This window comes from Streptomyces sp. NPDC051051 (genome assembly GCF_040682975.1).
Classification (GTDB): Bacteria; Actinomycetota; Actinomycetes; order Streptomycetales; family Streptomycetaceae; genus Streptomyces.
The window spans coordinates 1-57,322 of the sequence record NZ_JBFBCB010000017.1; the positions used below are offsets into that span (position 1 = coordinate 1).

General features: G+C 72.5%; 51 protein-coding genes and 1 riboswitch (1 of these 52 cut by a window edge). Of the genes, 33 read left to right on the forward strand and 18 right to left on the reverse strand.

The window, feature by feature from the left end:
* Positions 1-91: 91 nt before the first annotated feature.
* The gene (locus AB0N31_RS15110; protein WP_366058811.1) at positions 92-1,981 is read right to left on the reverse strand and encodes an anthranilate synthase family protein; all 1,890 of its coding nucleotides are present in this window, start codon (positions 1,979-1,981) and stop codon (positions 92-94) included.
* 105 nt (positions 1,982-2,086) lie between these two features.
* Entirely contained in the window at positions 2,087-2,143 is a 57-nt protein-coding gene (locus AB0N31_RS15115; RefSeq protein WP_078912442.1) for a trp operon leader peptide, read from the reverse strand.
* A 96-nt stretch (positions 2,144-2,239) separates the two neighbouring features.
* Here AB0N31_RS15115 and AB0N31_RS15120 point away from each other — a divergent pair, with 96 nt between their 5' ends.
* Positions 2,240-3,592, forward strand: a complete 1,353-nt coding sequence (locus tag AB0N31_RS15120; RefSeq protein ID WP_366058812.1) for a class II 3-deoxy-7-phosphoheptulonate synthase — start codon at positions 2,240-2,242, stop codon at positions 3,590-3,592.
* Between the two features lie 157 nt (positions 3,593-3,749).
* Positions 3,750-3,974 (forward strand): (2Fe-2S)-binding protein, encoded by a 225-nt coding sequence (locus AB0N31_RS15125; protein ID WP_363087195.1) that lies wholly within the window; start codon positions 3,750-3,752, stop codon positions 3,972-3,974.
* Positions 3,975-4,059: 85 nt separating this feature from the next.
* Here the strand turns inward: AB0N31_RS15125 and bfr are convergent, their stop codons facing one another.
* The gene (gene bfr / locus AB0N31_RS15130; RefSeq protein WP_366058813.1) at positions 4,060-4,539 is read right to left on the reverse strand and encodes a bacterioferritin; all 480 of its coding nucleotides are present in this window, start codon (positions 4,537-4,539) and stop codon (positions 4,060-4,062) included.
* Positions 4,540-4,713: 174 nt separating this feature from the next.
* Between bfr and AB0N31_RS15135 the strand changes: the two genes are divergently transcribed.
* A complete protein-coding gene (locus tag AB0N31_RS15135) occupies positions 4,714-5,346 on the forward strand; it encodes a sulfite oxidase-like oxidoreductase (RefSeq protein WP_366058814.1) in 633 nt (210 codons plus the stop codon).
* Positions 5,347-5,392: 46 nt separating this feature from the next.
* Here the strand turns inward: AB0N31_RS15135 and AB0N31_RS15140 are convergent, their stop codons facing one another.
* From AB0N31_RS15140 to thiO, 5 genes are all read right to left on the reverse strand, one after another.
* Complete coding sequence (locus AB0N31_RS15140) at positions 5,393-6,271, reverse strand: deoxyribonuclease IV (RefSeq protein WP_366058815.1); 879 nt, start codon at positions 6,269-6,271, stop codon at positions 5,393-5,395.
* A gap of 61 nt (positions 6,272-6,332) precedes the next feature.
* Positions 6,333-8,282, reverse strand: coding sequence for a Stk1 family PASTA domain-containing Ser/Thr kinase (gene pknB / locus AB0N31_RS15145; protein ID WP_366058816.1), 1,950 nt, complete (start codon positions 8,280-8,282; stop codon positions 6,333-6,335).
* 164 nt (positions 8,283-8,446) lie between these two features.
* Positions 8,447-9,241 carry a thiazole synthase gene (locus AB0N31_RS15150; protein WP_366058817.1) on the reverse strand — a complete coding sequence of 265 codons (795 nt, stop codon included), beginning with the start codon at positions 9,239-9,241 and terminating at the stop codon, positions 8,447-8,449.
* 3 nt (positions 9,242-9,244) lie between these two features.
* Complete coding sequence (gene thiS / locus AB0N31_RS15155) at positions 9,245-9,445, reverse strand: sulfur carrier protein ThiS (RefSeq protein WP_356558969.1); 201 nt, start codon at positions 9,443-9,445, stop codon at positions 9,245-9,247.
* Entirely contained in the window at positions 9,442-10,605 is a 1,164-nt protein-coding gene (thiO, locus tag AB0N31_RS15160; protein WP_366058818.1) for a glycine oxidase ThiO, read from the reverse strand. The genes thiS and thiO overlap by 4 nt, the downstream gene beginning before the upstream one ends.
* Positions 10,603-10,714: riboswitch (TPP riboswitch) on the reverse strand. Its footprint overlaps the gene before it by 3 nt.
* Before the next feature lie 51 nt (positions 10,715-10,765).
* Between thiO and AB0N31_RS15165 the strand changes: the two genes are divergently transcribed.
* From AB0N31_RS15165 to AB0N31_RS15190, 6 genes are all read left to right on the forward strand, one after another.
* On the forward strand, positions 10,766-11,116 hold the full coding sequence (locus AB0N31_RS15165; RefSeq protein ID WP_366058819.1) for a hypothetical protein: 351 nt from the start codon (positions 10,766-10,768) through the stop codon (positions 11,114-11,116).
* 32 nt (positions 11,117-11,148) lie between these two features.
* Positions 11,149-12,390 (forward strand): FAD-dependent oxidoreductase, encoded by a 1,242-nt coding sequence (locus AB0N31_RS15170; RefSeq protein WP_366058820.1) that lies wholly within the window; start codon positions 11,149-11,151, stop codon positions 12,388-12,390.
* Between the two features lie 125 nt (positions 12,391-12,515).
* Complete coding sequence (locus AB0N31_RS15175) at positions 12,516-12,881, forward strand: Rv2175c family DNA-binding protein (protein WP_366058821.1); 366 nt, start codon at positions 12,516-12,518, stop codon at positions 12,879-12,881.
* Positions 12,882-13,096: 215 nt separating this feature from the next.
* Entirely contained in the window at positions 13,097-13,744 is a 648-nt protein-coding gene (gene thiE, locus AB0N31_RS15180; protein ID WP_366058822.1) for a thiamine phosphate synthase, read from the forward strand.
* 204 nt (positions 13,745-13,948) lie between these two features.
* Positions 13,949-14,872, forward strand: coding sequence for a methylenetetrahydrofolate reductase [NAD(P)H] (gene metF / locus AB0N31_RS15185; protein ID WP_366058823.1), 924 nt, complete (start codon positions 13,949-13,951; stop codon positions 14,870-14,872).
* 56 nt (positions 14,873-14,928) lie between these two features.
* Entirely contained in the window at positions 14,929-15,894 is a 966-nt protein-coding gene (locus AB0N31_RS15190) for a hypothetical protein (protein WP_366058824.1), read from the forward strand.
* Between the two features lie 51 nt (positions 15,895-15,945).
* On the opposite strand, the gene AB0N31_RS15195 is transcribed toward AB0N31_RS15190, so the two are convergent.
* The 4 genes from AB0N31_RS15195 to AB0N31_RS15210 form a co-directional block, all read right to left on the reverse strand.
* Positions 15,946-17,439, reverse strand: coding sequence for an NAD(P)/FAD-dependent oxidoreductase (locus AB0N31_RS15195; RefSeq protein WP_366058825.1), 1,494 nt, complete (start codon positions 17,437-17,439; stop codon positions 15,946-15,948).
* Positions 17,440-17,926: 487 nt separating this feature from the next.
* The gene (locus AB0N31_RS15200; RefSeq protein WP_366058826.1) at positions 17,927-18,550 is read right to left on the reverse strand and encodes a helix-turn-helix domain-containing protein; all 624 of its coding nucleotides are present in this window, start codon (positions 18,548-18,550) and stop codon (positions 17,927-17,929) included.
* 65 nt (positions 18,551-18,615) lie between these two features.
* The gene (locus AB0N31_RS15205; protein WP_366058827.1) at positions 18,616-20,700 is read right to left on the reverse strand and encodes a YhgE/Pip domain-containing protein; all 2,085 of its coding nucleotides are present in this window, start codon (positions 20,698-20,700) and stop codon (positions 18,616-18,618) included.
* On the reverse strand, positions 20,672-21,406 hold the full coding sequence (locus tag AB0N31_RS15210) for an ATP-binding cassette domain-containing protein (protein ID WP_366058828.1): 735 nt from the start codon (positions 21,404-21,406) through the stop codon (positions 20,672-20,674). Before AB0N31_RS15210 ends, AB0N31_RS15205 begins: the two co-directional genes overlap by 29 nt.
* Positions 21,407-21,580: 174 nt before the next feature.
* On the opposite strand from AB0N31_RS15210, the gene AB0N31_RS15215 reads away from it, so the two are divergent.
* The 3 genes from AB0N31_RS15215 to AB0N31_RS15225 all read left to right on the forward strand — a co-directional run bounded on the left by AB0N31_RS15215 (position 21,581) and on the right by AB0N31_RS15225 (position 23,887).
* Positions 21,581-22,144, forward strand: coding sequence for an SAV_6107 family HEPN domain-containing protein (locus AB0N31_RS15215; RefSeq protein WP_366058829.1), 564 nt, complete (start codon positions 21,581-21,583; stop codon positions 22,142-22,144).
* 249 nt (positions 22,145-22,393) lie between these two features.
* Entirely contained in the window at positions 22,394-23,233 is an 840-nt protein-coding gene (locus AB0N31_RS15220; protein ID WP_366058918.1) for a methyltransferase, read from the forward strand.
* A gap of 252 nt (positions 23,234-23,485) precedes the next feature.
* Positions 23,486-23,887 (forward strand): DUF3040 domain-containing protein, encoded by a 402-nt coding sequence (locus AB0N31_RS15225; RefSeq protein WP_363087215.1) that lies wholly within the window; start codon positions 23,486-23,488, stop codon positions 23,885-23,887.
* A 333-nt stretch (positions 23,888-24,220) separates the two neighbouring features.
* Here the strand turns inward: AB0N31_RS15225 and AB0N31_RS15230 are convergent, their stop codons facing one another.
* From AB0N31_RS15230 to AB0N31_RS15245, 4 genes are all read right to left on the reverse strand, one after another.
* Positions 24,221-26,743, reverse strand: coding sequence for a DUF3488 and transglutaminase-like domain-containing protein (locus AB0N31_RS15230; protein WP_366058830.1), 2,523 nt, complete (start codon positions 26,741-26,743; stop codon positions 24,221-24,223).
* Positions 26,740-28,113: a DUF58 domain-containing protein gene (locus AB0N31_RS15235; RefSeq protein ID WP_366058831.1), complete on the reverse strand. Its 1,374-nt coding sequence runs from the start codon at positions 28,111-28,113 to the stop codon at positions 26,740-26,742. Before AB0N31_RS15235 ends, AB0N31_RS15230 begins: the two co-directional genes overlap by 4 nt.
* A complete protein-coding gene (locus AB0N31_RS15240) occupies positions 28,110-29,150 on the reverse strand; it encodes a MoxR family ATPase (RefSeq protein ID WP_366058832.1) in 1,041 nt (346 codons plus the stop codon). Before AB0N31_RS15240 ends, AB0N31_RS15235 begins: the two co-directional genes overlap by 4 nt.
* A 174-nt stretch (positions 29,151-29,324) precedes the next feature.
* Positions 29,325-29,882 (reverse strand): carbonic anhydrase, encoded by a 558-nt coding sequence (locus AB0N31_RS15245; RefSeq protein ID WP_366058833.1) that lies wholly within the window; start codon positions 29,880-29,882, stop codon positions 29,325-29,327.
* Between the two features lie 429 nt (positions 29,883-30,311).
* On the opposite strand from AB0N31_RS15245, the gene rsmH reads away from it, so the two are divergent.
* The 16 genes from rsmH (at position 30,312) to AB0N31_RS15325 (ending at position 48,405) form a co-directional block, all read left to right on the forward strand.
* On the forward strand, positions 30,312-31,313 hold the full coding sequence (gene rsmH, locus AB0N31_RS15250) for a 16S rRNA (cytosine(1402)-N(4))-methyltransferase RsmH (protein WP_366058834.1): 1,002 nt from the start codon (positions 30,312-30,314) through the stop codon (positions 31,311-31,313).
* Between the two features lie 73 nt (positions 31,314-31,386).
* Positions 31,387-31,932 (forward strand): septum formation initiator family protein, encoded by a 546-nt coding sequence (locus AB0N31_RS15255; RefSeq protein ID WP_366058835.1) that lies wholly within the window; start codon positions 31,387-31,389, stop codon positions 31,930-31,932.
* 5 nt (positions 31,933-31,937) lie between these two features.
* Positions 31,938-33,905, forward strand: coding sequence for a penicillin-binding protein 2 (locus AB0N31_RS15260; protein WP_366058836.1), 1,968 nt, complete (start codon positions 31,938-31,940; stop codon positions 33,903-33,905).
* 204 nt (positions 33,906-34,109) lie between these two features.
* Entirely contained in the window at positions 34,110-35,630 is a 1,521-nt protein-coding gene (locus AB0N31_RS15265) for a UDP-N-acetylmuramoyl-L-alanyl-D-glutamate--2,6-diaminopimelate ligase (protein WP_366058837.1), read from the forward strand.
* A gap of 4 nt (positions 35,631-35,634) precedes the next feature.
* Positions 35,635-37,065, forward strand: coding sequence for a UDP-N-acetylmuramoyl-tripeptide--D-alanyl-D-alanine ligase (murF, locus tag AB0N31_RS15270; protein WP_366058838.1), 1,431 nt, complete (start codon positions 35,635-35,637; stop codon positions 37,063-37,065).
* The gene (gene mraY, locus AB0N31_RS15275) at positions 37,062-38,135 is read left to right on the forward strand and encodes a phospho-N-acetylmuramoyl-pentapeptide-transferase (RefSeq protein WP_363087225.1); all 1,074 of its coding nucleotides are present in this window, start codon (positions 37,062-37,064) and stop codon (positions 38,133-38,135) included. The genes murF and mraY overlap by 4 nt, the downstream gene beginning before the upstream one ends.
* The gene (gene murD, locus AB0N31_RS15280) at positions 38,117-39,535 is read left to right on the forward strand and encodes a UDP-N-acetylmuramoyl-L-alanine--D-glutamate ligase (RefSeq protein WP_366058839.1); all 1,419 of its coding nucleotides are present in this window, start codon (positions 38,117-38,119) and stop codon (positions 39,533-39,535) included. The genes mraY and murD overlap by 19 nt, the downstream gene beginning before the upstream one ends.
* A 73-nt stretch (positions 39,536-39,608) precedes the next feature.
* Positions 39,609-40,961 carry a putative lipid II flippase FtsW gene (gene ftsW, locus AB0N31_RS15285; protein ID WP_366058840.1) on the forward strand — a complete coding sequence of 451 codons (1,353 nt, stop codon included), beginning with the start codon at positions 39,609-39,611 and terminating at the stop codon, positions 40,959-40,961.
* Positions 40,962-40,967: 6 nt separating this feature from the next.
* The gene (murG, locus tag AB0N31_RS15290) at positions 40,968-42,065 is read left to right on the forward strand and encodes an undecaprenyldiphospho-muramoylpentapeptide beta-N-acetylglucosaminyltransferase (RefSeq protein ID WP_366058841.1); all 1,098 of its coding nucleotides are present in this window, start codon (positions 40,968-40,970) and stop codon (positions 42,063-42,065) included.
* Positions 42,066-42,184: 119 nt separating this feature from the next.
* Positions 42,185-42,979: an FtsQ-type POTRA domain-containing protein gene (locus AB0N31_RS15295; protein ID WP_366058842.1), complete on the forward strand. Its 795-nt coding sequence runs from the start codon at positions 42,185-42,187 to the stop codon at positions 42,977-42,979.
* A gap of 287 nt (positions 42,980-43,266) precedes the next feature.
* Positions 43,267-44,487: a cell division protein FtsZ gene (ftsZ, locus tag AB0N31_RS15300; protein ID WP_366058843.1), complete on the forward strand. Its 1,221-nt coding sequence runs from the start codon at positions 43,267-43,269 to the stop codon at positions 44,485-44,487.
* Complete coding sequence (pgeF, locus tag AB0N31_RS15305) at positions 44,484-45,248, forward strand: peptidoglycan editing factor PgeF (RefSeq protein WP_366058844.1); 765 nt, start codon at positions 44,484-44,486, stop codon at positions 45,246-45,248. The genes ftsZ and pgeF overlap by 4 nt, the downstream gene beginning before the upstream one ends.
* 5 nt (positions 45,249-45,253) lie before the next feature.
* Entirely contained in the window at positions 45,254-45,973 is a 720-nt protein-coding gene (locus AB0N31_RS15310; RefSeq protein ID WP_366058845.1) for a YggS family pyridoxal phosphate-dependent enzyme, read from the forward strand.
* A 126-nt stretch (positions 45,974-46,099) separates the two neighbouring features.
* The gene (gene sepF, locus AB0N31_RS15315) at positions 46,100-46,741 is read left to right on the forward strand and encodes a cell division protein SepF (RefSeq protein ID WP_073493561.1); all 642 of its coding nucleotides are present in this window, start codon (positions 46,100-46,102) and stop codon (positions 46,739-46,741) included.
* Positions 46,742-46,804: 63 nt separating this feature from the next.
* Entirely contained in the window at positions 46,805-47,089 is a 285-nt protein-coding gene (locus AB0N31_RS15320; RefSeq protein WP_130437221.1) for a YggT family protein, read from the forward strand.
* A gap of 53 nt (positions 47,090-47,142) precedes the next feature.
* Positions 47,143-48,405, forward strand: coding sequence for a DivIVA domain-containing protein (locus AB0N31_RS15325; RefSeq protein WP_366058846.1), 1,263 nt, complete (start codon positions 47,143-47,145; stop codon positions 48,403-48,405).
* A 204-nt stretch (positions 48,406-48,609) separates the two neighbouring features.
* Here AB0N31_RS15325 and ileS read toward each other — a convergent pair whose 3' ends face one another.
* Positions 48,610-51,756, reverse strand: coding sequence for an isoleucine--tRNA ligase (gene ileS, locus AB0N31_RS15330; protein WP_366058847.1), 3,147 nt, complete (start codon positions 51,754-51,756; stop codon positions 48,610-48,612).
* A gap of 594 nt (positions 51,757-52,350) precedes the next feature.
* Between ileS and AB0N31_RS15335 the strand changes: the two genes are divergently transcribed.
* The 5 genes from AB0N31_RS15335 to AB0N31_RS15355 all read left to right on the forward strand — a co-directional run bounded on the left by AB0N31_RS15335 (position 52,351) and on the right by AB0N31_RS15355 (position 57,177).
* The gene (locus AB0N31_RS15335) at positions 52,351-53,322 is read left to right on the forward strand and encodes a TraR/DksA family transcriptional regulator (RefSeq protein ID WP_366058848.1); all 972 of its coding nucleotides are present in this window, start codon (positions 52,351-52,353) and stop codon (positions 53,320-53,322) included.
* Between the two features lie 67 nt (positions 53,323-53,389).
* The gene (gene lspA, locus AB0N31_RS15340) at positions 53,390-54,031 is read left to right on the forward strand and encodes a signal peptidase II (RefSeq protein ID WP_366058849.1); all 642 of its coding nucleotides are present in this window, start codon (positions 53,390-53,392) and stop codon (positions 54,029-54,031) included.
* 43 nt (positions 54,032-54,074) lie between these two features.
* Positions 54,075-55,019, forward strand: coding sequence for an RluA family pseudouridine synthase (locus tag AB0N31_RS15345; RefSeq protein WP_366058850.1), 945 nt, complete (start codon positions 54,075-54,077; stop codon positions 55,017-55,019).
* Positions 55,016-55,495: a GNAT family N-acetyltransferase gene (locus AB0N31_RS15350; protein WP_366058851.1), complete on the forward strand. Its 480-nt coding sequence runs from the start codon at positions 55,016-55,018 to the stop codon at positions 55,493-55,495. The genes AB0N31_RS15345 and AB0N31_RS15350 overlap by 4 nt, the downstream gene beginning before the upstream one ends.
* 95 nt (positions 55,496-55,590) lie before the next feature.
* On the forward strand, positions 55,591-57,177 hold the full coding sequence (locus AB0N31_RS15355) for a Na+/H+ antiporter (RefSeq protein WP_366058852.1): 1,587 nt from the start codon (positions 55,591-55,593) through the stop codon (positions 57,175-57,177).
* 93 nt (positions 57,178-57,270) lie between these two features.
* Here AB0N31_RS15355 and AB0N31_RS15360 read toward each other — a convergent pair whose 3' ends face one another.
* Positions 57,271-57,322, reverse strand: the 3' portion of a protein-coding gene (locus AB0N31_RS15360) for a mechanosensitive ion channel domain-containing protein (protein ID WP_366058853.1). 1,061 nt of this gene lie beyond the right edge of the window; only the last 52 of its 1,113 coding nucleotides appear in the window; the start codon falls outside the window, past its right edge — the gene reads right to left on this strand; it ends in the stop codon at positions 57,271-57,273.

A 57,322-nucleotide genomic window follows, 5' to 3' on the forward strand; every position in this document is an offset into this window, starting at 1 on the left:
CCCCGATACTGGTTGTATCGGGGCGATCCCGACAACGCGGCGAGCGTGCGTGCCAGGCGTCGCCGGGCAGACGGGACTTTCGAAACACGCCCTAGAGCGCCGGCCGCCGCTCGGACCGGCTGCCGGTGTCCCGCAGCCGGGCCATCAGCTCCCGCACGATCGCCGCCCCGTCCAGCGTGAGCACCGACTCCGGGTGGAACTGCACGCCGGCGAACCCGGGCCCGCGCAGCGCGTGCACCTCCCCGTCCGCCGACCGGCTCACCTCCACCCCGTGCGCGGTCAGCTCCTGCCGGGCGTCGTCGTCGCACCTCGCCACGAAGCTGTTGTAGAACCCGACGGTCTCCTCCCGCCCGAAAAGCTCCACCCGCGTCTGCGCCCCCTGGTACGGCACCTCCTTCCGTACGATGTCCAGCCCCAGCTCCGCCGCGATCAGTTCGTGCCCGAGGCACACGCCCAGCACCCCGTGCCGGTGCTCCCCGACGACCCGCGCGGTCAGCTCCCGCAGGAACCGCATCCGGGGGTCGGCCAGGTCGGACGGATCACCCGGACCCGGGCCCAGCACCACGGGACCCTCGTGCGCGAGCACCGCCGCCCGCAGTCCCGGTTCGTCGTAACGCCGGACGGTGACCTCCAGCCCGGACGAGCGCAGGACGTGCGCGAGCATCGCCGTGAAGGTGTCCTCGCAGTCGACCACCAGGGCGTGCCCGGTCAGTTCCCGGGACCGCTCCTGCATCCGCAGCCAGAACGGCGCCAGCGAGGCCCGGCGACCGTCCAGCGCCGCCCGCACCCGCGGATCGTCGGCCAGCCGGGCCCGCGCCCGCTCGGCCCGTGGCCTTCCCGGCCGGACGCCGAGGGCCGTCAGCACGCCCGCCGCCTTGGCGTGCGTCTCCGCGACCTCGCCCGCCGGGTCCGAACCGCGCACCAGCGTCGCCCCGACCGGTACCCGCAGCCGGCCGGCCGCGTCGATGTCGGCGGTGCGGATGAGGATGGGGGAGTCGAGGGTCTGGGCCCCGCCGGAGTCCCGCCCGATCAGCGCCAGCGCGGCCCCGTAGTAGCCGCGCCCGCCGACCTCGTGCCGCTCGATGACCCGGCAGGCGTTCTGCACCGGCGAACCCGTGACGGTCGCCGCGAACATGGTCTCCCGCAGCACCTCGCGCACGTCCATCGAGGACTTCCCGCGCAGCTCGTACTCGGTGTGCGCGAGGTGGGCCATCTCCTTCAGCCGCGGTCCGACCACCACCCCGCCCATGTCGCCGACGGTGCACATCATCTTCAGTTCCTCGTCGACGACCATCGACAGCTCCTCGATCTCCTTGCCGTCGGCGAGGAAGTCCAGCAGGTGCTCGGGCGTCGGCCCCCCGTCGGGATAGCGGTACGTCCCGCTGATCGGGTTCATCACGACCGTGCCGCCCGACATCCGCACGTGCACCTCGGGGCTGGCACCCACCAGCGTCCGGTCCCCGGTGTGCACGACGAACGTCCAGTAAGCGCCCCGCTCGCCCTCCAGCAGCCGCCGGAACAGCGCGAGCGCGTCGGCCCTCCCGAATCCCGGGATCGCGCCCTCGTACGTCCGCCGGATGACGAAGTTCGCCCCCTCGCCCCGCCCGATCTCCTCCCGCAGCACCCGCCCGACGATCTCCGCGTACTCCTCGTCGCCGACGTCGAAGCCACCGCCCTCGACGCGCACCTCGTGTGCGGGGAGCTGCTCCAGCGCCTCGGCGAGCGGGATCTCGTACCGCTCCTCGGGGATCAGGACGGACAGCGGCGTGCCGTCGTCGCGGACGTCGAAGCCGCGCTCGCGGATCTGACGGAACGGCACCAGCGCGAGGCCCTCGTCGGGCAGGTCGGCGAGCCGCTCGCGGACGGCGACCGGGCCGAGGAGCAGCTCCACGGTGGCGCCGTCCTCGGTGGCCCGGCCCGGCGCCCGGCGGCGCAGCAGGGCGAACGGGCGGGGGTCGGCCAGGAGGTCGAGCAGATGCATGGGTCCGTGTCCTTCTCGGTGGGAGAGTCGACAGGGACGGCCTGGCCCGGAAACACCGAAGGCCGCCCCTTCGGGCGGCCTTCGCGAAGTCTTGCGTACGCGCAGTCAGTGGGCCGCCGGATGAGCGGTCCACCACCAGTTCTGGGTCGAAAGCGCGAACATGCGACGCACCCTACCCCACGCGCACCTGAGCGCCGGGGCGTCTCACCTGTCGAGCCGCACGAAAATCACTCGACACGACCCCGTAATGTGGCATGCGTGACCGTGAACGCTAAGACCAGCGCGAGCGCTGGCAACACCTGGCGAGACCTGCCCGCGGCGCAGCAGCCCGAGTACCCCGACACCGAGGCTCTGCGCGCAGTGATCGCGGACCTCGAGTCGTATCCGCCGCTCGTCTTCGCGGGCGAGTGCGACCAGCTGCGCGCCCGGATGGCGGCTGTCGCCAAGGGAGAGGCGTTCCTCCTCCAGGGCGGCGACTGCGCCGAGGCCTTCGACGCGGTGTCGGCCGACCACATCCGCAACAAGCTCAAGACGCTCCTCCAGATGGGAGCCGTCCTCACGTACGCGGCCTCCGTGCCGGTCGTGAAGGTGGGCCGGATCGCGGGCCAGTACTCCAAGCCGCGTTCCAAGAACACCGAGACCCGCGACGGCGTGACCCTGCCGACGTACCGCGGTGACTCGGTCAACGGCTTCGACTTCAACGAGGCGGCCCGCGTCCCGGACCCCGAGCGCCTGAAGCGGATGTACCACGCGTCCGCCTCCACGCTGAACCTGGTGCGCGCCTTCACCACCGGCGGCTACGCCGACCTGCGCCAGGTCCACGCCTGGAACCAGGACTTCGTGAAGTCGTCCCCCTCCGGCCAGCGTTACGAGCAGCTCGCCCGTGAGATCGACCAGGCGCTCAACTTCATGCACGCCTGCGGGACGGACCCGGAGGAGTTCAAGACGGTCGAGTTCTACGCCTCCCACGAGGCGCTGCTCCTCGACTACGAGTCGGCCCTCACCCGCGTCGACTCCCGCACCGGCCGCCTGTACGACGTCTCCGCGCACATGGTGTGGATCGGCGAGCGCACCCGCCAGCTGGACCACGCGCACATCGAGTTCGCCTCGAAGATCCGCAACCCCATCGGCATCAAGCTCGGTCCGACGACCACGGCCGAGGAGGCGCTCCAGTACATCGAGCGCCTCGACCCCGACCGGGAGCCTGGTCGGCTGACCTTCATCGTCCGCATGGGCGCCGACAAGGTCCGCGACAAGCTGCCGGAGCTGGTCGAGAAGGTCACCGCCTCGGGCGCGACCGTCGCCTGGGTGACCGACCCGATGCACGGCAACACCTTCGAGGCGGCCTCCGGCCACAAGACCCGCCGCTTCGACGACGTGCTCGACGAGGTCAAGGGCTTCTTCGAGGTCCACAAGGGCCTCGGCACCCACCCCGGCGGCATCCACGTCGAGCTGACCGGCGACGACGTCACCGAGTGCGTGGGCGGCGGCGACGAGATCTTCGTCGACGACCTCCACCAGCGCTACGAGACCGCCTGCGACCCGCGGCTCAACCGCAGCCAGTCGCTCGACCTGGCGTTCCTCGTCGCGGAGATGTACCGGGACCAGTAGCGCTCGGCGGTGCAGCAGACCGATGGCGGGGTCGCCCGTTACCGGAACCGAAGTGGGGCGCGGATCACATACGATCCGCGCCCCATCTCCCTTTTACGGCCTCTGGGCGCCAGGTAAGGTTAGGTAAACCTAATCGATCTCGGCGGGAGGTGTCCGCGTGTACGTCTGCAGCTGCTTCGGAGTGACGGAAGCGCAGGTCCAGCAGCATGCGGACGACGGCGCCTGTACGCCTCGCCAGATCGCCTCCGCCTGCAAGGCGGGCACGGACTGCGGCTCGTGCGTCCGCCGCATCCAGGCGATCCTCGGCCGGGGCGCCTGTCCGCGCCGCGACCTGGCCGACCAGGGCCGGCCGGCCCTCACCGCACTCGACGAAGCCGCCTGAGCGCCCGGCGGTCCTCCCCGGCCCTTCCCGGCTCTCGCCGGTTCCCTCCGGGGCTGCCGTCGGATCCAGGCCCTCCCGCCGCGTCTCAGCTCTCCGGCTGCTCGATCAGCTGCGCGATGTACAGCGCCTCGCCGAGCTTCTCCACCAGGTCCAGCTGGGTGTCGAGGTAGTCGATGTGGTGCTCCTCGTCCTCGAGGATCGCCTCGAAGATGTTCGCGGACGTGATGTCGCCCTTCTCGCGCATCACCTTGATCCCGCGCTTGAGGCGGTCGATCGCCTCCACCTCGACCTGCCGGTCGGCCTCGAACATCTCCTTGACCGTCTGGCCCACGCGCACGTGGAACAGCCGCTGGTAGTTCGGCAGGCCGTCCAGGAGCAGGATCCGGTCGGTCAGGAGCTCCGCGTGCTTCATCTCGTCGAACGATTCGTGCCGCGTGTATTTCGCGAGCTTCGTCCAGCCGAGGTTCTCCTGCATCTTCGCGTGCAGGAAGTACTGGTTGATCGCGGTCAGCTCGCCGGTGAGCTGCTCGTTGAGGAACTCGAGGACCTCGGGGTCGCCCTGCATCGCAGAGGCTCCTTCCGCACGGGGATTCGGGAGGTTGCCGCCGCATGATGTCACCGGCGCGGAAGATCGTCCAGTAAGTGCGCACTTAGTAAGTTGGCCCATAGTTGATGCTACTTGCCCGATTTTGGTCATGCCTGGTCATTCGCACCGGCCGTGGTCTGTCAGGATGGAGTCATGGGTCATCCGGTGGAGCGAGAATCAGGAGAAGCAGCAGCGTCCGAGCTTCCGCCGGGGCAGCGACTTCAGCGGGGCTGGCCTGTCACCCACTACGGTCCGGTGCCCAAGTTCCGGCCCGAGCGCTGGGAGTTCAGGGTCTTCGGCGGCACCGCCGACGGTGACAAGCGCTGCTGGACCCACGAGGAGTTCACGGCCCTTCCGTACGCCACCGTGGTGGCCGATCTGCACTGCGTGACGAAGTTCAGCATGCTCGGCGCCGAATGGGGCGGCATCCCGGCCCGGACCATCCTGGAGGCCGTCCCGCCCGCCGCCGACGTCACCCACGTCATGGTGTGGGCGGAGTACGGCTTCAGTTCCAACCTGCGGCTGTCGGACTTCGCCGCCGAGCACACCCTCTTCGCCACCCACAAGGACGGCGAACTGCTCACCGCCGAGCACGGCTTCCCGGTGCGCCTGGTCGTGCCCCACCTCTACGCCTGGAAGGGCCCCAAGTGGGTCCGCGGTGTCGAGTACATGACCGCCGACCGCCGCGGCTTCTGGGAGGAACGCGGCTATCACAACATCGGCGACCCCTGGAAGGAGCAGCGCTACTCCTACCAGGAGGAGCCCGGGGACGGCCCCGAACTCTGAGCCCCGGCGTCCCCGGGGCGTCCGGGCGCCGCTTCGGGAGGGCGGATCAGCCGTCCCGCAGTTTCTTCAGCCGCTCCACGTCCGCCGCGTGCCCCTCCCTGCCGCCGGGCGTCTCGATCACGAGCGGTACGTCCGCGGTCGCCGGGTGCGTCATCAGCGCGCGGAACGGATCCTCCCCGATGTGACCCGCGCCGATGTTCTCGTGCCGGTCCTTGTGGGCGCCCACCACGTCCTTGGAGTCATTGGCGTGGATCAGCTTCAGCCGGCCCTCGCCGACCGTGTCCACCAGCAGATCGAGGGTCTGGTGCATGCCCGCCGGACCGGTCAGGTCGTGCCCGGCCGCGAAGACGTGGCAGGTGTCCAGGCAGACGCCGAGCCTCGGATGGGCGTCCAGCGCCTCGAAGTACGGCCCGAAGTCCCAGGTCCGCGAGCAGAGCGAGGCGCCCTGCCCGGCCGTCGACTCCAGCAGCAGGAACGGGTCGTCGTCGTGGGTCAGCTCGTCCAGCAGGGGCAGCAGGTACTCCCGGACCTGCTTCAGGGCCACGCCCCGATCCCGCCCGCCCGTCGCGCTCCCGGTGTGCACGACCACGCCCAGCGCGCCGATCTCCCGCCCCCGGCGCAGCGAGTGCCGCAGGGACTCCACCGACCGCTCCGCCGTCGCCTCGGTGTGCGAGCCGAAGTTGATCAGATACGGCGCGTGCACGTACGCCGGGATCGACGCCGCCGCGCAGGCCTCCCGGAACGCCTCGTCCTGTGCCGGGTTGCCCGCCGGGGTGGCCCAGCCGCGCGGGTTGGCGACGAAGACCTGGACCGTCTCGGCCTCGAGGTCACGGGCGTAGGACATGCCCACGGAGTGCAGACCGCCGGCCACCGGGACATGGCCGCCGACGGGATTGCGGGAGGGGAAGGGGTGCGCGGAACTCACCCGTTCAGGGTGTCATGTCCCCGGCGCCCCCCGGTCACCGGAGGGCGGTCGGGAGGCACCGTCACCGGATGGTGATCGTGATCGTCGACCCCTTGGGGGCCGTCTCGCCGCCGTCCACGGACTGGCTCTTGACCGTGTCGCCGAACAGGCCCAGCAGGCCGCGGTCCTCGTCCACCTCGAAGCCGGCCTTCTCCAGCTCGGCCTTGGCGTCGTCGACGCTCGCGCCCACCACGTCCGGGACCTCGACCATCTCCGGGCCCTTGGACAGGGTCAGCGTCACCGTGTCGCCGTCGGCGACCTCCTCGTCCGCACCCGGCGACTGGGCGGCGACCTGGCCCTTGTCGAACTCGGAGGTGACCTCCTCGGTGGAGACCTTCACCTCCAGGCCGGCCTCCTCCAGCTCGGCCCGCGCGTCGTCGAGGTCCTGGCCGGTGACGTCCGGGACCTCGACCGGGCTGCCCTTGCTGACGACGAGGGAGACCGCCGAGCCCGCCCGCCGCTCGGTGCCGGCCCGCGGGCTGCTGCTGATCACGAAGCCCTTGATGACGCCCTCGCTGAACGCCTCGGTGACCAGGCCGGGCTCCAGCCCGTCCGTCTTCAGCAGTTCCCTGGCCTTGTCCAGCCGCGAGCCCTTCACGTCCGGCACCTTCACCGTCTCGGGGCCGTCGGAGACGGTGAGGGTCACCGAGTCGTTGGCGCGGATACGGGCGCCCGGCTCCGGGTCCGTGCTGACGACGGTGCCGCGCTTCACCGTGTCGCTGTAGGCGTGCTTCACCTCGCCGACGTCCAGCCCGGCCGCCTCCAGCCGCTGTCTGGCCTGCGCCTCGGTCTGGGTGAGGACCGCCGGGACCTTGGTGAACTGGCCCGAGTTGATGTACCAGACGCCCGCGCCGACGCCGAGCACCAGCAGGACGGCGGCGACGATCGCGACCAGTCCGCGACGGGGCCGCACCGAGCGGCGCCGGGGCGGCGGCGGGGGCTCCGCCGCGAACCGGGACGTCCGGTTCATCGGGTCCCCGTCGCGGCCCTGCCCGTCCTCGCCCTCGTCCTCGTTGACGGGCAGGGGGCGCGGGACCGTGAGCGAGCGCGGGATCACGCTGGTGCGGTCCTCGGCGATGTCGCGATCCGCCGACAGGGCCTGCGGCGGCAGCGCGTCCAGCTGGGCCTCGTCGAGCGCGGCCCGCGCCTCGCGGACCTGCGCGAGCAGGGCCACGGCGTCCGCCGGACGGACGTCGGGGGTGCGGGCGGTGGCCGAGGCCACCAGCTCGTCCAGCGCGAACGCCATACCGGGGACGGCGGCGGAGGGCGGCGGCACGTCCTCGTGGAGGTGCTTGTAGAGCACCACGGCGGGGGTGTCGCCGTCGTGGGGCTTGTCGCCGGTCAGCATCTCGTAGAGCACGACTCCGCAGGCGTAGACGTCCACGCGTGCGTCGGTGGTGCCCTGCTCCATCTGCTCGGGCGCGAGGTAGGCGACGGTGCCGAGGACGGCCCCGGTGGTGCTGGTCACGGTGTCCACGGACCTGACCAGACCGAAGTCGGCGACCTTGACCCGGCCGTCGTCCCCTATCAGTACGTTCTCCGGCTTCATGTCCCGGTGCACGAACCCGGCGCGGTGCGCGGCTCCGAGCGCGGCGAGAACCGGCTCCAGGATGTCCAGCGCGGCCCGCGGCTGGAGGGCGCCGCGCTCGCGCAGCACGTCCCGCAGGGTGCAGCCGGCGACGTACTCCATCGCGAGGTAGACGTACGACCCGTCGGCCCCCTGGTCGAACACCTGGACGACGTTCGGGTGCGCCAGCCGGGCCACGGACTTGGCCTCGCGGATGAAGCGCTCGACGAAGGAGGCGTCGGCCGCGAGGGCCGGGTGCATCACCTTGAGCGCGAGGACGCGGTCGAGGCGGGTGTCCACGGCCCGGTAGACCGTGGCCATCCCGCCGACCGCGATCCGCGCGTCCACGCGATAACGCCCGTCGAGCACCTGCCCGACCAGAGGGTCCTGAAGGGTCGTGTCCACGCAGGCGAGTGTACGAGCCCGCACCGGCACCCCTCACCGCTCACACCGGTATCGCAGCGGGACTGAAGCGGACCTGTGACGAGCGACACGACCGCCGACGGCGCCCGGTCCTCTCGGGCGACGGCCACCGCCCGGCCGGCACGGGCGGCGGGCGGGAGACGTCGTCAGAAGGCCGGCCGTTCCGGGTCGAGGGCGGCACGACCCTCCTGCGGCGACGACGCCTCCGCGAAGTGACGGCGGGGAATGCGGCCCGCGAGCCGGGCCAGCCTCCCCGCCTCCACGGCCCCCCGCATCGCGCGGGCCATCAGCACCGGCTCCTGCGCCCGCGTCACCGCCGACGCCAGCATCACCCCCGCGCACCCCAGCTCCATCGCCAGCGCCACGTCCGACGCCGTACCGGCGCCCGCGTCCAGGATCACCGGCACGCGCGCGTGCTCGACGATCAGCTGGAAGTTGTGGGGGTTGCGAATGCCCAGCCCGGACCCGATCGGCGAGCCCAGCGGCATCACCGCCGCACACCCGACGTCCTCCAGCTTCCGCGCCAGCACCGGATCGTCGTTCGTGTACGGCAGCACCGTGAACCCGTCGTCGACCAGCGTCTCCGCCGCGTCCAGCAGCTCGATCGGATCGGGGAGCAGCGTCCGCTCGTCGGCGATGACCTCCAGCTTGACCAGGTCGGTCCCCAGCGCCTCCCGTGCCAGCCGTGCCGTCAGGACCGCCTCCCCGGCCGTGAAGCACCCCGCCGTGTTCGGCAGCACCCGGATGCCGAGCCGTTCCAGGACCGACAGCACGGACCCGTGCACCGAGGGGTCCACCCGCCGCATCGCGACGGTGGTCAGCTCGGTGCCGGACGCGGCCAGCGCCCGCTCCAGCACCTCCAGGCTGGGCGCGCCGCCCGTCCCCATGATCAGACGGGACGAGTACGCCGTACCGCCGAGGACGAAGGGATCGTCGGCCATGGCTCAGCCTCCCTGGACGGCGGTGAGGACTTCCACGCGGTCTCCGTCGGAGAGGGCGGTGGCGGACCACCGCGCGCGTGGGACGACGGTTTCGTTGAGGGCGGCGGCCACCCCGGAGGGCGCCGGCGTCAGGGACCGTACGACGCTGTCGAGGGCCGTGCCGGGAGCGACCTCGCGCCGCTCGCCGTTCACCGAGATCTTCATGCGGGCTGCTCCGAGAGGGCGGCGGCGTGGAAGCGCCGGGGGGTGAAGGGACGGGCCTCGTCGGGGAGTTCGCCGGTGGCCAGCGCGTGCGCCAGCGCGTCCCCGGTGACCGGTGCCAGCAGTACGCCGTTGCGGTAGTGCCCGGTCGCCAGCAGCAGTCCGTCCAGTCCGGTCGGCCCGAGCAGCGGCGCGTTGTCCGGCGAGCCGGGACGCAGCCCCGCGCGGGTCTCGGTGAGCGGCAGCTCGGTGATCCCGGGAACCAGTTCGTGGGCGTCCCGCAGCAGCTCGTACACGCCGCCCGCCGTCACCGTCGTGTCCCAGCCCAGTTCCTCGCTCGTCGCCCCGACGACCAGTTCGCCGTTCTCGCGCGGCACCAGGTAGACCTGGCTGCCGCGCACCACGGCCCGGACCGTCCGGGTCAGGAACGGCGCGTACCGCCGCGGCACGGTCAGCCGCAGCACCTGCCCCTTGACCGGCCGCACCGGCGGCAGCACCTCCGCCGGGACGCCCGCGAGCCGCCCGCTGAGGCTGCCCGCCGCGAGCACCACCTGCCGCGCCGCGAGCGCCGTACCCGCGCGCGTGCGCACTCCCGCGGCGCGCCCGGCCGACACCGTCAGCCGTTCCGCCCGGTCGCGGTGGAAGGCCACGCCCGTCCGCTCACAGGCGGCCACCAGCGCCGCCACCAGCCGCCGCGGATCGATCTGGTGGTCCCCGTCCACCCGCAGCCCGCCCCGTACCCCGGGCGCGAGCATGGGTTCCAGCCGCCGGCACTCCCGCCCGGACAGCCACTCCGAGGCCAGCCCCGACCGCCGTTGCAGGGCGTGGAGTTCCCGCAGGTGGGCGCGGTCGTCGGCGTCCAGCGCGACCGCGAGGGTCCCGGAGCGGCGGTAGCCGAGGTCGTGACCGGTCAGTTCGGTCAGCTCGGCCGCGAAGTCCGGGTAGCGGCGGGCCGATTCCAGGTTCAGGCCGAGCAGTGTCTGTTCGCCGTGGTGCAGTTCCGAGACGGCGGCCAGCATCCCGGCCGCCACCTGCGCGGCCCCGCCGCCCGGCTCGGGATCCAGCACCGCCGTGGCGAACCCGCGCTGCGCGGCCCGCCACGCGGTGACCAGCCCGATGATGCCGCCCCCGACGACGAGGACGTCCGAATTGCCTGAGGACATGGGCGTCCAGCCCCTCCCTTCGCCGGCATGACCCGGATCAGGTTCGTACGGTCGGAGGCCGCCAGCCTCCCTCTCAGCCCGGTGCGTCCGGGCTCCCGCGAGTGCTCTAGGTTGGCCACCCTAGCCCCCCGTCCTCCGTCTCGGTAAGGGAGCCTCCCCCGTGGCCCGTTCGCTCGACGGCCTGGTCCTGGCCCCGGTGGCCGACCAGGCCCCCGGTCAGGTCGGCACCCGCACCCGCTTCACGTACCGCGAACGCGACGGCGTCGTCTGGGCCGACTACGCGGGCGGCGACGTCGTCCGCGGGCATCTCGTGGGGACCCGGCGGGGGGACCGGCTGGACTTCCGGTACGTCCAGCTCAAGCACGACGGGACGACGTCGTCCGGGCACTGCGCGTCCACGGTCGTCGAGCTGCCCGACGGGCGGCTGCGCCTCGACGAGACCTGGGAGTGGGAGTCGCAGACCGGCAGCGGGACCAGTGTGGTGGAGCAGATCACCGAGCAGGACGGCTGACTGGCAACACGTCAGCTGTCTAAGGTGATCGGGTGAGCGAGCAGACGCGGGAAGAAGACGGGCGGGCGGCGCGACGGGTGGTCGTCGTCGGCGCGGGGATGGCCGGGGTGCAGACCGCGGTCGCCCTGCGCGAACAGGGCTTCGACGGCACGGTGCTCGTCGTCGGCGCCGAACCCCACCAGCCCTACGACCGGCCCCCGCTGTCCAAGGCCGTCCTGCTCGGCAAGGCCGAGCACTCCGCCTTCGACGTCGACTTCGAGAGCCTCGACGTCGAACTCCGGCTCGGCAGCGAGGCCCTCGGCGTCCGCCCCGCCGACCACGAACTCGACACCGAGTCCGGGCCCGTCCCGTACGACGTCCTCGTGCTCGCCACCGGCGCCGAACCGATCCGGCTGCCCGGCGCCGAAGGCGTCCCCGGCGTCCATCTGCTGCGCACCCTGGACGACGCCGAACGGCTGCGGCCGGTGCTCGCCGGCCGTCACGACATCGTCGTCGTCGGCGCCGGCTGGATCGGCGCCGAGTTCGCCACCGCCGCGCGCGAGGCCGGCTGCGCGGTCACCGTCGTCGAGGCCGCCGACCGGCCGCTGGCCGGCGCCCTGCCCGCCGACGTCGCCGCCGCGATGACCGCCTGGTACGCCGACAGCGGCACCGAACTGCGCACCCGCACGCGCGTGCGGCGCGTCGAGCCCGGCGCGGTCCTCCTCGACGACGGGTCCCGGCTGCCCGCCGACGCCGTCGTGGTCGGCATCGGCGCCCGCCCCGCCACCGCCTGGCTGACCGGCTCGGGCATCGAGCTGGGGCGGCACGGCGAGGTCGTGGCCGACGCCGGCCTGCGCACCTCCCTGCCCGACGTGTACGCGGTCGGCGACTGCGCGTCCTTCCCCTCCGGGCGGTACGGCGAGCGCCTCCTGGTCCACCACTGGGACAACGCGCTCCAGGGCCCGCGCACGGTCGCCGCGAACATCCTCGGCACGGCCGACGGCGAGGCCCCCGCGGTCTACGACCCGGTCCCGTACTTCTGGTCGGAGCAGTTCGGCCGCTTCGTCCAGTACGCCGGGCACCACAGCGGCGCCGACACCACCCTGTGGCGCGGCGACCCCGCCGGACCGGCCTGGACGGTCTGCTGGCTGCGCGACGACCGCCTGGTCGCCCTGCTGGCGGTGGGCCGCCCGCGCGACCTCGCGCAGGGCCGCCGGCTGATCGAGTCGGGCACGCCGGTCGACCCGGAGCTGGTCGTGGACCCGGAGCGGCCGCTCAAGACGGCGACGGCCTGAGCGGGGCCTTTCGGGGCACGGCCGGTGCTCCGTCCGGAGGAGTCCCGCGGCGTCCGGCGGCGGCCCCGTCCCCCTGAGGGGAGCCTCGGGTACCGACTGTCGGTCCGGGATGGCAGTCTTGGGGGGTGACCGAGATTGACGCAAAGATCGATGCTCTCGTCCCCGCCTGGCTCACCCTGCCCGACATCGCGGAGATGCTCGATGTCGACGTGACGCGTGTGCGGCAGCTGGTCAAGGAAGGCCAGCTCATCGCCGTACGCCGTGGTGAGAACAGGGCGCTGCACGTCCCCGCCGCCTTCATCGACGAGGACAAGGTGACCAAGGGCCTGGCCGGGACCCTGACCCTGCTGCGGGACGACGGCTTCACGGACGAAGAGATGCTGGAGTGGCTGTTCACGCCCGACCCGTCCCTGCCCGGGACCCCGGCGCAGGCACTGAGTGAGAATCGCGGCACGGAGGTGAAGCGCCGCGCCCAGGCGCTCGCCGTCTGAGCCGGAGATCCGCTCCCCGGATCCGCCGCTCTCCCCGGATCCGCTGATCGGCCGATCCACGGCTCCGCCGATTCACGGATCCACCGATCCGCTCGGAGATCCGCCGCGCGGATCCGTCGTCAGAACCGCCAGGTGTGCGGCCGTGGTCCGCCGCGGCCGCACACCGCCGCCCCGGGAAAGGCCCGAGGCGCCACCACGCCCCGGGGGACCCACGCATGTCCGACACGGCCCGCTCCCAGCTCGCCGACGCCCGCCTCTACCTCTGCACGGACGCCCGTGAGCGCCAGGGCGACCTGCCGGAGTTCCTGGACGCGGTCCTCGCGGGCGGCGTCGACATCGTGCAGCTGCGCGACAAGGGCATGGAGGCGGCGGAGGAGCTGGAGCACCTCGAGGTGTTCGCCGACGCCTGCGCCCGCCACGGCAGGCTGCTCGCGGTCAACGACCGGGCGGACGTCGCCCATGCCGCCGGCTCCCAGGTCCTCCACCTCGGCCAGGGCGACCTGCCGGTCCCCGCGGCCCGTGCCCTCCTCGGCGCCGGCGTGCTGATCGGCCGTTCCACCCACAGCGAGGCGGAGGCTGAGGCCGCGGCCGTCCAGGAGGGCGTCGACTACTTCTGCACGGGCCCGTGCTGGCCCACCCCGACCAAGCCCGGCCGCCCGGCCCCCGGCCTCGGCCTGGTCCGTCACACGGCGGCGCTGGGCACCGGGCGTCCCTGGTTCGCGATCGGCGGCGTCGACCTCGGCAACCTCGACGACGTGCTGGAGGCGGGCGCCCGCCGCGTCGTGGTCGTCCGGGCGATCACGGAGGCCGACGATCCCGGGGCCGCGGCGGCGGAGTTCGCCAAGCGGCTGCGCGCGGTCTGAGCCGGGCGCCCGGACGCCGGCCCGTTCACCCGTCCGGCCTCCTCGCCCGTCCCCGTCCCCGTCTCCCCGTTCCCGCCCGATCCCTCGCCCTCCCCCCCTCGGCTCGCCCCCTCGCCTGTCCAAGGGATGGACAGCAAGTCGACAATTCGGGCAAATTTCCGAGTTTCGGTTGGGGGAGGTCCCTCCCCTGGCTAACCTGCGGGTATGGCCCTCGGAACCGCATCCACCAGGACCGACCGCGCCCGCACCGTGCGCGACATCCTGGCCACCGGCAAGACGACGTACTCGTTCGAGTTCTACGCGCCGAAGACCGCCCAGGGCGAGCGGAGCCTGTGGAACGCGCTCCGGCGGGTCGAAGCCGCGGCCCCCGACTTCGTCTCCGTCACCTACGGCGCCGGTGGCACCACGCGGGCGACCACGGTCAAGGAGACGCAGCAGATCGTCGTCGACACCACCCTCACCCCGGTCGCGCACCTCACGGCCGTGGACCACTCCATCGCCGAACTCCGCAACATCATCGGCCAGTACGCCGACGCCGGGATCCGCAACATGCTCGCCGTGCGCGGCGACCCGCCCGGCGACCCCATGGGGGAGTGGGTGCCGCACCCGCAGGGCCTCACCTACGCCGCCGAACTCGTCCGACTGATCAAGGAGTCGGGTGACTTCTGCGTCGGCGTCGCCGCCTTCCCCGAGATGCACCCGCGTTCCAGCGACTGGGACACCGACGTCGCACGCTTCGTCGACAAGTGCCGGGCCGGCGCCGACTACGCCATCACGCAGATGTTCTTCGAGCCCGATTCCTACCTGCGGCTGCGCGACCGGGTGGCGGCGGCCGGCTGCGAGACCCCGGTGATCCCCGAGGTCCTGCCGGTGACGAGTGTGAAGATGCTGGAGAGGCTGCCCAAGCTCAGCAACGCCCACTTCCCGACGGCGCTGAAAGAGCGGATCCTCACAGCCAAAGACGATCCGGCCGCTGTACGCTCCATTGGCATCGACTTCGCCACGGAGTTCTGCGCTCGGCTGCTCGCCGAGGGAGTGCCCGGACTGCACTTCATCACGCTCAACAACTCCACGGCGACGCTGGAAATCTACGAGAACCTGGGTCTGCACCACCCACCGCAGGCCTAGACCGGTCGCACCGCCTTACGACACACTGCGTAGCGGCCAAGGGGAGAGGGGCGTACATGGGCTGGACGGTCCTCTACATCGCGTTCGGCATCGTCGCGCTGTGGCTGCTCGGTGAGGTGCTGCTGCAGTACAAGGCACGGCTGCGCTGGCGGCTGCTCGCCTTCGGCGGCTTCCTCGGCGTGGTGGTCGGCGTCCTGATCCCGTCGGTCGTCGTCATCGGTGTGGGGGCGGCCGCCTTCGCGGTCGGCCAGACGTACGTCACACTGTCGTTCCGCCGGGGCTTCGCCGAGGGCTGGGCCGTCAGCCGACCCGGCACCGAAGTCACCAAGCGCCGCCGCGGCAAGGGCGAGCGCCAGGACCCGACCCTGGAGGTCTCCGACCTGGAGGAGACCGAGGGCGGCCCCGACCCGTACGGCCGGGACGCGGGCACGCCGTTCGCCGGCGACGACATCGCGTACGGCCAGGACAAGAGCGCCTACGGCGACGACGACCGCGACGACGTGTTCACGCCCGCCGCGCGCGGCGCCGCGGCGGCCGAGAGCACCTCCGTCTACGAGCCGCAGCCCTTGCCCGACGACACCGGTTCCTACGGCGTGTACAGCGACACCGCCCACGCGTCCACCACCCGGTCCCAGGACCAGTACGCGACCGCCGCCCAGGGCGCCGACCAGGGATACGGCTACGACGGCTACTCCGGATACGGCCAGCAGCAGTACGGCTACGACTCCTCCGGCGAGCAGCAGTACGCGGCCTACTCCGACCCCTACATCGGCACCCAGACCTACGGCGGCGGCTCCTACGACGCCGGGTACGACCAGCAGCAGTACCCGCAGCAGGGCTACGGCCAGGACCAGTACGGCACCGGCGGCTACGACGGGACCCCGGCCGGCGGCGTCTGGGTCCCGCAGCAGCGCAGCACCGACGACCCGCTCGCCGGCGAACTCCCGCCCGAGCAGCCGTACCCCTACCAGGGCGACGGACAGCGGCAGGACAACGGGTACGACGAGCAGTACCGCTTCTGACGGACGCTCACGGCCGCCGCCCCGAGGGGCGGCCCGGGCGGTGACCGGGGCTCACTGCGAGCCGCGGAACTCCGGCCCCTCCACGACGAGACCCGACACCAGCGCGCCCGACATGCCCGCGTGGGGGAGCCCACCGCCCGGGTGCGCCCAGCCGCCCGCGGTGAACAGGCCAGGAAGGGCGGTCGAGTTGGCCGGGTGCAGCAGCCGGCCCCCCGCCGCCGCCAGCGCCGGCGCCGGGACGGAACCGCCCTCCACGCCGGTCTCCTCCGCGACGTCCGCCGGGGTGCGCACCTCGCGCCACAGGACGCGGTCCCGCAGGCCCGGAAGGGCGCGCTCGGCGACGCCGAGCACCGTCTCCACCAGGTCGGCCCCCGGCTCGGTCCCGGCCGGGACGACGACACTCAGGGTGACCGCCTCATGGGCGGAGTCCGGCACGAGAGCCGGTTCCCCGGGCCGCAGCACCGTGACCGTCGGACCGGCGGCCGGCGCGGGCGCCGTACCGAACAGGGCCTCCAACTCGCCCTCGCGGTCCCGCGTGTGCACCACCGTCCGGTGCGCGGTCCCCTCCGGGCGCCCGCCGCGCAGGGCGAGCAGCACGGTGAGCCGGCTCGGCAGGCCCCGCTGCGGCACGACTTCGCCCCGGCCGCGCGGCGGCAGTCCGGTGAAGCGGCCCGTCCCCGGCGCGACCACGAAGTCGGCCTCCACCACGTCGCCTCCCCCGGAGGAGCCCCCGGCCAGCTCCACGCCCGCCGCCCGGCCGTCCTTCTCCACGATCCGGGTGACCTCGGCGCCGAACTCGAACACGACCCGGCGGGCCAGGCATCTCTCGTACACCGCGCGGGCCAGCTCGCGCACGCCGCCGCGCACGGACCACGTGCCGAAGGCGTGCTCCATGTACGGCAGGACGGCCGCGCTCGCCGGGGTGACCCGCGGATCGAGGCCGTACGCGAGCGCGTGGCTCTCCAGGAGGGCGGCGAGCCTGGGGTCACGAAGTTCCCAGGCGCCGACCTCGGCGAGCGTGCCGGCCCGGCGGGTGCGCAGCAGGCGCTTGTGCGGCACCGCCGGATAGGGCTCGCGGTCGGCGAGCACCCTCCAGTTCGGCCACAGCGGCTCCTCCAGGAGCGGGCGGCGCGTGCGGTCCCAGGCCTCCCGGGCCCGGACCAGGAAGTCGCCCCAACGCCCGCCGGCCCCCGGGCCCAGCGCCTCGTCCAGAGCGGAGACGACACCCGCGCGTGAGGCGTTGGGCAGCACGGCCTCGGTGCCGTCGGCGAACACGTGCCGCGCCGACGGGTCGACCTGGACCAGCTCGACACAGTCCTCCAGCGGCTCCCTGCCGGTCTTGACGAAGAGATCGCGCCAGACCGCGGGCAGGGTCAGCAGACCGGGGCCCGTGTCGAAGGCGAACCCGTCCCGCTCGAAGCGGCGCACCGCACCGCCGTACGTCTCCGTACGCTCGTACACCGTCACCCGGTGGCCCGCGACGGCCAGCCGGGCGGCAGCCGCCAGCGCGCCCATCCCGGCGCCGATCACCGCAATCCGTGCCATGCCCGCGACCTTATCGGCCGCCACCGACCGTCACGGCGCCAGCCCGCCCGCCCGTGAACACCGGGGGAGTGCGGACACGAGGGGGCGATCGTCACCAGGGCGGCCGCGCGGTGCCCTGGGGGCGGGCACCCAGGTCTGAGTAGCCGTACCTAGCCGCCGAGATGAGTACGCGCGCGGATGGGGCGCGACCTGGGTGAACGGGAGAGTGGAGCCCACGGAAAGGGGCCCGGCACCGCACCGCCGACACGGGGCGGCGGAACGGTGCCGGTCCTGGACCGCTCCTTCCGCCGGCCCGGTCGGCGGAAGCGAGGCACGGGGGGCAGTCCGGGGGAACGACCGGACGGGGGAACACGGGGGACACGGGGGGCACGGGGGAAGTACCAGGGAGCGCCGGTTCGCGGCGGCACACGGGGGACGTGGCCACGGCGGACCGGCGCTCCCGTGCCCGCCCCGACGGCCGGTGGCGGCACCGCCTCCCGGGGAGCGCTCAGCGCCCGCTGACCCGGCCCTGGAGCAGTCGGGACAGGGCCGCGTGGACGTCGTCCAGGGACCGCTCCGGCTGGAAGGCCTGCCAGTCCAGGGCGGCCACCAGGACCATGCCGACCAGCGCGGCCGCGGTCAGCGGCACGTCGATCTCGTCGCTGAACTCTCCGTGGTCGATGCCTTCGCGCAGCACGCCCTCGACGACGGCCACCGCCTGCTGCCGCACCACCATGAGCGTGGACTGCCAGGCCCGGTTGGTGCGCCAGAGCTCGGCCACGTAGAGCTGGGTGAACGCCGGATAGCGGTCGATGAAGACCAGGCCCGCGCGGATCATCGCGTCCAGCGCGTCGACCCGGCTGCCGCCCTGGTGCGCCGTGCTCTCGGCGGCCTCCCGGAGGGACGCGGTGAGCAGCCCCACGCCGTGCCGCAGCAACTCCTCGAAGAGGACCGACTTGCTCGCGAAGTTGTAGTAGACCGTGCCCTTCGCGACGCCCGCCCGCTCGGCGATCTCGTCCACGGTGGTCGCGGAGAAGCCCTGCTCGGCGATGAGCGTGACGGCTGCCTCGTAGAGCTTCTGCCGGGTGGCCTCGCGGCGGGTGCGGCCGGTCGGCGTGGTGGTGCTGTCCATGCTCCTGATTGTCACAGGAACCCGACCTGCCGAAGCCCCCGGTCGCGCGGTCATAGGGTCGGCGGTCACAGGGTCAGCTCCGGGTGCAGCCGGTCCAGCGTCCACACCTGGCGGCGGCGCGCGGACAGGGCGGTCAGTGCCAGGGCGCCCGCCGTGAAGGCGGCCAGCACCACGCACGCGTGCCACACCGGTTCCAGGCCGCCGCCCGTGATGAGCCGGCGCAGCGCCTCGACGACGTAGCTCATCGGCAGGAAGGGGTGCAGGGCGTTGAAGAAGCCCGGACTCGTCTGCACCGGGTAGGTGCCGCCCGCCGACGTGAGCTGGAGCATCAGCAGGGCCAGGACGAGGATCCGGCCCGCCGGGCCGAAGCGCGCGTTGAGCCACTGGACGACGGCCGCGAAACAGGCCACCACCAGGAACAGGAAGCCCACCGTGCCGGCCGCCCGGACCATCCGCAGGCCCACCGCCCAGTGCAGCACGGCCATCAGTGCCGCGGTCTGGAGCACCCCGATCGCGGCCACCGGCAGCCAGCCGGCCAGCGCGATCCGCCACGCGGAGGCGCCCGCGGCGAGCGCGCGCCGGTTCAGCGGCGCGATCAGCATGTACGCCACCATCGCGCCCACCCACAGCGACAGCGGGATGAAGTACGGGGCGAAGCCGGTGCCGTAGTTGGGCGCCTTGTGCAGGTCGTGGGAGGCCAGCTGGACCGGGTCCGCCATGACGGCGGTGCGCGCGTCCCGGTCCGCCTTGTCGTAGTCGGGGATCCGCCCGGCGCCGTCGTGCAGTCCGCCGGCGAGCTCCGCGGAGCCGTCGACCAGCTTGAACATGCCGCCGTCGAGCTTCTCGGCGCCCTTCTTGAGCTTGCCGACGCCCTTGTCCAGGTCGGTCGCGCCGCTCTTCGCGGTGCCGATGCCGGTGTTCAGTTTCTTGGCGCCCGCGGCCACCTTCTGGGCGCCCTTGTTCAGCTCGTTGATCCTGGAGACCGCGTCGGCGACGTCCTCGGAGAGGTGCGGGGCGCGGTCGGCGAGCGCCTGGGCCTGCTTCTGGAGCGCCGCGAGGTTCGTGCGCATCGTCTTCAGGTCGCCGTCCTGATCGGCGACGACCGTGTCGACGTCGTCGGCGATCAGCACCACGTCCGCGGCGGCGTCCCTGGCCTTCTTCAGGTCGGCGCAGGCCGGGTCGGGCAGCACGGGCGTCTCGCAGCGCGTCCGGTGGATCTCGTCCAGGGTCTCGGAGGCGGCCCGCGCACCCTCCGCGGCCACCGGCGCCGTCTTCACCAGGGTGGACAGATGGCCGCGGACCACCTTGGCGGAGTCGGCGACCAGCTGGGCGGTGTCCCCGATGGTCTTCTCGTTGTCCTGGAGGAAGGGCGTGACCTTGCCGGAGACGCCGTTGACCTCGTCGGCGAGCGTCTGCGTGCCGTCGGCGACCTTCCGCGAGCCGTCCTCCAGGTCACCGGCGCCCTTGTCGAGCTTCGTCAGTCCCCCGGACAGCTTGCCGCTGCCCGACTTGGCGTCCTTGAGGCCGTCCGCGAGGGCCTTGGAGCCCTGCTCGGCCTTCCCGATGCCGCCCTTCAACTCGTCGGCCCCGTCGGCGGCCTCCACGGTCTTGCCGTGGATGTCGGAGAAGGAGATGAAGATCCTGTCCAGGAAGGAGCGGGAGGCCTTCGTCGAGGCGGCCGTGCGGACCTCGCCGAAGACCGTCCGCGAGATCTGCCCGACGATGTAGTTGTTGGCGTCGTTCGTGCGCACCTGCAGGGCGCTCGTCGCGGGGGAGTCCCCCGAGCTGGAGGCGATGCGCCGGCTGAAGTCGGCGGGCATGGTCAGCGACAGGTAGTAGGTGCCGTCCTCCACGCCCGCGCGTGCCTGCGCGGCATCGACCTCGTGCCAGTCGAAGACCTTGCTGTCGCGCAGCCCCGCGGTGATGTCGTCCCCGGCGCTGATCCGGCGGCCGTCGGCACTCGCCCCCTCGTCGTCGTTCACCAGGGCCACGGGGATGCGGTCGAGCCGGCCGTACGGGTCCCAGAAGGACCACAGGTACAGCGCGCCGTAGAGCAGGGGCAGCAGCAGGAGCGCGACCAGGGCGGCGCGCGGGAGCTTCCCCCGGCCGAAGCGGCGCAGCTCAAGCGCGGCGAGTCGCGGCGCGTGCATCGGCCGTCTCCTCTCCGGGTCCCGGCCGGCTGGCCACCGTCACGGCGCCGTCGGGCGCTTCGGCGCACGCCGCCACGACGGTGGTCCCGGATGCCGCGACGGAGGCCAGCAGGGCCCCGGCCGCGGCGCGTTCGGCGTCGGACAGCTTCAGGTCGGCGTCGTCGACCGCGAGCAGTCGCGGCCGCCCGAGCAGGGCCAGCGCGACCGACAGCCGCAGCGCCTCCAGCCGCTCCAGATCGCGTACGGCGGTCCGCACCCCCTCGGGCAGCGCCTCCCGTTCGAGTCCCGCGGCGGCCAGCGCGGCGTCGACCTGCAGTCTCTCCTCGGTCACGCGCGCGGTGCGCGGCCGCAGCAGCGCGCGTACGGAGCCGCCGGACCGCCGCTGCAGCAACGCCCGCTCGTGCAGGTGCTCACCCACGGTCAGCGCCGGGTCGAGGTCGGTGACACCGGTGACGTTGGCCAGGGCGCTGACGCGGCGCACCGCGGCCATCTGCTTCGGCAGCCGTGCGGTGCCGACGACCGCCGTCCCCTCGGTGGCCCTCATCCGGCCGGTGAGCGCGAGCAGCAGGCTGGTCCGGCCTGAGCCGGAGGGCCCCTCGACCGCGATCAGCGAGCCGGGCTCCGCGTCGAGACCGACGTCCCGGAAGGCCCAGCCGCGCGGACCCTGCAGCCCGAAGCCCTCGGCGGTGACGGCGACTCCGTGCACGGTTCCCCCCGTGAGCAGGATTTGAACTGACTGGTCAGTGCAAAAACTAACCCGAACTTTCGATCGAGGCAAAAGCCCAGGTCGCAACGGATTGTCAGTGGCATGGCGCACGATGGGCCCATACGGCACCACCCGACAGGATCGTGCCGTCACACAGACGACAGGAGGTTCGTCATGGCCAGCTCCCACGCAGCAGCCGCACGTCGGCGACGCGCCACCGGCCCTGCCCCCTCACTGACCGGCCCGGCGAGCGACGTGCACCCCGTGCTGCGCCGGACCACGGCCCCGCCCGCCGCCCTCGACCTGCTCGCCCAGGCCCACGCCGGGCTGGACGAGGCCACCGTCCTCGACACCCCCAACGAGCGGTACGCCACGGCCCACCTCGCCGCGCTGCGCACCGCCGCCGCCGTCCTCGCCGCGCGGGGGCGCCCGGAGGCCACCCCCCGACGCCGCGCCCGGATCAGGAGCGCGTGGGAGGTGCTCCCCGAGATAGCGCCCGAACTGGCCGAGTGGAGCGTGCTGTTCGCCTCCGGAGCCGGGCGCCGCGCCCGCGCGGAGGCGGGCATCCAGGGCGCGGCCAGCCGTCGTGACGCCGACGACCTGATACGCGACGTGGCCATGTTCCTCCGCCTCGTCGAACGCATGCTGGTCCTCCAGCCGGTGCTGCCCCCGCCCCGCCAGGAGGGCGCCGAAGCGGACGGCCCGAGCGCGGGTTCGGACATGCCGGACGCGGGATGAGCCACGCCGCCGACGGGACCGGCCGGGCCGGCGGGGTGTCCGTCCGGGACGCGCGCACGGGCGCCCCGGGCAGGCCGGCGGGCCCCGCGACCGGGCGCACCGCGGTGACCGGGGGCGGGGGCGGAGGCAATAGGGTGGACAGCGCCTGAAGCCTTCCCCCGCCGCCGCTGCGGCCGGGAAGGCGCCCCGTTCGCTCCGCCGCGCCAGAGGCGGTGCCGCGCCGAGGAGTCAACTGCCGTGCCGGACCCCATGCGCCCGTCCGTCTCCCACCGCCACTCCCACACGGCGTCGCTGCGCTCCGGCACCTCCCGCCCCCGCGCCTCGCTCCGTACCGCCGTGGTCTGGGAGGTCCTCCAGGACGCCCTCGACCGCCAGGTCAAGGCCACGGGGCGGGAGTCGCTGGACGTGCTCGACACCGGGGGCGGCAGCGGCAACTTCGCGGTGCCGGTCGCCCGCCTCGGGCACCGGGTCACCGTCGTCGACCCCAGCCCCAACGCGCTGTTCGCGCTGGAGCGCCGCGCCGCCGAGGCCGGAGTCGCCGACCGCGTGCAGGGCGTCCAGGGGGACGCCCACGGCCTCTTCGACGTGGTCCGGCGCGGCGGCTACGACGTCGTGCTGTGCCACGGCGTCCTGGAGTACGTCGACGACCCCGCCGAAGGCGTCCGCAACGTGGTGGCCGCGCTGCGCTCCGAGGGGGTCCTCAGCCTGCTCGCCGCCGGCCTCGGCGGCGCCGTTCTGGCCCGCGCCCTCGCCGGTCACTTCAAGGAGGCCCGCCAGGCCCTCACCGACCCGGACGGCCGCTGGGGCGAGGGCGACCCCGTACCGCACCGTTTCACCGCCGACCAGCTCACCGGACTGGTCGAGGGCGCCGGCCTCCGGGTGGGCGCCGTGCACGGGGTGCGGGTCTTCGCCGACCTCGTGCCCGGCGTGCTCGTGGACACCGAGCCCGGCGCCCTGGAGGCACTGCTGAAGCTGGAGGAGGCGGCGGCCGAGCTGCCCGCCTTCCACTCCGTGGCGACACAGCTCCACGTGCTCGGTGAGACCCGGGGGCCGGCAGGGCCGCCGCCCACTCCTGAGACGCGCCGCTGATCAGGTACGCGGCTGCGCATGGAGTACGCCACAGGCCCCCCGTTCGGCCGAAGCGCGCCGTATGATCGAGGGGGACCGCCCGGCATGACGGGTCGGCCGCCGGGGAATGGAACCCCCAGCGGACCCGAGACGCTCATGACGGGCTCCGGTTGGCCAATTGGCGTAGAGGGGCGGGTTTCACGGGGGCGATTCCCTGCCTATCCTGAAGGGACCCCCGGGTCGCCCCGGCGACTGCACGATGAGGAGGACTCCGTGCCGCTCTCGGAGCACGAGCAGCGCATGCTCGAGCAGATGGAGCGAGCGCTGTACGCCGAAGATCCCAAATTCGCGTCGGCGCTTGAGGGAAGCGGGCTGCGTACGTACACCCGGCGCCGGGTCTACCAGGCGGTCGCGGGCTTCCTCGTGGGTATCGCGCTCCTCATGGCCGGTATGGTCGCCCAGCAGGTCTGGCTCAGCGTGGTGGGCTTCCTCGTCATGCTGGGGTGTGCGGTCCTCGCGGTCACCGGCTGGCGCAAGGCCCCCAAGCCGGGTGAACAGCCTGCCGGCGCCCCGCAGGCACGCGGGCAGGGACGGCCGAAGCGCTCGGTGATGAACCGGATCGAGGAGCGCTGGCAGCGCCGCCGCGACGAGCAGGGTGGCGGCCAGGGTCACTGAGGCGCCGCCGAGGCTGTACCGGGCCGCTCCCGTGCCCGGCCGGTGAGACGCCGGAGCCGCGCAGAGACGTGGTGAGGGGGGTGACAGCCCGACCGGGCGGTCACCCCCCTCACGCATGCCCCCTGTCTGTGCCCTCGCCTGTGGATGCGGCCCTTCCGCAGGCCCGCCGCGGAACAGCGTTCGGCCCCCGTTCCGGGAGAGATCCCGGAACGGGGGCCGAACGCCTCGTCACCGGGCGCACAGCAGCGGCCCCGCCGAGCGTCAGCCGCCTCGGCGACCCGGCCGAGCCTGAGCGTCCGCCGCCCGCCGCAGCCACCGGCCGCCGCCCGAGCGTCAGCCGCCCGCCCGAGCGTCAGCCGCCCGGCTGCCCGGTCGTACCCGACGGGCCAGGGCCGTCAGGCGGGCCGAGCAGGTCGCCCTGACCGCCGTCCAGCGGTCGCTGAGGTCCCACACCACACGGACGGCCGAACGCGGTGCCACGACCGCCCGCAGCCGGGTGCGCCGGCCGACCCGCGCCCGCAGGGCCACCCGCACCTTCCGCACGTCCTCGGCCAGCCCGGCCTCGGCCCGCGGCTGTGGGGCGAACAGCACCTGCTCCACGGCGCCCGCCAACCGGTGCACGGATCCGGCCACCGCCTGGTCCAGCTCGCCGAGCCGGACGATCCGGTCCGCCGCCCGGCGGGGCGTCAGCGCATCGTCGGGCGGGATCCCGTAGTCCCAGGCCGTGTCGGTCAGCTCGCGCCACACCCTCAGGACGTGGGCCGCGGCCGCCTCGCCGACCTCCTCCGGCGGCGGGTCCAACAGCACCGCCGGACCGGCGTCGCCCACCGGCTGCCCGACGCCGTCCCCGAGTGTCCCGGAGCCCGACCGGCCCACCGCCGGGGAACCGGTGTGCTGGGCCGAGGCAAGCCGCACCGACCGCCGTCTCAGCCGCCACACCATCGGCAGCAGGGGCAGCACCAGCACCACGAGTCCCAGCGCCGTCCAGCCCGCGATCTTGTACCAGGGCGGGCCGCCGCCGCCCTGATCCGCCTGGTCCAGCGGCAGCGCGTCGGCGCAGCCCTGGAGCCTCTTGTCCTCCGCGGTGCAGCTCGTGCTCGCCGACGGCTCGGCCGACGGCGCCGCGCCCGCCGACCGCGAGGCCTGCGGCAGGTCCGGGACGGCATTGCCCGAGGTCTCCGGCAGCGTGTACGGAGGAGTCGTCCCCCGGGTCGGGGTCGGCTCGAAACGGGTCCAGCCCACGCCCTCGAAGTACAGCTCCGGCCAGGCGTGCGCGTCCTTCAGGCTCACCGCCACCGAACCGTCGGACTGCGGGGAGCCGGGCGCGAAGCCCACCGCCACCCGGGCCGGAATGCCCAGCGTGCGGGCCATCGCCGCCATCGCGAACGAGAAGTGCACGCAGAAGCCCTGCTTGTCCCGCAGGAAGCGGGCGAGCGCGTCCTTCCCGGTGCCGACCTCGACCTCGGTGTCGTACTCGAAGCCGCCCGTCACCGCGAACCAGTCCTGGAGCTTCACCGCCCGCTCGTAGTCGTTCGACGAGCCGTCGGTGATCTCGCGGGCCGTCCGGGACACCACCGCCGGCAGGGTCTCCGGCACCTGGGTGTACTCGCCGCGCAGCGAACCGCGGGCCTTGGGGGCGGCGGCCAGCTGTTCCGCGGTCGGCCGCACCTGAAGGCTGTTCACCTCGTAGGACTTGCCGCGGGTGGTCTGACGGTGGTCGCCGACCACGGTCATGCCGACCGGCTCGTACCGCCACCTGCCGCTGACCTGCACACCGCTCGGCGGGTACGGCATCGGCAGCCAGTCCTGGGCGTACCAGTCGGCGGCGGCCACCCGGGTGGTGATCTCCGCGCGCCGCACCTGCGGGCTCAGGCCGGGCGGGGTGGGCAGCTCGTCGGGCACGGCGACGACGTCGCGCTTCGACGGCTTCCACGTGGTGCCGTCGAAGTCGTCCAGGGAGACGATCCGCAGATACAGGTCCGAGAGGTCGCCGGTGTTGGTGCGCAGGGTCAGGACCGTGCGGTCCTCGTTCACGTTCAGGCTGTCGCGCAGCGACACCAGTGGGTTGACCGCGGAGATCGTGCCCCCGCCGCCGGTGCCCGGGCCGGCCCCGGTCCCCGCGCCGTCCAGCAGACCGCCGTCGATCGCGGGCAGCGGCAGCAGCGGCACCGCGAGCGCCACGCCCAGGGCGGCCGCGCCGATGCGCCGCCCGGTGCGCACCGGGGCCACCGGGCCGGACTGCCCGCCCGGGGCGCGCGGGGCGCCCCCGAAGACGCGGCCCCACTGCGAGAGCCGCTCCCGGCTCTCGGCGAGCAGCAGCATGAGATAGCCGCCGCCGGCCACCAGGAACCAGAGCCAGTCGGTCCCCCCGTCGGAGAGCCCCGCGGCGACCGAGTACAGCGCCAGCAGGGGCAGGCCGGCCGGCGCGGCGTTGCGGTAGGTCACCGCGAGGGTGTCCACCGCGAGCCCGATCAGCAGCACACCGCCGATCATCATCAGCCGGATGCCGTCGGAGAGCGGCGCCGGTATCGCGTACCGCCCCACGTCGTCGGTGCCCGCGCGGAGCAGGTCGGCGAAGTGCTGGAAGGCCTGCGGGCCGGGAATCAGCCCGGCGAGGGCCTGTTCCCGGGCGAAGACCAGGGTGAGCAGCACCAGCGTGACCAGGACCTGGGCCAGCACGGTCAGCGGCCGGGCCAGCGGCACCCGCCGGGTGGCCGCGCCGGCCCCGCACTGGACGGCCAGCAGGACGGCCGCCAGCAGGATCCACGAGGTCTGCTCGACCAGGGGCAGCAGGGCGGAGGCGGCCATCAGCGTGGCCGCCGCGGCGCACAGCGTCAACCGGGCCCGACCGCTCATGACCCCGCCCCCCTTCCGCTCGGTCCGCCGGCCGTCACGACACCCGAACGCTCCCGGTCCGCCTGCCGCCACAGCTCGTCCAGCGGAGCGCCCCGCGGCACGCTCACGGCCGTCCAGCCCGCCTCGCGCAGCATCCGCAACCGCTCCTGGTGCCTGTTCATCGGATGAGGCACGTCATTCGGTTCACGCACCCAGCTGTCGCCGTCCAGGAGGAAGACGACGGCGCCCCCGCTGCGCTGGCGCATCTTGGCGGCCACCGCCGCCTCCTCCTCGTCGAGGTCGCCGAGGAAGGCCACCAGCAGCCCCTCGTTGCCCCCGCGCAGCACGTCGTAGGCCGGGGACAGGCCCGTGCCGTCGGAATGGTCGATCACGGCGAGGGTGTCCATCATCAGCCCGGCCGCGTCGGCCGATCCCTGGCCGGACCCGGCGAAACCCTCGGCACCCTCGCCCGGCACCGAGCTGCCGGTGTCCGTCAGCAGCCGGACGGAGAAGCCCCGCTCCAGCATGTGCACCAGGACGGACGCGGCGCCCGAGACCGCCCACTCGAAGGCCGAGTCGGGGCCCGCGCCCCGGTGGGCGAGCCCGCGGGTGTCCAGCAGCACCGTGCAGCGGGAGCGCTGGGGCTGCTCCTCACGGCGCACCATCAGCTCGCCGTAGCGGGCGGTGGAACGCCAGTGGACACGGCGCAGGTCGTCGCCGTAGCGGTAGCCGCGCGGGATCGCGTCGTCCTCGCCGGCCAGCGCCAGCGAGCGCTGCCGCCCGTCGCCGTACCCCTTCGCCTCGCCGCCCAGCCGGACCGGCGGCAGCGCCTCCACGCGCGGCACGACCGTCAGGGTGTCGTGCGTCGAGAAGGAGCGGGTCAGCTCGCACATGCCGAACGGGTCGTTCAGCCGCAGCTGGAGGGGGCCCAGCGGGTAGCGGCCGCGCAGGTCGGAGCGGACCCGGTAGGACACCTCGCGCCGGCCGCCCGCCTCGACCCGGTCCAGGACGAAGCGGGGGCGCGGGCCGAGGACGTAGGGCACCCGGTCCTGGAGCATCAGCAGGCCCGTGGGCAGCCGGGAGACGTTGTCCATGCGCAGATGGACGCGGGCCTCGCTGCCGGCGGGCACGCGCGCGGGGGAGAGCCGGCGGCTGCCGGCCACCCGGTAGCGGGTGCGGTAGACCACGGCCGCGCAGACCAGCGGCAGCGCGGCCAGCAGCAGCCCGACGCGCAGCAGGTCGGGCTGACCGAGGACGTAGGCGCAGATCGCGGCGGCGACCCCGGCCGCCAGGAAGGAGCGGCCACGCGTGGTGAGACCGGCCAGGGCGGTGCGTACGCCGCCCTTCTCCCCGCGGCCCGCCTCCGCCGGTCCGGCCGCGCCGGTGGTCATCCGAGCCTCCGCGGCGGCTGCCGGTTGTACGCCTGGGGGCCGTCGCCCAGGCCGTAGCCGCGCTGCTGCGGGGAGCCGGTGGGCACCGGGGTGCGCTGGATGATCTCCTCGACGACCTGCTCCGAGGTGCGGCGGTTCAGCTGGGCCTGCGCGGTGGGCAGCAGCCGGTGGGCCAGGACGGCCACGGCGAGGTTCTGCACGTCGTCCGGCAGCGCGTAGTCCCGGCCGCCGAGGGCGGCGGACGCCTTCGCCGCGCGCAGCAGATGCAGGGTCGCGCGCGGGGAGGCGCCGAGTCTGAGGTCGGGGTGGGTGCGGGTGGCGGAGACCAGGTCGACCGCGTACCGCCGGATCGCCTCGGCGACGTGGACCCCGCGGACCGCCTCGATCAGCTTCAGGATCTCGTGCGCGTGGGCCACCGGCTGGAGGTCGTCCAGGGGGTTCACCCCGCCGTGGACGTCGAGCATCTGCAGCTCGGCCTCCGGGCTGGGGTAGCCGATGGAGACTCGGGCCATGAAACGGTCGCGCTGGGCCTCGGGCAGCGGATAGGTGCCCTCCATCTCCACCGGGTTCTGGGTGGCCACCACCATGAAGGGGCTGGGCAGCTCGTAGGTCTGCCCGTCCATGGTGACCTGGCGCTCCTCCATCGACTCCAGCAGCGCGGACTGGGTCTTGGGCGAGGCGCGGTTGATCTCGTCGCCGATCACGATCTGCGCGAAGATCGCCCCCGGCTTGAACTCGAAGTCCCGGCGCTGCTGGTCCCAGATGGACACGCCGGTGACGTCCGACGGCAGCAGGTCGGGCGTGAACTGGATACGCCGGACCGAACAGTCGATGGACCGGGCCAGCGCCTTCGCCAGCATCGTCTTGCCCACGCCGGGGACATCCTCGATCAGAAGATGTCCCTCGGCGAGAAGCACCGTCAGAGAAAGCCGTACGACCTCGGGCTTGCCCTCGATCACTCCCTCCACCGAACTGCGGACCCGCTCCACAGTGGCGGTCAGATCTGTGAGGCTCGCACGCTCGTCATAGGTCGTCACCCGGCCCTCCTCGGCCCGTTCTTTCCGGGCCGACGCTCTGCGATGCGGACCGGCCCACCCCGAAACACGGACACCACGCGGGAAATGCTCAGCGCGACGCCACTCCCGCATTCTTGCTGCCGTTACCGTTTCGTGTCACTCGCCCGTGGACAACTGACAGCGATATGTCAGGTCTTAGGACTGTTCGGCCGGGTCGATCTCCCTCAGCATCCCCGTCCTCACGTCGAAGACGAAGCCTCGTACGTCGTCGGTGTGCAGCAGGAACGGCGAGGTGCGCACGCGCTGCATCGACTGCCGCACGTCCTGGTCGACGTCCCGGAAGGCCTCCACCGCCCATGCCGGACGCTGTCCCACCTCCATCTCCAGGTCGTGGCGGAACTCCTCGGTGAGGCTCTCCAGACCGCAGCCGGTGTGGTGGATCAGCACCACGCTGCGGGTGCCCAGGGCGCGCTGGCTGATCGTGAGGGAGCGGATCACGTCGTCGGTGACGACACCGCCCGCGTTGCGGATGGTGTGGCAGTCGCCGAGTTCCAGGCCGAGGGCGTCGTGCAGGTCGAGTCGGGCGTCCATGCAGGCCACCACGGCCACGTGCAGGACGGGGCGCGCGTCCATCCCCGGGTCGCTGAACGCGGCGGCGTAGCGCCGGTTCGCGTCGACCAGGTGGTCGGTGACCGTACCGCCAGTGGGTATGGCGGCCTCGGAGCCGGTGGGTACCGATGCAGAAGTCGTCATACCCATGACGTTACTGGTCACAAGCTCTCCGGTCTCGTTGTGAGAAGGGTGAAGAACGTCATCCCGGTCTCATGTGAGGTAATCCACACGAGTGGCCGGGTCAAGCCCGTGGGAGCGATTTTCCCGTAATCGCCGCTTCGCACGCGTACCGGAGCACGACGCGCAGGCCGGTTGATTGACCGCGAGACAGGGTGGACTAAAGTGACGCGAAGCGGGAGGCGGTGATCTCCCCGCTGGACTGAATTCCCCGAGAGACCCCGGCGCGGCCGCCGGGGATCTCCCCGCGTGCGCGGCGCGTACGTACGGCTCGGCCTCCTCCCGCTCCCGGTCGGCTGACGCTTCCGGCGCCGGCGGACCTCCCCTTCTTCGAGCGGGTGGGGACCCGGCGGTGCGTACGGACTCCGCCGGATCTGAGAGGGCCCAGGACCAATGGGGCGCGAAGCGCATTCGAACGAGGGTGACGGCGGGCGACGGGAGGGACGGAGTCGACACGTCCCGGTGATGCTCCAGCGGTGCCTGGACCTGCTGGCCCCCGCCCTCCAGCGGCCCGGAGCGGTGGTCGTCGACTGCACGCTCGGCCTCGGCGGACACAGCGAGGCCCTGCTCACCCGGTTCCCCGAGGCCCGCCTCGTCGCCCTGGACCGCGACAAGGAGGCCCTGCGGCTGTCCGGCGAGCGCCTCGCCCCGTACCAGGACCGCGCCACCCTCGTGCACGCCGTGTACGACGAACTTCCCGAGGTGCTGGAGCGGCTCGGCGTCCCGCGCGTGCAGGGCGTCCTGTTCGACCTCGGCGTCTCCTCCATGCAGCTCGACGAGGCGGACCGGGGATTCGCCTACGCGCAGGACGCCCCCCTCGACATGCGCATGGACCAGACGACCGGCATCAGCGCCGCCGAGGTCCTCAACACCTATCCGCCGGGCGAACTGGTGCGCATCCTGCGGGCCTACGGTGAGGAGAAGCAGGCCAAGCGGATCGTCTCCGCGGTCGTGCGCGAGCGGGAGAAGGAGCCGTTCACCGACAGCGCCCGGCTCGTCGAGCTGATCCGCGACGCTCTGCCGCAGGCGGCCAAGCGCACCGGCGGCAACCCGGCCAAGCGCACCTTCCAGGCGCTGCGCATCGAGGTCAACGGCGAACTGTCGGTCCTGGAACGGGCGGTCCCGGCCGCGGTGAAGGCCCTCGACGTCGGCGGACGGATCGCCGTGCTGTCGTACCACTCGCTGGAGGACCGACTGGTCAAGCAGGTGTTCGCGGCCGGTGCCGCCACCACCGCGCCGGCCGGACTGCCCGTCGTCCCCGAGCGCTACCAGCCGCGCCTCAAGCTGCTCACCCGTGGTGCCGAACTTCCCACGGAGGAAGAGGTCGCCGAGAACCGGCGGGCCGCCCCGGCGCGGCTGCGCGGGGCCGAGCGCATCAGGGAGGACGTCGAGTGACGGGCGTGCGGCGGGCGGGCCGGGGGACACCCCCGTCCAACGGGTTCGTGACCGGTGGCCCAGGGGAGGGCGAGTGAGCAGGAAACCCCGGCTGAAGGGGCGGGCCGCCCGGCTCGCGCGGCTCTTCCCGGCCCGGCCGCGACAGGCGGCCCGCACGCCGTTCGTCCTGCTCGTCGTGCTGCTCCTCGGCGGTGGCCTGATCGGCCTGCTGGTGCTGAACTCCGCGCTCAGCGAGGGCTCGTTCGAGATGGACGACCTGCAGAAGGACACCAAGAACCTCACCGACGAGGAACAGGCGCTCCAGCGGGACATCGACTCCTACTCCGCCCCGGACGCCCTCCAGCGCCGCGCGCGGGAACTGGGCATGGTGCCCGGCGGCGACCCGGCCTTCCTCGACCCCGACGGCACCGTGAAGGGCGTTCCCTCGGCCGCCCCCCGTTCCCCGGCGGACACCCCGCTCGCCGTACGGCCCCCCGAGGCCATCGCGACCCTGCCGGCCCTCCCGTCGGCCGCCGCCGCCCCCGGCGCCTCCCCGGCCGCCGCGGCCGCCCCCGGCCCGGCGGCGACCGCCCCCGGTGTGTCCGCGACCACAGCCACCCCCACGACTCCCGGCAGGTGACGGAAGTGTCCGACAGGGAACCGCCCCGCCGGCGCGTGCCCGGCCCCGCCCGCCCGGCCCGGCCCGCCCGCCCCGCGTCGGCCCGGCGCCGGCCGGGGCCCGGAGCGCGCCCCGCCCGCCGTCCGGCCGCACGGCCCGCGGCCCCCCGCGTCATCCGGCTCGGCAGCCCGCGTCCCCGGCTGCGCCTGGTCGGCCTCGCGCTGGCCCTGGTGATGATCGCCTTCGTCGTCCGGCTGCTCCAGGTGCAGGCCGTCGACGCCGGCACCTACGCCGCCAAGGCCGAGCAGAACCGCTACGTCGGCCAGGTCCTGGCGGCCGAGCGCGGCGAGATCACCGACCGCTCCGGCGTGGCCCTCGCCTCCAGCGAGGACGCCTACGACATCACGGCCGACCCGACGATGTTCGCCCGCGGACAGCTGAAGATCGACGACGGGCCCGAGCAGGCGGCCGCCCTCCTCGCGCCGATCCTCGGCCAGGAGCAGTCCGCGCTCGTCAAGAAGCTGCGCCCCGGCGACGCGAACGTCCGCTACGCCAAGCTGGCCGGCCGGCAGACCCCGCAGGTCTGGAAGCAGATCAAGGACCTGAAGTCCGCGCTCGCCACCAAGGCCGAGTCGGACCCCGCCACGGCCAACGTCCTGGCCGGCGTCTTCTCCGTCCCGAGCAGCAAGCGCGTGTACCCCAACGGTGAGCTGGCCGCCGGGATACTGGGCTGGGTCAACGCCGAGGGCGCGGGCGGCGGCGGCATCGAGCAGCAGCTGAACGCCACCCTGGCCGGCAAGGACGGCAAGATCCGCTACGCCCAGTCCGGCGGCCGTCAGGTGCCCACCGCAGGCTCCACCGAGACACCGGCCGTGCCCGGATCCGACGTCGAGCTGACGATCGACCGGGACATCCAGTGGGCCGCGCAGAACGCCATCACCGAGCAGGTGAAGGCGTCCAAGGCGGACCGCGGCTACGTCATCGTCCAGGACACCCGCACCGGCGAGATCCTCGCCCTGGCCAACTCGCCCGGCTTCGACCCCAACGACCTGTCCGACGCGAGCCCCGAGGCCCTCGGCAACGCGGCCCTCCAGGACGCCTTCGAGCCCGGCTCCACCGCCAAGGTCATGTCGATGGCCGCCGTACTGGAGGAGAACGCCGCCACGCCCCTCACGCACGTCACCGTGCCCAACCGGCTGCACCGCGGCGACCGGCTCTTCCAGGACGACATCGACCACGCCACCTGGTACCTCACGCTCAACGGCGTGCTCGCCAAGTCCAGCAACATCGGCACGATCCTGGCGACCGGCCAGCTCGGCAAGACCCAGGCGCAGGCGAACCGGACGCTCTACTCCTACCTGCGCAAGTTCGGCATCGGCAGCTACACCGGGCTCGGCTTCCCCGGCGAGACCAAGGGCATCCTCGCGGCGCCCGGCGACTGGTCGACCTCGCAGCAGTACACGATCCCTTTCGGCCAGGGCGTCTCCATCAACGCGCTCCAGGCGGCCTCCGTCTACTCGACGATCGCCAACGGCGGCGTGCGCGTCGAACCGAGCCTGGTGCGCGGCACCAAGGGGCCCGACGGCCGCTTCGCCCCCGCCGAGACCCCCCGCAAGACACGGGTGGTGAGCCAGAAGACGGCCAAGTCCCTCGCCCAGATGCTGGAGTCGGTGGTGGACGACGAGGAGGGAACCGGCACCAAGGCGCGCATCCCCGGATACCGCGTCGCGGGCAAGACGGGTACCGCGAACCGGGTGGATCCGGCCACCGGCAAGTACCGCGGCTACACCTCGTCGTTCGCCGGGTTCGCGCCCGCCGACAACCCCCGGGTGACGGTCTACTGCGCGATCCAGAACGCCACCGAGGGCAGCTACTTCGGCGGCCAGATCTGCGGCCCGATCTTCAAGCAGGTCATGGAGTTCTCCCTGAAGACGCTCCAGATCCCGCCGACCGGGGGGAAGCCCGCGAACCTCCCGGTCTCCTTCGCCCCCTGACCCCGCGACCCCGCCCGCCAGCCCGTCAGCCGCCCGTGTTCAGCGCCGAACCAGCCAGGGAACCAGCCCGTGACCATGATCACTCCCGACCCCGCGAACCAGGCACCACCCGCCGCCTCGCTTCGCTCCCGACCAGCCCCGCCCGGTACGCTCACCGCCGTGCCACACGCTGATCAGTCCCCAACCACTCAGAAGGGCGCTTCCGTGACGTATCCGGGACCGCCGCGACCGGTTCACGTCGCCGCCACACCCCTGGCGGAGCTGGCCGGACAGCTGGGTGCCGAGCAGCCGGAGAGCGCCGCGGAGGTCACGGGCATCACCCACGACTCACGCGCCGTCCGCCCCGGCGACCTGTACGCCGCCCTCCCGGGCGCCCGCCTGCACGGCGCCGACTTCGCCACCCAGGCCGCGGGCCTCGGCGCGGTCGCCGTGCTGACCGACCCGGCCGGAGCCGGGCGCGCCGCCGCCACCGGCCTGCCGGTCCTGGTCGTCGACGACCCGCGCGGACGGATGGGCGAACTGGCGGCCACCATCTACGGCCACCCCGGCCGCGAGCTGCTCCAGATCGGCATCACCGGCACCTCCGGCAAGACCACCACCGCCTACCTCGTCGAGGGCGGCCTGAAGAAGGTCAGGGCGACCGGCCTCATCGGCACGGTCGAGATGCGCATCGGCGACGAGCGCATCAAGTCCGAGCGCACCACCCCGGAGGCCACCGACCTCCAGGCCCTGTTCGCCGTCATGCGCGAACGCGGCGTCGAGGCGGTCGCGATGGAGGTCTCCAGCCACGCCCTGGTCCTCGGCCGGGTCGACGGCTGCGTCTTCGACATCGCCGTGTTCAACAACCTCAGCCCGGAACACATGGAGTTCCACTCCGACATGGAGGACTACTTCCGGGCCAAGGCGCAGCTGTTCACCCCGCTGCGCAGCAGGCTCGGGGTGGTCAACCTCGACGACGAGTACGGCCGCCGGCTGGCCGGCGAGGCCACCGTCCCCGTCGTCACGTTCTCCGCCGAGGGCCACCCCGACGCCGACTGGCGGGCCGTGGACGTCCAGGTCGGCCCGATGGACTCGACGTTCACCGTCCTCGGCCCGCAGGGCGAGCGGATCGCCGCCAGGTCGCCGATCGCCGGCCCCTTCAACGTGGCCAACAGCCTCGGCGCCATCGTCGCCCTCGCCGCCGCCGGACTCGACCCGCAGACCGCCGCCGACGGCGTGGCCGCCGTACCGGGCGTGCCGGGCCGGCTGGAGCGGGTGGACGCCGGGCAGGACTACCTCGCGGTCGTCGACTACGCGCACAAGACGGACGCCGTGGAGTCGGTGCTCAAGGCGCTGCGCAAGGTCACCAAGGGCCGGCTGCACGTGGTGCTCGGCTGCGGCGGTGACCGCGACACCACCAAGCGGGCCCCGATGGGCGCCGCCGTGGCCCGGCTCGCCGACACCGCCGTACTGACCTCCGACAACCCCCGCTCCGAGGACCCCCTCGCGATCCTCGCGACGATGCTCCAGGGCGCCGCGTCCGTGCCGGCCCACGAGCGCGGCGAGGTGCAGCTGTTCGAGGACCGGGCCGCCGCGATCGCCGCCGCCGTCGGCCGGGCGCGGCCCGGGGACACCGTGCTGGTCGCGGGCAAGGGCCACGAGCAGGGCCAGGACATCGCCGGTGTGGTCCGTCCCTTCGACGACCGCCAGGTGCTTCGCGAAGCTATCCAGAAGACCCAGGGATGAACTTGTGATCGCCCTCTCCCTCGCCGAGATCGCAGCAGTCGTCGGCGGGCAGACGTACGACATACCGGATCCGTCCGTGCAGGTCACCGGACCCGTCGTCCGGGACTCCCGCGAGGTGGAGCCCGGCAGCCTCTTCGTCGCCTTCGTCGGCGAACGGGCGGACGGCCACGACTACGCGCGGGCGGTCGTCGAGGCGGGCGCGGCGGCCGTACTGGCCTCGCGGCCCGTCGGCGTACCCGCGATCGTCGTGGACGACGTCCAGACGGCGCTCGGCGCCCTCGCCCGGCACGTCGTGCGCGAGCTCGGCACGACCCTCGTCGCCCTCACCGGCTCGGCCGGCAAGACCAGCACCAAGGACCTCATCGCCCAGGTCCTGCGGCGCAAGGCGCCGACGGTGTTCACGCCGGGCTCGCTCAACAACGAGATCGGGCTCCCGCTGACCGCCCTGTCCGCCACCGAGGAGACCAGGTTCCTCGTCCTGGAGATGGGCGCCCGCGGCATCGGCCACATCCGCTACCTCACCGGTCTGACGCCGCCGAGGATCGGCCTCGTGCTCAACGTCGGCACCGCCCACATCGGCGAGTTCGGCGGCCGCGAGCAGATCGCCCAGGCGAAGGGCGAACTCGTCGAGAGCCTCCCGCCCGCGAGCGGGGGCGGTGTGGCGGTCCTCAACGCCGACGACCCCCTGGTCCGCGCCATGGCCTCCCGTACGAAGGCGAAGGTGGTCCTTTTCGGAGAGTCCGACGAAGCGGACGTACGCGCCGAGAACGTGAGACTCACGGACACCGGACAGCCCGCGTTCAGGCTTCACACACCCTCCGGTGCAAGCGATGTGACCATGCGCCTGTACGGTGAGCACCACGTGTCGAACGCGCTCGCCGCGGCCGCCGTCGCCCATGAGCTGGGTATGTCCGCGGAAGAGATCGCCACCGCGCTCTCCGAGGCGGACTCCCTCTCCCGCTGGCGGATGGAGGTCACCGAGCGCCCGGACGGCGTGACGATCGTCAACGACGCCTACAACGCGAACCCCGAGTCCATGCGAGCCGCCCTGCGCGCGCTCGCGGCCATGGGCAAAGCCTCACAGGCAAAGGGGGGCCGTACGTGGGCGGTGCTCGGCAAGATGGCCGAGCTGGGGGACGAGGCGCTCGCCGAGCACGACGCGGTCGGACGGCTCGCCGTCCGGCTCAATGTCGGCAAGCTCGTCGCGGTCGGGGGCAGGGAAGCCGCCTGGCTGCAACTGGGCGCATACAACGAGGGTTCGTGGGGTGAGGAGTCGGTGCACGTGTCCGACGCACAGGCGGCTGTCGACCTGTTGCGCAGCGAGTTGCGCCCGGGGGACGTCGTACTCGTGAAGGCGTCCCGTTCGGTCGGCCTGGAGGGCGTCGCGCAGGCGCTGCTCGAGACCGGTGCCGAGGGTGAGGTCGCCGCCCGATGATGAATCAGATCCTGTTCGCGGGCGTCATCGGCCTCTTCCTGACGCTGGTCGGCACCCCGCTGCTGATCAAGCTGCTCGCACGCAAGGGGTACGGCCAGTACATCCGCGACGACGGCCCGCGCGAGCACGCCAGCAAGCGCGGTACGCCGACCATGGGCGGTATCGCCTTCATCCTGGCGACGGTCGCGGCGTACTTCCTGTCCAAGGTCATCACGGGCAAGCCGCCGACCTACTCCGGCCTGCTGGTGCTCGGCCTGATGTGCGGCATGGGTCTGGTCGGCTTCCTCGACGACTACATCAAGATCGTCAAGCGGCGTTCGCTGGGTCTGCGGGCCAAGGCGAAGATGGCCGGCCAGCTGATCGTCGGCATCGCCTTCGCGGTGCTCTCGCTCCAGTTCTCCGACCAGCGCGGCAACACCCCGGCCTCGACGAAGCTGTCGTTCATCACGGACTTCGGCTGGACGATCGGCCCGGTGCTGTTCGTCGTCTGGGCGCTGTTCATGATCCTCGCGATGTCCAACGGCGTGAACCTGACGGACGGTCTGGACGGCCTCGCCACCGGTGCCTCCGTCCTCGTCTTCGGCGCCTACACCTTCATCGGTGTCTGGCAGTTCCAGGAGTCCTGCGCCAACGGCGAGACCCTGACCAACCCCAGCGCCTGCTACGAGGTGCGCGATCCGCTGGACCTCGCGGTCATCGCCTCCGCGCTGATGGGCGCCTGCCTCGGCTTCCTGTGGTGGAACACCTCGCCGGCCAAGATCTTCATGGGCGACACCGGTTCGCTGGCGCTCGGCGGCGTGCTCGCCGGTCTCGCGATCTGCTCCCGCACCGAACTGCTGATGGCCATCCTGGGCGGGCTGTTCGTCCTCATCACCATGTCGGTGGTCATCCAGGTCGGCTCCTTCCGGATGACCGGCAAGCGCGTCTTCCGCATGGCGCCGCTCCAGCACCACTTCGAACTCAAGGGCTGGTCCGAAGTTCTCGTCGTGGTCCGCTTCTGGATCATCCAGGGCATCTGCGTGATCGTCGGACTGGGTCTCTTCTACGCGGGATGGGCAGCAGAAAAGTGACCGACTGGCAGGGGAAGAACGTCACCGTCGCCGGACTCGGCGTCTCCGGCATCCCGGCGGCCAAGGTGCTGCACGGCCTCGGCGCGCACGTCACCGTCGTCAACGACGGCGACGACGCACGCGCGCGTGAGCAGGCCGCGGAGCTGCTGGAGCTGGGCGTCACCGTGCGCCTCGGCGACGGGGCGACCCTGCCCGAGGGCACCGACCTGATCGTCACCGCGCCCGGCTGGAAGCCGGACAAGCCGCTGTTCACGGCGGCTGCCGCGGCCGGTGTGCCGGTGTGGGGCGACGTCGAACTCGCCTGGCGGCTCAGGGGGCCCGACGCGGCCCCCTGGCTCTGCGTCACCGGCACCAACGGCAAGACCACCACCACCCAGATGCTGGCGTCGATCCTGACGGCGGCCGGCCTGCGCACGGCGGCCGTCGGCAACATCGGGGTCTCGTTGCTGGACGCGGTCCTCGGCGAGGAGCGCTACGACGTCCTCGCCGTGGAACTCTCCAGCTACCAGCTGCACTGGGCGCCCTCCCTGCGCGCCCACTCGGCCACCGTGCTCAACCTGGCCGCGGACCACCTCGACTGGCACGGCTCCATGGAGGCGTACGCCAAGGACAAGGGCCGTGTGTACGAGGGCAATCGGGTCGCCTGCGTCTACAACGTGGCCGACAAGGCCACCGAGGACCTGGTGCGCGAGGCGGACGTCGAGGAGGGCTGCCGGGCCGTCGGCTTCACGCTGGGCACCCCCGGCCCGTCCCAACTCGGCGTCGTGGACGGCATCCTGGTCGACCGCGCCTTCGTAGAGAACCGGCAGAAGAACGCCCAGGAGCTGGCCGAGGTCTCCGACGTCACCCCTCCCGCGCCGCACAACATCGCCAACGCCCTTGCCGCGGCGGCCCTCGCGCGCGCCTTCGGGGTGCCCGCCACGGCCGTACGGGACGGGCTGCGGGCCTTCACGCCCGACGCCCACCGGATCGCCCACGTGGCGGACCTGGACGGCGTCGCGTACGTCGACGACTCCAAGGCCACCAACACCCATGCCGCGCAGGCCTCGTTGGCGGCGTACGAGTCGATCGTGTGGATCGCGGGCGGTCTCGCCAAGGGGGCGACCTTCGACGAGCTGGTCGCGAAGTCGGCGAAGCGGCTGCGCGGGGTCGTGCTCATCGGCGCCGACCGCGCCCTGATCCGTGAAGCCCTCACGCGACACGCCCCGCAGGTCCCGGTCGTCGAGCTCGACCGGACCGACACTGGGGCGATGCTCGCGGCTGTCCAGGAGGCCCGCGGACTCGCCGTCGAAGGCGACACGGTGCTCCTCGCCCCGGCCTGCGCCTCCATGGACATGTTCGTCAACTACAACCAGCGCGGTGACGCGTTCGCGGAAGCCGTTCGCGAACTCGGAGCCTGACCCGGCCGCCTGCCGGGCGGACCTTGGGAGGGACGCGTGCGACCGTCGAGGCCGACGTTCACCGGAGGCTGCGGTGCCCGGTAGCCGTACCGGGCGGCCGCCCGTCCAGCGGGCCGTCCGCAGACCTGCCGCCAGGCCGCCGCGCGACAACCCGGTGCTGCGGCTCCACACGCGTGCCCGCAGGGCCTGGGACCGGCCGCTGACCGCCTACTACCTGATCCTCGGCGGCAGCCTGCTGATCACCGTGCTGGGCCTGGTGATGGTCTACTCGGCCTCGCAGGTCACCGCGTTGCAGATGGCGTTGCCGGGCTCGTTCTTCTTCCGCAAGCAGTTCCTCGCCGCCGCCATCGGCGGACTGCTGATGCTGGCCGCCTCCCGGATGCCGGTGAAACTGCACCGGGCGCTGGCCTACCCGATCCTCGCGGGCGCCGTCTTCCTGATGGTCCTGGTGCAGGTGCCGGGGATAGGGATGGCGGTCAACGGCAACCAGAACTGGATCTCGCTCGGCGGCTCGTTCCAGATCCAGCCCAGCGAGTTCGGCAAGCTCGCGCTGGTGCTCTGGGGTGCCGACCTGCTGGCCCGCAAACAGGACAGGACGCTGCTGAGCCAGTGGAAGCACCTGCTGGTGCCGCTCGTGCCGGTCGCGTTCATGCTGCTCGGACTGATCATGCTCGGCGGCGACATGGGGACGGCGATCATCCTCACGGCCATCCTGTTCGGCCTGCTGTGGCTGGCGGGCGCGCCCACCCGCCTCTTCGCCGGCGTGCTCTCGATCGCCGCCCTGATCGGCGTGATCCTCATCAAGACCAGCCCGAACCGCATGGCCCGGCTCGCCTGCATCGGCGCCACCGAACCGAAGTCCGGGGCGGCCGACTGCTGGCAGGCCGTGCACGGGATCTACGCCCTCGCCTCGGGCGGCATCTTCGGCTCCGGGCTCGGTGCGAGCGTGGAGAAATGGGGACAACTCCCCGAGGCGCACACCGACTTCATCTTCGCCGTCACCGGCGAGGAACTGGGTCTCGCGGGGACGTTGTCGGTGCTCGCCCTGTTCGCGGCTCTAGGCTATGCGGGTATCCGCGTGGCCGGACGCACGGAGGACCCCTTCGTCAGGTATGCCGCGGGAGGCGTGACCACCTGGATCACGGCCCAGGCCGTGATCAACATCGGTGCGGTGCTCGGCCTGCTGCCGATCGCCGGTGTCCCCCTCCCGCTGTTCTCCTACGGAGGATCCGCCCTGCTGCCGACCATGTTCGCCATCGGGCTGATGATCGCCTTCGCACGCGACGAGCCCGCTGCGCGGGCGGCGCTTGCGATGCGGCCTCCCCGCTTTGGTAGAAAGCGGGGAGCCGGGGGTCTCACGGGGCCCCGGAGATGGAACACGATGCGACGGCGTGCCTCGGCGGCGCGTACGTCCGGAGAGCGGTGAATTTCGGTGCATGTCGTACTCGCTGGTGGGGGGACCGCCGGCCACATCGAGCCCGCGCTCGCCCTCGCGGACGCCCTGCGCAGGCAGGACCCCTCGGTGGGGATCACGGCCCTGGGCACGGAGCGCGGTCTGGAGACCACGCTCGTACCCCAGCGGGGGTACGAGCTGGCGCTGATCCCCGCGGTGCCGCTGCCGCGCAAGCCGACCCCCGAGCTGATCACCGTCCCGGGCCGGCTGCGCGGCACGATCAAGGCGACCGAGCAGATCCTGGAGCGCACCAAGGCCGACGTGGTCGTGGGCTTCGGCGGATACGTGGCCCTGCCCGCCTACCTCGCCGCCAAGCGCCGGGGCGTGCCGATCGTCATCCACGAGGCCAACGCCCGCCCGGGTCTGGCCAACAAGATCGGCTCGCGGTACGCCGCCCGCGTCGCCGTCTCCACGCCCGACAGCAAGCTCCGCGACGCCCGCTACATCGGCATCCCGCTGCGCCGTTCCATCGCCACGCTGGACCGGGCCGCCGTGCGCCCCGAGGCGCGGCACGCCTTCGGCCTCGACCCGAACCTGCCGACGCTGCTCGTCTCCGGCGGTTCGCAGGGCGCCCGCCGCCTCAACGAGGTGGTCCAGCAGGTCGCCCCGTGGCTCCAGCAGGCCGGCATCCAGATCCTGCACGCGGTCGGCCCGAAGAACGAACTGCCACAGGTCCAGCAGATGCCGGGAATGCCCCCGTACGTCCCGGTACCGTACGTGGACCGGATGGATCTCGCGTACGCTGCGGCCGACATGATGCTCTGCCGCGCGGGCGCCATGACCGTCGCCGAACTCTCCGCCGTCGGGCTCCCCGCCGCCTACGTCCCGCTGCCCATCGGCAACGGCGAACAGCGGCTGAACGCCCAGCCGGTGGTCAAGGCCGGCGGCGGCCTCCTGGTCGACGACGCGGAACTGACCCCGGAGTGGATCCGGGAGAACGTCCTGCCGGTGCTGGCCGACCCGCACCGGCTGTACGAGATGTCCCGCGCCGCCGGTGAGTTCGGACGCCGGGACGCCGACGACCTGCTCGTCGGCATGGTGTACGAGGCGATCGCCGCCGGCCGGGCACACCACTAGGAAACGCATCGGCGAGTGAGCCGAAGGGGCGCGTCGGCGCCGAGCGGTCGGGGGCCCCCTGCCGTTCGGCGCCGCCCGCGGTGCCCCGGAGGCGAACCGGGCCAGGAAAGGGAGTGCGCGTGGCCGGATCCGCCACCGCCGAGCGCGGTGCACGCCAGCGGGAGTCGTCCGGCCCGCCCCTCGTCCGGCGGCTCGGTCCGCGCCGGCTTCGTATGATCATCATCATCGCGCTCGCGGCCGTCCTCCTCGGCGCCGGCGTCGGCTGGCTGCTGTACGGCTCCCCGTGGCTGCGCGTGGAGCGGGTCTCCGTCTCCGGCGCGGCTGTTCTGACGCCGGCCCAGGTCCGCGAGGCCGCCGCCGTCCCCGTCGGGTCACCGCTGGTCTCCGTCGACACCGGCGCGATCGAGGAGCGGTTGAGGGAGAGACTGCGCCGGATCGACTCGGTTGCCGTGACGCGTTCCTGGCCCGACGGAATCGGTCTGAAAGTGACCGAACGCACGCCCGTCCTGCTTGTCCAAAAAGGGCGGAAATTCATCGAAGTGGACGACGAGGGTGTCCGTTTCGCCACCGTTTCCCGGGCGCCGAAGGGTGTTCCGCTGCTGGAAACGGAACCCTCCCCGTCGAGTTCGGCCGCCGCGAGTCTGCGCCGCTTCGGCGAGGACCGCCTCGTCCGCGAGGCGGTGCGGACCGCCGGTGCCCTGCCGTCCGCGGTCGCCCGGGCCACCCGCGTCGTCAAGGTCCGTTCCTACGACGACATCTCGCTGGAGCTGAGCGGTGGCCGGACCGTCGCGTGGGGCAGCGCCGAGAACGGTGCGGCGAAGGGCCGTATCATCCTCGCTCTGATGAAAGCCTCTCCGGACGCACGGCACTTCGATGTGAGTGCCCCCACGGCCCCTGCGTCAGCGGGGAGTTGACGCACATCAGCGCAGGCCAGCACCCTGGTTGGGCAGCGACATGGCTGATCACATAGGGTGAAAAGAAAAACGGGAGGTTCGGCGTGTTCGTTGAACGGGCGCCACTTGTCGACTTAGTGTCCTGTTCAGAAGACTTCAAGGAACAGGCACACTGGTAACCCTAAACTTCAGCGTTAGGGTTCGGGTCGGCGAAACGGACCGTCCCATTCGGCATCAGTCGCCGGATCGTGGAGCGCAGAGCGTCTCGCGAACCAGCGACACGTAACTCGAGGCGAGAGGCCTTCGACGTGGCAGCACCGCAGAACTACCTCGCAGTCATCAAAGTCATCGGTGTCGGCGGCGGTGGTGTCAATGCCATCAACCGGATGATCGAGGTCGGTCTCAAGGGTGTCGAGTTCATCGCCATCAACACGGACGCCCAGGCTCTGTTGATGAGCGACGCCGACGTCAAACTCGACGTCGGCCGCGAACTCACCCGCGGACTCGGCGCCGGAGCCAACCCGGCCGTCGGCCGCAAGGCCGCCGAGGACCACCGCGAGGAGATCGAGGAGGTCCTCAAGGGGGCCGACATGGTCTTCGTGACGGCCGGTGAAGGCGGTGGCACCGGCACCGGCGGCGCACCCGTCGTGGCCAACATCGCGCGCTCCCTCGGCGCCCTGACCATCGGCGTGGTCACGCGCCCGTTCACCTTCGAGGGACGGCGCCGCGCGAACCAGGCCGAGGACGGCATCGCCGAACTCCGCGAAGAGGTCGACACCCTCATCGTCATCCCCAACGACCGGCTGCTGTCCATCTCGGACCGCCAGGTCTCCGTCCTCGACGCGTTCAAGTCGGCGGACCAGGTCCTGCTCTCCGGTGTCCAGGGCATCACCGACCTCATCACCACGCCGGGTCTGATCAACCTCGACTTCGCCGACGTCAAGTCGGTCATGTCCGAGGCGGGTTCGGCCCTCATGGGCATCGGCTCGGCCCGCGGCGACGACCGCGCGGTGGCCGCCGCCGAGATGGCGATCTCCTCGCCGCTGCTCGAGGCGTCCATCGACGGCGCCCGCGGTGTGCTCCTGTCCATCTCCGGTGGCTCCGACCTCGGCCTGTTCGAGATCAACGAGGCCGCCCAGCTGGTCAGCGAGGCCGCCCACCCCGAGGCCAACATCATCTTCGGCGCCGTCATCGACGACGCGCTCGGCGACGAGGTCCGGGTCACCGTGATCGCGGCCGGCTTCGACGGGGGCCAGCCCCCGGCCCGCCGGGACAACGTCCTCGGCTCGGCCTCCGGCTCTTCGTCGTCCTCGGCCTCGTCCTCGCCCCGCCGCGAGGAGCCCGCTCCGGTGCGGCAGCCGGAGAGCCGGCCGACCTTCGGCTCGCTCGGCAGCGTGACCCCTAAGGAGGAGCCGGAGCCGGCGCCCGAGCCGGTGGCCGACATCCCGGTCGCCCCGCCGGTGCCGCCGTCGCGCAGCTACTCCGACAGCGCGGCCGAGGAACTGGACGTGCCGGACTTCCTGAAGTGATAGGACAGCGCGGACACGCGAGCGGCGCGCACTTCGCCTTCACCGACCGGTGGGGCGGGGTGAGCGCCGCTCCGTATGAGGAGCTCAACCTCGGCGGAGCGGTCGGCGACGACCCCGAGGCCGTACGGACCAACCGGGAGTCGGCGGCCAAGTCGCTGGGTCTCGAGGCGGACCGGGTCGTCTGGATGAACCAGGTGCACGGCGCGGACGTCGCCGTCGTCGACGGCCCCTGGGGCATGGGGGTCCCCCCGCTCGAGCGAAGCCGGGAGCGGGGGAACCCGGTGCCCGAGGTCGACGCGATCGTCACCCGGGAGCGGGGGCTCGCGCTCGCCGTCCTCACCGCCGACTGCACGCCCGTCCTGCTCGCCGACCCGGTCGCCGGTGTCGTCGCCGCGGCCCACGCCGGCCGGCCCGGGATGGTCGCGGGGGTCGTCCCCGCCGCCGTACGGGCCATGGTCGGACTCGGTGCCGAGCCCTCCCGGATCGTCGCCCGCACCGGGCCCGCCGTCTGCGGCCGGTGCTACGAGGTGCCCGAGACGATGCGGGCCGAGGTGGCCGCCGTCGAGCCGGCCGCGCACGCCGAGACCGGCTGGGGCACCCCCGCGGTCGACGTGACCGCCGGGGTGCACGCGCAGCTCGACCGGCTCGGGGTGCACGACCGGGAGCGGTCGCCGGTGTGCACGCGCGAGTCGCAGGACCACTTCTCTTACCGCCGCGATCGCACCACGGGGCGACTCGCGGGATATGTCTGGCTGGACTGATGGGCATGACGGACCGCAAGGAAGAACTCGCCGGAAACCTGGCGAAGGTGGAACAGCGCATCACGGCCGCGTGCGCGGCGGCCGGGCGCGCGCGGGAGGAGGTGACCCTGATCGTGGTCACCAAGACCTACCCGGCGAGCGACGTGCGGGCACTGTCGGAACTGGGTGTGCGGCACGTCGCCGAGAACCGTGACCAGGACGCGGCGCCCAAGGCCGCGGCCTGCTCGGATCTGCCCCTTTCCTGGCACTTCGTGGGGCAACTGCAGACCAACAAGGTGCGTTCTGTGGTCGGTTACGCGGACGTCGTGCAGTCCGTGGACCGGTCCCGCCTGGTCACGGCCCTGTCGAAGGAGGCCGAGCGCGTCGGGCGCGAGGTCGGCTGCCTCATCCAGGTCGCGCTCGACGCGGGCGAAAGCGCGCGGGGGGAGCGGGGCGGTGTCGCGCCCGGTGGGATCGCGGAGTTGGCCGACCTCGTGGCGGGCGCTCCGGGGCTCCGGCTCGGCGGGCTGATGACAGTCGCACCTCTGACCGGGGAGTACGCCGGACGTCAACGGGCGGCGTTCGACCGGTTGATGGATTTGTCGACTGACCTGCGCCGAGCTCATCCTGCTGCGAACATGGTCTCGGCAGGGATGAGCGCGGACCTCGAACAGGCCGTGGCGGCCGGAGCGACACATGTACGCGTCGGCACCGCGGTACTCGGAGTCCGTCCCAGGCTCGGGTAACGTCGCCAGGAAGTCGGACCACAGCAGAAAATATGGTCATTACCGCCTAAGGCGGCACAAGGGCCACGTGGATCGCGGGACTTGGCAGTCGTCAGCGGATCCACCACAGAGCGGAGGACTCAGAGCATGGCCGGCGCGATGCGCAAGATGGCGGTCTACCTCGGCCTCGTGGAGGACGATGGGTACGACGGCCGGGGTTTCGACCCCGACGACGACTTCGAACCCGAGCTCGACCCTGAGCCCGAGCGTGACCACCGACGGCACGAGCCGTCACACCAGTCACATGGAGCACATCAGTCCCAAAGGGACGAAGAGGTGCGAATCACCCAACCGCCCGTGCCGCGCGAGCCGGTGGCCAGATCCGCTTCGCCAGGCGCGGAATCCGGGCGTCCGGCGCGGATCGCGCCCGTGGCATCCATCACACAAGAACGTCAGTCCCTGGAGAAGAACGCACCGGTGATCATGCCCAAGGTCGTGTCCGAACGAGAGCCGTACCGGATCACCACGCTCCACCCCCGGACCTACAACGAGGCCCGTACCATCGGGGAACACTTCCGTGAGGGCACCCCGGTGATCATGAATCTGACCGAGATGGATGACACGGACGCGAAGCGACTTGTCGACTTTGCGGCCGGTCTGGTGTTTGGCCTTCACGGCAGTATCGAGCGGGTGACGCAGAAGGTGTTCCTGTTGTCGCCTGCTAACGTCGATGTCACGGCGGAGGACAAGGCCCGCATCGCAGAGGGCGGGTTCTTCAACCAGAGCTGAGACGCACGACCGGAACAGCAGTGACGAGAGAGCACGTAAGCAGGGGAGAGGGAAGCACCGAACATGAGCGTGGTCCTGGATGTCGTCTACATCGCGCTGATGGTCTTCCTCATCGTGCTCATCTTCCGGTTGGTCATGGACTACGTCTTCCAGTTCGCCCGCTCATGGCAGCCCGGCAAGGCGATGGTGGTCGTTCTGGAGGCCACCTACACTGTCACCGATCCACCGCTCAAGCTTCTGCGGCGGGTTATCCCGCCGTTGCGTCTCGGGGGCGTGGCGCTCGACCTGTCCTTCTTCGTGCTGATGATCATCGTCTACATCCTGATCTCGATCGTGAGCGGGCTGTGAGAGATGTGAACTACCGTCTTGCCGAATGCCGACGACTACGTTGAGGTGAAGAGATGCCGTTGACCCCCGAGGACGTGCGGAACAAGCAGTTCACGACCGTCCGCCTCCGAGAAGGCTATGACGAGGACGAGGTCGATGCCTTCCTCGACGAGGTCGAAGCCGAACTGACCCGCCTGCTGCGGGAGAACGAGGACCTGCGCGCCAAGCTGGCCGCCGCCACGCGTGCTGCTGCCCAGAACCAGCAGAACATGCGCAAGCCCCCGGAGCCGCAGGACCAGCAGCAGGGGATGCCCCCGCAGCAGCAGGGTATGCAGCAGCAGGGGATGCCGCAGCAGGGTATGCAGCAGCAGGGTATGCCGCAGGGTATGCGCGGCGGCCCGGTGCCCGCCGGCATATCGGGCCCGCCGCAGCAGCAGATGGGTGGCCCCATGGGTGGTCCGCCCCAGCTGCCGAGCGGTGCCCCGCAGCTGCCCGCCGGTCCCGGCGGTGGTCAGGGCGGTCAGCAGGGTCCCGGCCAGATGGGCCAAGGTCAGATGGGCCAAGGTCAGATGGGCCAAGGTCAGATGGGCCAGGGCCCCATGGGCCAGGGGCAGATGGGCCAGGGGCAGATGGGTCCCGGTCCGATGGGGCAGGGGCCGATGGGTCAGGGCCCCATGGGTGGCCACCCCATGCAGCAGCAGATGGGCGGCCCCATGGGCGGCCCCGGTCAGGGCCCCGGTGGCGACAGCGCCGCCCGTGTCCTCTCGCTGGCCCAGCAGACCGCCGACCAGGCGATCGCCGAGGCCCGTTCCGAAGCCAACAAGATCGTCGGTGAGGCGCGTTCGCGTGCCGAGGGTCTCGAGCGCGACGCCCGTGCCAAGGCCGACGCCCTGGAGCGGGACGCGCAGGAGAAGCACCGCGTCGCGATGGGCTCCCTGGAGTCCGCCCGCGCCACGCTGGAGCGCAAGGTCGAGGACCTGCGCGGCTTCGAGCGCGAGTACCGCACGCGCCTGAAGTCGTACCTCGAGTCCCAGCTGCGTCAGCTGGAGACCCAGGCCGACGACTCCCTCGCCCCGCCGCGTACCCCGGCCGCGGCCTCCCTGCCGCCGTCCCCGTCGCCTTCGATGGCTCCGGCCGGCGCGAGCGCCCCGTCCTACGGCGGCGGCACCCCGGGCATGGGCGGACCGAGCCAGGCCGGCCCGTCCTACGGCGGTCAGCAGCAGATGTCCCCGGCGATGACCCAGCCGATGGCGCCGGTGCGTCCGCAGGGCCCCTCCCCGATGGGACAGGCTCCCTCGCCGATGCGCGGCTTCCTCATCGACGAGGACGACAACTGACGGCCGACACCACGCCTTAGGCGTCGGCGGCGTTCACAGGGCGGGGCCCCGGATTCTCTCCGGGGCCCCGCCCTTTTTACGCGTGTTGCGGGGCCGGCCCACGCGTGCCGAGGGGGCGCGCCGCAGCCTCCGGCGACGCCGGGCATGCGGAAGGGCCCGGTCTCTCCCGGGGGAGAGACCGGGCCCTTGTCGGCGCCGGAGGCGTTACGCCTTGCGCAGGCGGAACGTCAGGGTCAGGCCCTCGTCCGCGAACGGGGCGCCGTAGGTGTCGTCCGCCCCGCCCTGGGCGAAGTCGGTGGCGAGGACCTCGTCGGCGATCAGGGCCGAGTGGCCGGTCAGCGCGTCGGCGGTCGCCGGGTCGGTCGCGGTCCAGCGGAGCGCGATGCGGTCGGCGACGTCGAGGCCGCTGTTCTTGCGGGCCTCCTGGATCAGGCGGATCGCGTCCCGGGCCAGGCCGGCGCGGCGCAGCTCCTCGGTGATCTCCAGGTCGAGGGCGACCGTCGCGCCCGAGTCGGACGCCACCGACCACCCCTCGCGCGGGGTCTCCGTGATGATCACCTCGTCCGGGGCGAGGGTGACCGTCTCACCGTCGACCTCCACCGATGCCGTGCCCTCGCGCAGGGCGAGGGAGAGCGCGGCCGCGTCGGCGTTCGCCACGGCCTTGGCCACGTCCTGGACGCGCTTGCCGAACCGCTTGCCCAGGGCGCGGAAGTTGGCCTTGGCGGTCGTGTCGACGAGACTGCCGCCGACCTCGGCGAGCGACGCCAGCGACTCGACGTTCAGCTCCTCCGTGATCTGCGCGCGCAGTTCGGGGGAGAGCGCGTCGAAGCCCGTGGCCGCGATGAGCGCCCGGCGCAGCGGCTGGCGCGTCTTCACGCCCGACTCGGCGCGCGTGGCCCGGCCCAGCTCGACCAGGCGGCGCACCAGGGCCATCTGCCGCGACAGCTCCGGGTCGATCGCGGAGAGGTCCGCCTCCGGCCAGGACGCCAGGTGCACCGACTCGGGGGCGTCGGGGAAGACCGGCACGACCAGGTCCTGCCAGACCCGCTCGGTGATGAACGGGGTCAGCGGGGCCATCAGCTTCGTGACCGTCTCGACGACCTCGTGCAGGGTGCGCAGCGCGGCCTTGTCGCCCTGCCAGAAGCGGCGGCGGGAGCGGCGTACGTACCAGTTGGACAGGTCGTCGACGAACGCCGAGAGGAGCTTGCCGGCGCGCTGGGTGTCGTAGGCCTCCAGGGACTGGGTCACCTGGTCGGTGAGCGCGTGGAGTTCGGACAGCAGCCAGCGGTCGAGGACGGTGCGGTCGGCGGGGGCCGGGTCGGCCCCGGACGGGGCCCAGCCGGACGTGCGGGCGTACAGGGCCTGGAAGGCGACCGTGTTCCAGTAGGTGAGGAGGGTCTTGCGGACCACCTCCTGGATGGTGCCGTGGCCGACGCGGCGGGCCGCCCAGGGGGAGCCGCCGGCCGCCATGAACCAGCGCACCGCGTCGGCGCCGTGCTGGTCCATCAGCGGGATCGGCTGGAGGATGTTGCCCAGGTGCTTGGACATCTTGCGGCCGTCCTCGGCGAGGATGTGGCCGAGGCAGACGACGTTCTCGTAGCTGGACCTGTCGAAGACCAGGGTGCCGACCGCCATCAGCGTGTAGAACCAGCCGCGGGTCTGGTCGATGGCCTCGCTGATGAACTGCGCGGGGTAGCGGGACTCGAAGAGTTCCTTGTTCTTGTAGGGGTAGCCCCACTGCGCGAACGGCATCGAACCCGAGTCGTACCAGGCGTCGATGACCTCGGGCACGCGCGTGGCCGTCTTCCCGCAGCCGTCGTGGCGGCAGTCGAAGGTGACCGCGTCGATGTAGGGGCGGTGCGGGTCCAGTTCGGACTGGTCGGTGCCGGTCAGCTCGGTCAGCTCCGCGCGCGAGCCGACGACGGTGAGGTGGTCGTCCGCGCAGCGCCAGATCGGCAGCGGAGTGCCCCAGTAGCGGCTGCGGGAGAGCGCCCAGTCGATGTTGTTGTTCAGCCAGTCGCCGAAGCGGCCGTGCTTGACGGTGTCCGGGAACCAGTTGGTCTTCTCGTTCTCCGCCAGGAGGCGGTCCTTGACGGCCGTGGTGCGGATGTACCAGGACGGCTGCGCGTAGTAGAGCAGCGCGGTGTGGCAACGCCAGCAGTGCGGGTAGCTGTGCTCGTACGGCAGGTGCTTGAAGAGGAGGCCGCGCTGCTGGAGGTCCTCGGTGAGCTTCTCGTCCGCCTTCTTGAAGAAGACGCCGCCGACCAGCGGGACGTCCTCCTCGAAGGTGCCGTCCGGGCGGACGGGGTTGACGACGGGCAGGCCGTAGGAGCGGCAGACCTTGAGGTCGTCCTCGCCAAAGGCGGGGGACTGGTGGACCAGACCCGTGCCGTCCTCGGTCGTGACGTACTCGGCGTTGACCACGTACTGCGCGGGTTCGGGGAACTCCACGAGCTCGAACGGACGCTGGTAGGTCCAGCGCTCCATCTCGGCGCCGCTGAAGGTCTGGCCGGTGCTCTCCCAGCCCTCGCCGAGGGCCTTGCCGAGCAGCGGCTCGGCGACGACGAGCTTCTCCCGGCCGTCGGTGGCGACGACGTAGGTGACCTCGGGGTGCGCGGCGACCGCGGTGTTGGAGACCAGCGTCCAGGGCGTGGTCGTCCAGATCAGCAGCGCGGCCTCGCCGGCGAGCGGACCGGAGGTGAGCGGGAAGCGGACGTACACGGACGGGTCGACGATCGTCTCGTAGCCCTGCGCCAGCTCGTGGTCCGACAGGCCCGTCTCGTCGCGCGGGCACCAGGGGGCCACGCGGTAGTCCTGCACCAGCAGGCCCTTGTCGAAGATCTCCTTGAGCGACCACCACACGGACTCGATGTACTCGGGGTCCATGGTCCGGTAGGCGTCGTCCAGGTCGACCCAGTAGCCCATGCGGTGGGTCAGCTCGGTGAACGCGTCGGTGTGCCGGGTCACGGACGCGCGGCACTTGTCGTTGAACTCCGCGATGCCGTACGCCTCGATGTCCTGCTTGCCGGTGAAGCCGAGCTCCTTCTCGACCGCCAGCTCCACCGGGAGGCCGTGGCAGTCCCAGCCGGCCTTGCGGCCCACGTGGTAGCCGCGCATGGTGCGGAAGCGGGGGAAGACGTCCTTGAAGACGCGTGCCTCGATGTGGTGGGCCCCCGGCATGCCGTTGGCGGTGGGCGGGCCCTCGTAGAACACCCATTCGGGACGGCCCTCGGACTGCTCCAGGGTCTTGGCGAAGATCTTCTGCTCGCGCCAGAACTCGAGCACGGCGTGCTCGAGGGCGGGCAGGTCGACCTGGGCGGGTACCTGGCGGTACTGCGGCTGCGTGTTCAACGAGCTTCCTCCGGCGGATGTGCTGCCTTCCGTCGGAGGGACGAGAGCTTTGTCCACGCCGTGTGCGGCGCGCTCCCGCGGTACCACCCTCCTTGGCCCTCCGGTGCGCCGTACGCTCCGGGGAGCCCCCTCATTGGGGTCGCGATGCCGGGTCTACTCGCCGCCGCCGTCGGGCTGCGGCTTTCTTCCGGCGGCTCCGGGGTGATCTTCACGTCGCGCTCGCCCCCGGGCTTCCACCGTCCCCGGGTCGCTCTGGGCTGCGTACGCCGCTACTCGTCCCCATCCACGCTTCTCGCTCCGCCCAGTGTACGGCGCCGCACGGACAGCGGCCGACCGGTTTTCCGGCTCCGCGGGCGGCGGGCCGGGGGCGGTCCGGGATGACCCGAACGGCGAGGTGCGCGGCTTCCGGCTCCCGGACCGCCGACTGGTCGGATTACCCGGCGGGGAGCTGGGCACAACGGATGCATGCTTGCCGTGTGACGTGTGCGAGGCGGGCGGATCGGGCGGTGTGCCCCGTTGCCGCGGGACTCAAGTCGATTTATCGTCCCAGCACGATTCGCGTGCAAGATCACAATGTGTGAAGGGGCCGCGGCCATGGTGGCGAAGAAGACCGCCGTACAGCAGTCGGCGTCCGGCAGCTCCACCGGCGCCTCCGGCGGTGCGGCCAAGGACGTCGGTGCGAAGAAGATCATGCGGGGCGGTGGCACGGCGGGGGCCGCGAAGCCGGCGGGGCGGGCCGCGAAAGCGGTGCCGGAGAAGACGGCGCCCAGGGAGGCGGCGGCCGAGAAGAAGGCGGCCGCGGGGAGGGCGGTCGCCGAGGAGACGCCCGTCAAGAAGGAGCCTGCCGCGAAGAAGGCCGCTTCGAAGAGGGCGTCCGCGGGCAGGAAGACGGCCGGGGCCCGGCAGGCTGCGGTCCGCGAGTCGGGAGCCGGTCCGCGGGGCGCGGTCGGTGAGGTGGACGCCGGTACGGAGGGGGCCGGCGGCGGGGGCGGTGCGGCCGGGAAGGGGACCGCCCGCAGGAGTACCCCCAGGAAGAGCACGGCCAAGAAGGTGGGCGCGGCCTCGGCCGCGGAGCAGACGGGAGCCACGACGGTGGTTGCGAAGAAGACTGGCACGGCCCCGGCGGCGCAGACCGCTGTTCCGAAGGCGCGGTTCGCCGCGACGGAGCCCGGCGAACTGGCGGTACGCCCCGGCGAGGACCCCTGGACCCCCGAGGAGGTCGCGGAGGCCCGCGCCGAACTGGACTCCGAGAAGGACCGGCTGCGTGCCGAACTGGCCTCGTCCGAGGCGGCCCTGGTCGGACTGATGCGGGACTCGGGGGACGGCGCGGGCGACGACCAGGCGGACACCGGGACGAAGAACATCACGCGCGAGCACGAGCTGGCGCTGGCCGCCAACGCGCGCGAGATGCTCATCCAGACCGAGCACGCCCTGGAGCGGCTGGACGCGGGCACCTACGGCCTGTGCGAGAACTGCGGCAATCCCATCGGCAAGGCCCGCATGCAGGCCTTCCCGCGGGCCACGCTGTGCGTCGAGTGCAAGCAGAAGCAGGAGCGGCGGTACTGATCACCCGGCCGTCGGAAGGCGTGCCGTACCCTCGTCCTCAGTCAGGTACCTAGGTCGAGGGACTCACGTGGCAGAGGCGGAGCGCATCATCGGTACGCCGGACACTCCAGGGGCGGCGGGAGCCGAGCCGGAGCCGTCCGGCGGGAACGCCGGGCAGCCGGCGTCGGGCGAGTCGCCCGGTGCGGACGGGACCGCGGCGCAGGCCGACGGGCAGCGACCCCGCGGCAGGCGCCGCATCGCCGTGCTGTTCACGGTCGCCGCGTTCGCGTACGCCGTCGACCTGATCAGCAAGATGATCGTGGTCGCGAAGCTGGAGCACCACCAGCCGATCGAGATCGTCGGGGACTGGCTGCGGTTCGAGGCGATCCGCAACGCGGGCGCCGCCTTCGGCGTCGGCGAGGCCTTCACCGTGATCTTCACGGTGATCGCGGCGTCGGTGATCGTGGTCATCGCCCGGCTCGCCCGCAAGCTCTACAGCCTGCCCTGGGCGATCGCGCTCGGCCTGCTGCTCGGCGGTGCGCTCGGCAACCTCACCGACCGGATCTTCCGGGCACCGGGCGTCTTCGAGGGCGCGGTGGTGGACTTCATCGCGCCGAAGCACTTCGCCGTCTTCAACCTGGCCGACTCGGCGATCGTGTGCGGCGGCATCCTGATCGTCCTGCTGTCCTTCAAGGGCCTCGACCCGGACGGCACCGTCCACAAGGACTGAGCGTGTGTTCGGGGGTGCCGGACCCGTCCGGCATACTCGACGGGTGAGCACGATTCCCGAGATCCGCACCCTGCCCGTGCCCGACGGCCTGGAGGGCGAGCGTGTCGACGCCGCCATCTCCCGCATGTTCGGCTTCTCCCGTACCAAGGCCGCCGAACTCACGGCCGCGGGGAAGGTCACGGTCGACGGGTCGGTGGTCGGGAAGTCCGAGCGGGTGCACGGCGGGGCCTGGCTCGAGGTCGAGATGCCGCAGGCGCCCGCGCCGGTGCAGGTGGTCGCCGAGCCCGTCGAGGGCATGGAGATCGTGCACGACGACGAGGACGTGGTCGTGATCGCCAAGCCGGTCGGCGTGGCCGCGCACCCGTCGCCCGGCTGGAGCGGCCCCACCGTCATCGGCGGACTCGCCGCCGCCGGGTACCGCATCTCCACCTCCGGCGCCGCCGAGCGCCAGGGCATCGTGCACCGCCTCGACGTGGGCACCTCCGGCCTGATGGTGGTCGCCAAGTCGGAGCGCGCGTACACCTCGCTGAAGCGCCAGTTCAAGGAGCGCACGGTCGACAAGCGCTACCACACGCTCGTCCAGGGCCACCCGGACCCCACCAGCGGCACCATCGACGCCCCCATCGGCCGACACCCCCAGCACGACTACAAGTGGGCGGTCACCGCCGAGGGCAAGCCCTCCGTCACGCACTACGACCTGATCGAGGCCTTCCGCGCCGCCTCCCTGCTGGACGTCAAGCTGGAGACCGGCCGCACGCACCAGATCCGCGTCCACATGGCCGCCCACCGCCATCCGTGCGTCGGCGACCTGACCTACGGCGCCGACCCGACGCTCGCCAAGCGGCTGAAACTGACCCGGCAGTGGCTGCACGCGGTCCGGCTGGGCTTCGAGCACCCCGGGGACGGCCGGTGGGCAGAGTTCTCCTGCGAGTACCCGGACGACCTCCAGCAGGCCCTCGACCAGGTCCGCGAGGAGACCTACGGATGAGCGGCACGCCCGCGTACGTGGTCCGCGTCGCCGAGGACCCCGCCGACCGTGAGGCCTGCTTCGCGGTCCGCAAGGAGGTCTTCGTCGGCGAGCAGGGCGTTCCCGAGGACATCGAGTACGACGCCCACGACGCCGGCGCGGTGCACGTGCTGGCGGTCCGGGAGGACGGCGTAACGCTCGGGACCGGGCGGCTGCTGCACGGCGCGCAGGCCGCGGCGAAGACCGGCGGAGACCCGTCGGTCGGGTCGCTGGGGCGGCTCGCCGTCACCCGGCGGGCGCGCGGGCTCGGGGTGGGGGCCGCGCTGGTGCGGGCCATCGAGGACGCGGCACGCGCGCGGGGACTCACGGCCGTGGACCTGCACGCGCAGACCCACGCCCTCGGGTTCTACGAACGGCTGGGGTACCGGGTGTACGGCCCCGAGTTCCCGGACGCGGGGATCCCGCACCGGGCGATGCGGCGGGCGCTCCAGCGGTAGCCGGGGCGGCGGGGGCGCCGAAAGGGCTGGTGACGGGGGTGACGTGGCAGGCTTGAGGTCTGCCGTGTGACGTCTCAGCCCCCGGAGCACCGACCGTGGACCAGTTGGCCCTGTTGTTCGTCCTGTTGCTCGGGGCCGTGGTGAGCGTCCCGCTGGGAGACCGGTGGAACCTGCCGGCGCCGGTCCTGATGACCCTGCTCGGGATCGTGCTCGCGGTCGCCGACTTCGTGCCCGATGTGAACGTCCCGCCGGACCTGATCCTCCCGCTGCTGCTGCCGCCCCTGCTCTACGCGGCCGTACGGCGCACCTCCTGGCGGCAGTTCACCGCCAACAAGCGGCCGATCTTCCTGCTCGCCGTGGCGCTGGTGTTCGTCACGATGCTGTGCGTGGCCGCCGTCGCCCACGCGATCGTCCCCGGCCTGCCGATCGCCGCGGCCGTGGCCCTCGGGGCGCTCGTCGCGCCGCCGGACCCGGTGGCCGCCACCGCCGTGGCAGGGCAGCTCGGGCTGCCGCGCCGGCTGGTGTCCATCCTGGAGGGCGAGGGGCTGTTCAACGACGTCACCGCCATCGTGCTCTACCACGTGGCCATCGCCGCCGTCGTCAGCGGGGCCTTCTCGCCCTGGGAGGCGGGTCTCGACCTCGTGCTGTCCGCCGTCGTCGCGGTCGCGGTCGGACTGGCGCTCGGCTGGGGGGCGAACCGGCTCATGGACCTGCTCGGCGACGCGACCCTGCAGATCGGGCTCACGCTGCTGGTCCCGTACGCCTCCTACGTGCTCGCGGAGGAGTTCCACGGGTCCGGGGTGCTCGCCGTGCTCACCACCGCGCTGTTCCTCGCCGAGTACGCCACCGATCCCGACGACGTGATGACCCGTCTGGCCGGCCACACCTTCTGGAACATCATCGACACCCTGGTGACCGGGGTGGCGTTCGGGCTGATCGGCCTGGAACTGCACATGGCGATCCGGACGGCGTCCGGACGGTGGGGGGAGATGCTGGGGTGGGCCGCGGCGGTGGTGGCCGTCGTGATCCTCGTGCGGCTGCTGTGGCTGCTGCCGGCGACCTGGCTCGCCCAGCGGATGCACGCCAGGCGGGACCACGACGAGGACATCCCGACGACCTGGCGGGAGACCGTCGTGATGTGGTGGTCGGGGATGCGCGGGGTCGCCTCGGTGGCGCTGGCGCTCGCGATTCCGCTGAAGACCGACGACGGAGCCGCCTTTCCGGACCGGGACGAGATCGTGTTCATCGCCTTCGGCGTCATCATGGCGACACTCGTCCTCCAGGGGCTGACCCTGCCGTGGCTGGTCAAGCGGCTCGGGGTGCAGGCCGACACCGGCCGCGAGAAGGAGTTCGAGAAGGAACTGGCCGTGCGGGCGGCCAAGGCGGCGAAGCGCCGGCTGCGGGAGATCGAGGCCGAGGAGGACCTGCCGGAGGAACCCTCCGAGCAGATGGGCCGGCGCGCCCTCGACATCGGGCTGCGGATCAGCCCGGACCTGGGCGAGGACGAGCGGCGGGAGGCGCACGAGCACCGTGTGCGCCGGCTGAGGCGGGTGCGGCGGATCCAGGGCGAGATGCTGAGCGCGGCCCGGCACGAGGTGGTCGCGGCGCGCAGCGAGCCGGGGGCCGACCCCGAGATCGTGGACCGGGTGCTGCGCCACCTCGACGTGCGCAGCCTGCGGTGATGCCCGCCCGCGGCCGTCGGGCGGGGCGGGTTCCGGTGCGGGACGCCGGCCGGGCGCACGGGGCGGCCCGGCCGGCGTCAGCGGTTCACCGGTTCAGCGGTCGGCCCGCGGCGACTCGTGGGCGCGGCGCTGAGGCCCTATGCCG

Bases quoted from the DNA above. Each gene is read 5' to 3' on its own strand.
- AB0N31_RS15135 (WP_366058814.1), top strand. From the start codon at position 4,714: ATGGGTCATCCGGTGGAGCGAGAATCAGGAGAAGCAGCAGCGTCCGAG.
- mraY (WP_363087225.1), top strand. From the start codon at position 37,062: ATGATGAATCAGATCCTGTTCGCGGGCGTCATCGGCCTCTTCCTGACG.
- bfr (WP_366058813.1), bottom strand. From the start codon at position 4,539: ATGCAGGGCGACCCCGAGGTCCTCGAGTTCCTCAACGAGCAGCTCACC.
- AB0N31_RS15325 (WP_366058846.1), top strand. From the start codon at position 47,143: ATGCCGTTGACCCCCGAGGACGTGCGGAACAAGCAGTTCACGACCGTC.
- AB0N31_RS15215 (WP_366058829.1), top strand. From the start codon at position 21,581: ATGGCCAGCTCCCACGCAGCAGCCGCACGTCGGCGACGCGCCACCGGC.
- thiE (WP_366058822.1), top strand. From the start codon at position 13,097: ATGTCCGACACGGCCCGCTCCCAGCTCGCCGACGCCCGCCTCTACCTC.
- AB0N31_RS15350 (WP_366058851.1), top strand. From the start codon at position 55,016: ATGAGCGGCACGCCCGCGTACGTGGTCCGCGTCGCCGAGGACCCCGCC.
- AB0N31_RS15110 (WP_366058811.1), bottom strand. From the start codon at position 1,981: ATGCATCTGCTCGACCTCCTGGCCGACCCCCGCCCGTTCGCCCTGCTG.
- metF (WP_366058823.1), top strand. From the start codon at position 13,949: ATGGCCCTCGGAACCGCATCCACCAGGACCGACCGCGCCCGCACCGTG.
- AB0N31_RS15310 (WP_366058845.1), top strand. From the start codon at position 45,254: ATGACGGACCGCAAGGAAGAACTCGCCGGAAACCTGGCGAAGGTGGAA.
- AB0N31_RS15245 (WP_366058833.1), bottom strand. From the start codon at position 29,882: ATGACGACTTCTGCATCGGTACCCACCGGCTCCGAGGCCGCCATACCC.
- thiO (WP_366058818.1), bottom strand. From the start codon at position 10,605: ATGTCCTCAGGCAATTCGGACGTCCTCGTCGTCGGGGGCGGCATCATC.
- AB0N31_RS15150 (WP_366058817.1), bottom strand. From the start codon at position 9,241: ATGGCCGACGATCCCTTCGTCCTCGGCGGTACGGCGTACTCGTCCCGT.
- thiS (WP_356558969.1), bottom strand. From the start codon at position 9,445: ATGAAGATCTCGGTGAACGGCGAGCGGCGCGAGGTCGCTCCCGGCACG.
- murD (WP_366058839.1), top strand. From the start codon at position 38,117: ATGGGCAGCAGAAAAGTGACCGACTGGCAGGGGAAGAACGTCACCGTC.
- AB0N31_RS15320 (WP_130437221.1), top strand. From the start codon at position 46,805: ATGAGCGTGGTCCTGGATGTCGTCTACATCGCGCTGATGGTCTTCCTC.
- AB0N31_RS15230 (WP_366058830.1), bottom strand. From the start codon at position 26,743: ATGAGCGGTCGGGCCCGGTTGACGCTGTGCGCCGCGGCGGCCACGCTG.
- AB0N31_RS15190 (WP_366058824.1), top strand. From the start codon at position 14,929: ATGGGCTGGACGGTCCTCTACATCGCGTTCGGCATCGTCGCGCTGTGG.
- AB0N31_RS15235 (WP_366058831.1), bottom strand. From the start codon at position 28,113: ATGACCACCGGCGCGGCCGGACCGGCGGAGGCGGGCCGCGGGGAGAAG.
- AB0N31_RS15335 (WP_366058848.1), top strand. From the start codon at position 52,351: ATGGTGGCGAAGAAGACCGCCGTACAGCAGTCGGCGTCCGGCAGCTCC.
- AB0N31_RS15205 (WP_366058827.1), bottom strand. From the start codon at position 20,700: ATGCACGCGCCGCGACTCGCCGCGCTTGAGCTGCGCCGCTTCGGCCGG.
- sepF (WP_073493561.1), top strand. From the start codon at position 46,100: ATGGCCGGCGCGATGCGCAAGATGGCGGTCTACCTCGGCCTCGTGGAG.
- AB0N31_RS15220 (WP_366058918.1), top strand. From the start codon at position 22,394: ATGCGCCCGTCCGTCTCCCACCGCCACTCCCACACGGCGTCGCTGCGC.
- AB0N31_RS15195 (WP_366058825.1), bottom strand. From the start codon at position 17,439: ATGGCACGGATTGCGGTGATCGGCGCCGGGATGGGCGCGCTGGCGGCT.
- rsmH (WP_366058834.1), top strand. From the start codon at position 30,312: ATGGGGCGCGAAGCGCATTCGAACGAGGGTGACGGCGGGCGACGGGAG.
- AB0N31_RS15200 (WP_366058826.1), bottom strand. From the start codon at position 18,550: ATGGACAGCACCACCACGCCGACCGGCCGCACCCGCCGCGAGGCCACC.